Source organism: Pantoea sp. M_10 (assembly GCF_008631515.1).
GTDB lineage: Bacteria > Pseudomonadota > Gammaproteobacteria > Enterobacterales > Enterobacteriaceae > Pantoea > Pantoea anthophila.
The window spans coordinates 518,132-568,107 of the sequence record NZ_VWUL01000003.1 but is presented as its reverse complement, the minus strand read 5'-3'; the positions used below and the strand labels follow the sequence as shown (position 1 = coordinate 568,107).

The 49,976-nt window shown below is 56.8% G+C and carries 47 protein-coding genes and 1 rRNA gene (1 of these 48 cut by a window edge); 16 read left to right on the top strand and 32 right to left on the bottom strand.

What is annotated here, in order from left to right; all coding sequences use genetic code 11:
• Both F3I47_RS12430 and gmhB read right to left on the bottom strand, forming a co-directional pair.
• Positions 1–219, bottom strand: a 16S ribosomal RNA gene (locus F3I47_RS12430); the annotation flags it as partial.
• A gap of 406 nt (positions 220–625) precedes the next feature.
• Positions 626–1,186, bottom strand: a complete 561-nt coding sequence (gene gmhB / locus F3I47_RS12425) for a D-glycero-beta-D-manno-heptose 1,7-bisphosphate 7-phosphatase (protein ID WP_009091953.1) — start codon at positions 1,184–1,186, stop codon at positions 626–628.
• A 189-nt stretch (positions 1,187–1,375) separates the two neighbouring features.
• Here gmhB and metN point away from each other — a divergent pair, with 189 nt between their 5' ends.
• The 6 genes from metN (at position 1,376) to proS (ending at position 6,936) form a co-directional block, all read left to right on the top strand.
• Positions 1,376–2,407 carry a methionine ABC transporter ATP-binding protein MetN gene (metN, locus tag F3I47_RS12420; RefSeq protein WP_111208494.1) on the top strand — a complete coding sequence of 344 codons (1,032 nt, stop codon included), beginning with the start codon at positions 1,376–1,378 and terminating at the stop codon, positions 2,405–2,407.
• A complete protein-coding gene (locus F3I47_RS12415) occupies positions 2,400–3,053 on the top strand; it encodes a methionine ABC transporter permease MetI (RefSeq protein WP_009091958.1) in 654 nt (217 codons plus the stop codon). The genes metN and F3I47_RS12415 overlap by 8 nt, the downstream gene beginning before the upstream one ends.
• Positions 3,054–3,084: 31 nt before the next feature.
• Positions 3,085–3,900: a MetQ/NlpA family lipoprotein gene (locus tag F3I47_RS12410; RefSeq protein ID WP_009091959.1), complete on the top strand. Its 816-nt coding sequence runs from the start codon at positions 3,085–3,087 to the stop codon at positions 3,898–3,900.
• Between the two features lie 128 nt (positions 3,901–4,028).
• A complete protein-coding gene (gene rcsF / locus F3I47_RS12405; protein ID WP_009091960.1) occupies positions 4,029–4,427 on the top strand; it encodes an Rcs stress response system protein RcsF in 399 nt (132 codons plus the stop codon).
• A complete protein-coding gene (tsaA, locus tag F3I47_RS12400; RefSeq protein ID WP_150028602.1) occupies positions 4,424–5,128 on the top strand; it encodes a tRNA (N6-threonylcarbamoyladenosine(37)-N6)-methyltransferase TrmO in 705 nt (234 codons plus the stop codon). Before rcsF ends, tsaA begins: the two co-directional genes overlap by 4 nt.
• A gap of 89 nt (positions 5,129–5,217) precedes the next feature.
• Positions 5,218–6,936: a proline--tRNA ligase gene (gene proS, locus F3I47_RS12395; RefSeq protein WP_150028603.1), complete on the top strand. Its 1,719-nt coding sequence runs from the start codon at positions 5,218–5,220 to the stop codon at positions 6,934–6,936.
• An 80-nt stretch (positions 6,937–7,016) separates the two neighbouring features.
• Here proS and arfB read toward each other — a convergent pair whose 3' ends face one another.
• Entirely contained in the window at positions 7,017–7,427 is a 411-nt protein-coding gene (gene arfB, locus F3I47_RS12390; protein ID WP_150028604.1) for an alternative ribosome rescue aminoacyl-tRNA hydrolase ArfB, read from the bottom strand.
• A 217-nt stretch (positions 7,428–7,644) separates the two neighbouring features.
• Between arfB and F3I47_RS12385 the strand changes: the two genes are divergently transcribed.
• Together F3I47_RS12385 and rof are read left to right on the top strand one after the other, a co-directional pair.
• A complete protein-coding gene (locus F3I47_RS12385) occupies positions 7,645–7,842 on the top strand; it encodes a YaeP family protein (protein WP_009091964.1) in 198 nt (65 codons plus the stop codon).
• The gene (rof, locus tag F3I47_RS12380) at positions 7,832–8,092 is read left to right on the top strand and encodes a Rho-binding antiterminator (protein ID WP_009091965.1); all 261 of its coding nucleotides are present in this window, start codon (positions 7,832–7,834) and stop codon (positions 8,090–8,092) included. The genes F3I47_RS12385 and rof overlap by 11 nt, the downstream gene beginning before the upstream one ends.
• Before the next feature lie 40 nt (positions 8,093–8,132).
• Here the strand turns inward: rof and F3I47_RS12375 are convergent, their stop codons facing one another.
• The 21 genes from F3I47_RS12375 to rpsB form a co-directional block, all read right to left on the bottom strand.
• Positions 8,133–8,441, bottom strand: coding sequence for a cytochrome c (locus tag F3I47_RS12375; RefSeq protein WP_046101267.1), 309 nt, complete (start codon positions 8,439–8,441; stop codon positions 8,133–8,135).
• A complete protein-coding gene (tilS, locus tag F3I47_RS12370; RefSeq protein WP_150028605.1) occupies positions 8,438–9,757 on the bottom strand; it encodes a tRNA lysidine(34) synthetase TilS in 1,320 nt (439 codons plus the stop codon). The genes F3I47_RS12375 and tilS overlap by 4 nt, the downstream gene beginning before the upstream one ends.
• 52 nt (positions 9,758–9,809) lie before the next feature.
• Positions 9,810–10,199 (bottom strand): VOC family protein, encoded by a 390-nt coding sequence (locus F3I47_RS12365; RefSeq protein ID WP_009091968.1) that lies wholly within the window; start codon positions 10,197–10,199, stop codon positions 9,810–9,812.
• 66 nt (positions 10,200–10,265) lie between these two features.
• Positions 10,266–12,416 carry a lysine decarboxylase LdcC gene (locus F3I47_RS12360; RefSeq protein WP_150028606.1) on the bottom strand — a complete coding sequence of 717 codons (2,151 nt, stop codon included), beginning with the start codon at positions 12,414–12,416 and terminating at the stop codon, positions 10,266–10,268.
• Between the two features lie 168 nt (positions 12,417–12,584).
• Positions 12,585–13,541, bottom strand: coding sequence for an acetyl-CoA carboxylase carboxyl transferase subunit alpha (accA, locus tag F3I47_RS12355; protein WP_009091971.1), 957 nt, complete (start codon positions 13,539–13,541; stop codon positions 12,585–12,587).
• Between the two features lie 12 nt (positions 13,542–13,553).
• Positions 13,554–17,036, bottom strand: coding sequence for a DNA polymerase III subunit alpha (dnaE, locus tag F3I47_RS12350; RefSeq protein ID WP_009091973.1), 3,483 nt, complete (start codon positions 17,034–17,036; stop codon positions 13,554–13,556).
• Between the two features lie 31 nt (positions 17,037–17,067).
• A complete protein-coding gene (gene rnhB / locus F3I47_RS12345) occupies positions 17,068–17,694 on the bottom strand; it encodes a ribonuclease HII (RefSeq protein ID WP_046101263.1) in 627 nt (208 codons plus the stop codon).
• Positions 17,687–18,835: a lipid-A-disaccharide synthase gene (gene lpxB / locus F3I47_RS12340; RefSeq protein WP_150028607.1), complete on the bottom strand. Its 1,149-nt coding sequence runs from the start codon at positions 18,833–18,835 to the stop codon at positions 17,687–17,689. Before lpxB ends, rnhB begins: the two co-directional genes overlap by 8 nt.
• 3 nt (positions 18,836–18,838) lie before the next feature.
• Complete coding sequence (gene lpxA / locus F3I47_RS12335) at positions 18,839–19,627, bottom strand: acyl-ACP--UDP-N-acetylglucosamine O-acyltransferase (protein WP_009091978.1); 789 nt, start codon at positions 19,625–19,627, stop codon at positions 18,839–18,841.
• Positions 19,628–19,630: 3 nt separating this feature from the next.
• Positions 19,631–20,086 carry a 3-hydroxyacyl-ACP dehydratase FabZ gene (gene fabZ / locus F3I47_RS12330; RefSeq protein WP_009091980.1) on the bottom strand — a complete coding sequence of 152 codons (456 nt, stop codon included), beginning with the start codon at positions 20,084–20,086 and terminating at the stop codon, positions 19,631–19,633.
• 152 nt (positions 20,087–20,238) lie between these two features.
• Positions 20,239–21,264: a UDP-3-O-(3-hydroxymyristoyl)glucosamine N-acyltransferase gene (gene lpxD, locus F3I47_RS12325; protein ID WP_058958057.1), complete on the bottom strand. Its 1,026-nt coding sequence runs from the start codon at positions 21,262–21,264 to the stop codon at positions 20,239–20,241.
• 3 nt (positions 21,265–21,267) lie between these two features.
• Positions 21,268–21,765 (bottom strand): molecular chaperone Skp, encoded by a 498-nt coding sequence (gene skp / locus F3I47_RS12320; protein ID WP_003852644.1) that lies wholly within the window; start codon positions 21,763–21,765, stop codon positions 21,268–21,270.
• Between the two features lie 107 nt (positions 21,766–21,872).
• Positions 21,873–24,284, bottom strand: a complete 2,412-nt coding sequence (bamA, locus tag F3I47_RS12315) for an outer membrane protein assembly factor BamA (RefSeq protein WP_009091984.1) — start codon at positions 24,282–24,284, stop codon at positions 21,873–21,875.
• Positions 24,285–24,335: 51 nt separating this feature from the next.
• Positions 24,336–25,685, bottom strand: a complete 1,350-nt coding sequence (gene rseP / locus F3I47_RS12310; protein ID WP_009091986.1) for a sigma E protease regulator RseP — start codon at positions 25,683–25,685, stop codon at positions 24,336–24,338.
• A gap of 12 nt (positions 25,686–25,697) precedes the next feature.
• On the bottom strand, positions 25,698–26,555 hold the full coding sequence (gene cdsA, locus F3I47_RS12305) for a phosphatidate cytidylyltransferase (RefSeq protein ID WP_009091988.1): 858 nt from the start codon (positions 26,553–26,555) through the stop codon (positions 25,698–25,700).
• Between the two features lie 18 nt (positions 26,556–26,573).
• Positions 26,574–27,326 (bottom strand): (2E,6E)-farnesyl-diphosphate-specific ditrans,polycis-undecaprenyl-diphosphate synthase, encoded by a 753-nt coding sequence (ispU, locus tag F3I47_RS12300; protein ID WP_009091989.1) that lies wholly within the window; start codon positions 27,324–27,326, stop codon positions 26,574–26,576.
• Between the two features lie 181 nt (positions 27,327–27,507).
• A complete protein-coding gene (ispC, locus tag F3I47_RS12295) occupies positions 27,508–28,704 on the bottom strand; it encodes a 1-deoxy-D-xylulose-5-phosphate reductoisomerase (protein ID WP_150028608.1) in 1,197 nt (398 codons plus the stop codon).
• 111 nt (positions 28,705–28,815) lie between these two features.
• Complete coding sequence (gene frr, locus F3I47_RS12290) at positions 28,816–29,373, bottom strand: ribosome recycling factor (protein ID WP_009091992.1); 558 nt, start codon at positions 29,371–29,373, stop codon at positions 28,816–28,818.
• A 143-nt stretch (positions 29,374–29,516) separates the two neighbouring features.
• Positions 29,517–30,242: a UMP kinase gene (pyrH, locus tag F3I47_RS12285; protein WP_009091994.1), complete on the bottom strand. Its 726-nt coding sequence runs from the start codon at positions 30,240–30,242 to the stop codon at positions 29,517–29,519.
• Between the two features lie 157 nt (positions 30,243–30,399).
• Entirely contained in the window at positions 30,400–31,251 is an 852-nt protein-coding gene (gene tsf, locus F3I47_RS12280) for a translation elongation factor Ts (RefSeq protein WP_009091996.1), read from the bottom strand.
• A 181-nt stretch (positions 31,252–31,432) separates the two neighbouring features.
• Positions 31,433–32,158 carry a 30S ribosomal protein S2 gene (rpsB, locus tag F3I47_RS12275; protein WP_009091997.1) on the bottom strand — a complete coding sequence of 242 codons (726 nt, stop codon included), beginning with the start codon at positions 32,156–32,158 and terminating at the stop codon, positions 31,433–31,435.
• 317 nt (positions 32,159–32,475) lie between these two features.
• Here rpsB and map point away from each other — a divergent pair, with 317 nt between their 5' ends.
• The 4 genes from map to F3I47_RS12255 all read left to right on the top strand — a co-directional run bounded on the left by map (position 32,476) and on the right by F3I47_RS12255 (position 37,514).
• Positions 32,476–33,270, top strand: a complete 795-nt coding sequence (map, locus tag F3I47_RS12270) for a type I methionyl aminopeptidase (protein ID WP_009091999.1) — start codon at positions 32,476–32,478, stop codon at positions 33,268–33,270.
• A 66-nt stretch (positions 33,271–33,336) separates the two neighbouring features.
• Complete coding sequence (gene glnD / locus F3I47_RS12265) at positions 33,337–35,991, top strand: bifunctional uridylyltransferase/uridylyl-removing protein GlnD (protein ID WP_150028609.1); 2,655 nt, start codon at positions 33,337–33,339, stop codon at positions 35,989–35,991.
• Between the two features lie 81 nt (positions 35,992–36,072).
• A complete protein-coding gene (dapD, locus tag F3I47_RS12260) occupies positions 36,073–36,897 on the top strand; it encodes a 2,3,4,5-tetrahydropyridine-2,6-dicarboxylate N-succinyltransferase (RefSeq protein WP_009092003.1) in 825 nt (274 codons plus the stop codon).
• A gap of 224 nt (positions 36,898–37,121) precedes the next feature.
• Positions 37,122–37,514 carry a DUF3461 family protein gene (locus tag F3I47_RS12255; RefSeq protein WP_009092005.1) on the top strand — a complete coding sequence of 131 codons (393 nt, stop codon included), beginning with the start codon at positions 37,122–37,124 and terminating at the stop codon, positions 37,512–37,514.
• Between the two features lie 60 nt (positions 37,515–37,574).
• Here F3I47_RS12255 and F3I47_RS12250 read toward each other — a convergent pair whose 3' ends face one another.
• The 3 genes from F3I47_RS12250 to dgt all read right to left on the bottom strand — a co-directional run bounded on the left by F3I47_RS12250 (position 37,575) and on the right by dgt (position 41,984).
• A complete protein-coding gene (locus F3I47_RS12250; RefSeq protein ID WP_009092007.1) occupies positions 37,575–38,732 on the bottom strand; it encodes a CdaR family transcriptional regulator in 1,158 nt (385 codons plus the stop codon).
• Positions 38,733–38,916: 184 nt separating this feature from the next.
• On the bottom strand, positions 38,917–40,359 hold the full coding sequence (gene degP / locus F3I47_RS12245) for a serine endoprotease DegP (RefSeq protein ID WP_009092009.1): 1,443 nt from the start codon (positions 40,357–40,359) through the stop codon (positions 38,917–38,919).
• A 134-nt stretch (positions 40,360–40,493) separates the two neighbouring features.
• Positions 40,494–41,984, bottom strand: coding sequence for a dGTPase (dgt, locus tag F3I47_RS12240; RefSeq protein WP_150028610.1), 1,491 nt, complete (start codon positions 41,982–41,984; stop codon positions 40,494–40,496).
• 92 nt (positions 41,985–42,076) lie between these two features.
• On the opposite strand from dgt, the gene mtnN reads away from it, so the two are divergent.
• The 3 genes from mtnN (at position 42,077) to F3I47_RS12225 (ending at position 43,935) form a co-directional block, all read left to right on the top strand.
• Positions 42,077–42,775 (top strand): 5'-methylthioadenosine/S-adenosylhomocysteine nucleosidase, encoded by a 699-nt coding sequence (mtnN, locus tag F3I47_RS12235; RefSeq protein ID WP_150028611.1) that lies wholly within the window; start codon positions 42,077–42,079, stop codon positions 42,773–42,775.
• Positions 42,768–43,562, top strand: a complete 795-nt coding sequence (gene btuF, locus F3I47_RS12230; protein ID WP_009092015.1) for a vitamin B12 ABC transporter substrate-binding protein BtuF — start codon at positions 42,768–42,770, stop codon at positions 43,560–43,562. Before mtnN ends, btuF begins: the two co-directional genes overlap by 8 nt.
• Before the next feature lie 121 nt (positions 43,563–43,683).
• A complete protein-coding gene (locus F3I47_RS12225; protein ID WP_009092016.1) occupies positions 43,684–43,935 on the top strand; it encodes a hypothetical protein in 252 nt (83 codons plus the stop codon).
• A 30-nt stretch (positions 43,936–43,965) separates the two neighbouring features.
• Here F3I47_RS12225 and erpA read toward each other — a convergent pair whose 3' ends face one another.
• Positions 43,966–44,313, bottom strand: a complete 348-nt coding sequence (gene erpA / locus F3I47_RS12220) for an iron-sulfur cluster insertion protein ErpA (RefSeq protein ID WP_009092018.1) — start codon at positions 44,311–44,313, stop codon at positions 43,966–43,968.
• Between the two features lie 203 nt (positions 44,314–44,516).
• Here erpA and hemL point away from each other — a divergent pair, with 203 nt between their 5' ends.
• Positions 44,517–45,797, top strand: coding sequence for a glutamate-1-semialdehyde 2,1-aminomutase (gene hemL / locus F3I47_RS12215; RefSeq protein WP_150028612.1), 1,281 nt, complete (start codon positions 44,517–44,519; stop codon positions 45,795–45,797).
• Positions 45,798–46,050: 253 nt separating this feature from the next.
• Here hemL and fhuB read toward each other — a convergent pair whose 3' ends face one another.
• The 4 genes in view from fhuB to fhuA are tightly spaced (at most 39 nt apart) and all read right to left on the bottom strand, a layout consistent with a single transcriptional unit that may run on beyond the window.
• A complete protein-coding gene (gene fhuB / locus F3I47_RS12210; RefSeq protein ID WP_150028774.1) occupies positions 46,051–48,030 on the bottom strand; it encodes a Fe(3+)-hydroxamate ABC transporter permease FhuB in 1,980 nt (659 codons plus the stop codon).
• Positions 48,030–48,908: a Fe(3+)-hydroxamate ABC transporter substrate-binding protein FhuD gene (fhuD, locus tag F3I47_RS12205; RefSeq protein ID WP_046101254.1), complete on the bottom strand. Its 879-nt coding sequence runs from the start codon at positions 48,906–48,908 to the stop codon at positions 48,030–48,032. Before fhuD ends, fhuB begins: the two co-directional genes overlap by 1 nt.
• Before the next feature lie 10 nt (positions 48,909–48,918).
• Positions 48,919–49,713 carry a Fe3+-hydroxamate ABC transporter ATP-binding protein FhuC gene (fhuC, locus tag F3I47_RS12200; RefSeq protein ID WP_150028613.1) on the bottom strand — a complete coding sequence of 265 codons (795 nt, stop codon included), beginning with the start codon at positions 49,711–49,713 and terminating at the stop codon, positions 48,919–48,921.
• Positions 49,714–49,752: 39 nt separating this feature from the next.
• On the bottom strand, positions 49,753–49,976 hold the 3' end of the coding sequence (fhuA, locus tag F3I47_RS12195) for a ferrichrome porin FhuA (protein WP_150028614.1). The gene runs 1,999 nt beyond the window's last position; 224 of the gene's 2,223 nt are visible here — the last part of the coding sequence; its start codon lies beyond the right edge, outside the window — the gene reads right to left on this strand; it ends in the stop codon at positions 49,753–49,755.

Sequence of the window (49,976 nt, the reverse complement as noted above, 5' to 3'; positions counted from 1 at the left end):
GAGAGGCCCGAAGGTCCCCCTCTTTGGTCTTGCGACGTTATGCGGTATTAGCCACCGTTTCCAGTGGTTATCCCCCTCTATCGGGCAGATCCCCAGACATTACTCACCCGTCCGCCACTCGTCACCCGAGGAGCAAGCTCCTCTGTGCTACCGTCCGACTTGCATGTGTTAGGCCTGCCGCCAGCGTTCAATCTGAGCCATGATCAAACTCTTCAATTTAAAGTTTGATTTGCTGAAACGAGTTCAGCGGTGCTCATCTGTAAAACGTCATAATGAATTTCATTATGTGTTCACTCGTGAGGCTTTGATATTTTTGTGCGCCCTAAGGCGCTGATATCAATCCTGCGAGTGCCCACACAGATTGTCTGATAAATTGTTAAAGAGCAGTGCGAACAGTGCGTTAGCGTCCTGTCGCGAGGTGGCGTATATTACGCTTTCCTCCTTCAGAGTCAACCTCTTTTTCAGAAGTTTTTCTCCGGCGGCTCAGTCTCCTGAACCTTCAACCCGCTTCCCGTTGCCGGTGTGCCGTGTCGATGGAGGCGCATTATAGGGAGCCGTTCAGATAGCGCAAGTGCAAATTAAGACTTTTTTTCCGTTCGTCTGAAATTTGCACAAAAGCGCCCTTTTATGCCTGTTTAATGCGCGCTGGCAGTGCGGCCAGGCTATCGATGACCCAGTCAGCGGCGGCTTCCCCTTCAGCGGTCACCGGTTTACCGCTACGCACCAGGACTTTGGTACCGACACCGGCAGCCTGCCCTGCCAGCATATCCTCCAGCTTGTCACCCACCATATAAGAAGCCGCCATATCAATATTCAGCTCTTGCTGAGCCATCACGAGCATACCCGGCTGAGGTTTACGGCAGTCGCACGCCTGACGATACTCTGCAACGGCGGCATCGGGGTGGTGCGGGCAGAAATAGATGCCGTCCAGATCAACGTCGCGATCGGCCAGCGACCAGTCCATCCATTCGGTGAGCTGCATAAAGGTGTCTTCAGTAAACATACCGCGCGCGATGCCTGACTGATTGGTCACGACCACCAGCGCATACCCCATCGCCTTCAGTTGCTGCAGCGCTTCAATGGTGCCGTCAATAAACTGAAAGTTATCGATCTCATGGACATAGCCATTATCGACATTAAGGGTGCCATCACGATCAAGAAAAATAGCGGGGACTTTATTCGCCACGTAGAAACTCCTGCTGTAAAAATTGCCGATCAGTATCGCATGATTGCTGTGAAAGGGAGAATGTCAGATTGAATCACTTCCATTGATTCAGACGTCTGGATGCCTTACCATCCATCCAGCTTTTAACCTTAATAAAAGCAACGAGGCTTCCCACACCACGGACAACGCAACACGATAATAAATAACCTAATGATTAAACTCGAAAATATCACCAAAGTGTTCCAGCAGGGTACGCGCACCATTTCGGCGTTGAAGGACGTCAGCCTGCACGTGCCTGCCGGACAGATTTATGGCGTTATCGGTGCTTCCGGTGCCGGTAAAAGTACGCTGATTCGGTGCGTTAACCTGCTGGAACGTCCGACATCAGGCCGTGTGCTGGTCGACGGTGCTGACCTGACCGCACTCAGCGAGCGTCAGCTGACTCAGGCCCGTCGTCAGATTGGCATGATCTTCCAGCACTTCAACCTGATGACCTCCCGGACCGTCGCGGGCAATGTCTCCCTGCCGCTGGAGCTGGGAAATCTCTCCCGTGAACAGATCAACGCTCGCGTGACGGAACTGCTGGAACTGGTGGGATTAGCCGATAAGCACGATGCCTGGCCTGCGAACCTGTCGGGTGGACAGAAGCAGCGTGTTGCGATTGCCCGTGCGCTGGCCAGCAATCCAAAAGTGCTGCTGTGTGATGAAGCCACCAGCGCTCTGGACCCGGCGACAACCCGTTCTATTCTGGAGCTGCTGAAGGACATTAACCGCCGGCTTGGCCTGACGATTCTGCTCATCACCCATGAAATGGATGTGGTGAAGCGCATCTGCGACCAGGTTGCTGTCATCAGTCAGGGTGAGCTGATTGAGAAAGATAGCGTCAGTGAGGTCTTCTCGCATCCTAAGACGCCGCTGGCTCAGCAGTTCATTCAGTCTACCCTGCATCTGGATATCCCGGATGATTATCAGCAGCGCCTGTCAGCCACTGCCGCTGAGAACAGCGTGCCCTTGCTGCGACTGGAATTTACCGGCAAATCGGTTGACGCCCCGCTGCTTTCCGAAGCCGCACGGCGTTATAACGTGAATAACAACATTATCAGTGCGCAGATGGATTACGCCGGCGGCGTGAAGTTCGGCATTATGCTGGCCGAAATGCACGGCACTGAAAGCGATACCCGCGAGGCGATAGCCTGGCTGCAGGAGAATCATGTGAAAGTAGAGGTGCTGGGTTATGTCTGAAGCGATGATGTGGTTGCTGGGACGGGGCGTGTGGGAAACGCTGATGATGACCTTTGTCTCCGGCTTTTTTGGTTTTGTACTGGGTCTGCCAGTCGGCGTTCTGCTTTATGTCACCCGTCCGGGACAGATTCTGCAGAATCAGGGGCTCTATCGCGTGCTCTCCGCGCTGGTGAATATCTTCCGCTCCATTCCGTTCATTATCTTACTGGTCTGGATGATTCCTTTTACCCGCGTGATCGTCGGCACCTCCATCGGACTGCAGGCGGCAATCGTCCCGCTGACCGTTGGCGCCGCCCCCTTTATCGCCCGTATGGTGGAAAATGCCCTGCTGGAACTGCCTACCGGCCTGATTGAAGCGTCACGTGCCATGGGTGCCACGCCGATGCAGATCGTTCGCAAGGTGCTGCTGCCGGAAGCGATGCCGGGTCTGGTGAACGCCGCGACGATCACCCTGATTACCCTGGTAGGTTACTCTGCCATGGGCGGCGCGGTCGGTGCCGGTGGTCTGGGTCAGATCGGTTATCAGTATGGTTATATCGGATATAACGCCACCGTGATGAATACGGTATTGGTGTTGTTAGTGGTTTTGGTGTATCTCATTCAGTTCTGTGGCGACCGCATCGTACGTGCTGTGTCCCATAAGTAAGCCAGCAATATCACATTATTAAGGAAAGGATATGTCTTTCAAATTCAAAAAAATTGCCGCTGTGGGTGCACTGATTGGCGCGATTGCGCTGGCAGGATGCGATCAAAAAGAGAAAGATGCGAACCACATCAAAGTGGGCGTGATTGTCGGCGCTGAACAGCAGGTTGCTGAAGCCGCGCAGAAAGTCGCGAAAGAGAAGTATGGTCTGGACGTGGAGCTGGTTACCTTCAACGATTACGTTCTGCCGAATGAGGCACTGAGCAAAGGCGATATCGACGTTAACGCCTTCCAGCACAAACCTTATCTGGATCAGCAGATCAAAGATCGCGGCTACAAACTGGTTTCCGTCGGTAACTCTTTCGTTTACCCGATTGCGGGCTACTCGAAAAAGATCAAATCGCTGGATGAGTTGCAGGATGGCGCTCAGATCGCGATTCCAAACGATCCGACAAACCTGGGACGTTCGCTGCTGCTGCTGCAGAAAGCCGGCCTGATTAAACTGAAAGAGGGCACAGGCCTGCTGCCAACCTCGCTGGATATCACTGAGAATCCAAAGCATCTGAAAATTGTTGAGCTGGAAGCGCCACAGCTGCCTCGCTCACTGGACGATCAGCAGATCGCCCTGGCGGTCATCAATACCACCTATGCCAGCCAGATCGGCCTGACCCCGACTAAAGATGGGATTTTCGTCGAAGATAAAGATTCACCTTATGTGAACCTGATTGTCGCGCGCGAAGATAACAAAGATGCGGAAAACGTGAAGAAGTTCGTTCAGGCTTACCAGTCTGACGAAGTTAACGAAGCCGCCAACAAAGTCTTTAACGGCGGTGCAGTTAAAGGCTGGTAAGTCAGCCAACATTCTCCCCGGGGGCGGCGCTATGCCGCCCTTTCTGTTACAGCCTGCCCTGCCCGACTTGTTATTTATTCCTGTCCTTGTTTCAATAACGCCACTTTTGGAAACCTGAGGATGTTGCCATGCGTTTTTTACCGCTCGGCTTGTTAGCATTGATGCTGACAGGGTGTGTTCATGAGTATCACCCGATAACCAGCGCACCGTCCAGGCCGCAGCACTCCACTGAACCGACCCGCAAACCCGCTGCCCGCCCCGCACCGGTTAAGCTCTACACGGATGCCGCCGATCTGGTCAGCAAACCGTTCCGCGATCTGGGTGAAGTCTCTGCTGAAGATTGCCAGATCAGCAATCAGAACTCGCCCGCTAACATCGCCACGGCCCGTAAACGTCTGCAGATCCGGGCGTCACAGATGAAAGCCAATGCGGTGCTGCTGCACAAGTGTGAAATCGTGACGGGTACGCCAGGGTGCTACCGTCAGGCAGTGTGTCAGGGCTCGGCATTGAAAGTCAGCAATCAATGAGTGAATTCACCTTTGCGCAGATTGGGGTCATCCGCTCGCCGTGGAAAGAGAAGTTTGCCGTGCCGCGCCAGCCAGGCCTGGTGCAGGATGGCGGCGGAGAACTGCACCTGCTGCCCCCGTACAATCAGCCGGAAGCGGTTCGCGGACTGGAAGCCTTCAGCCACCTCTGGCTGCTGTTTGTCTTTCATCAGACGATGGCAGGCGGCTGGCGTCCCACGGTTCGCCCTCCCCGACTGGGCGGCAATGCGCGCATGGGTGTCTTTGCAACCCGTTCAACGTTTCGTCCCAACCCGATTGGCATGTCGCTGGTCGAGCTGAAAGAGATCAGGCTTGAGAAGCAGCAGGTGATCCTGCAGCTTGGCAGTCTGGATCTGGTCGATGGCACCCCCATCGTGGATATCAAACCCTATCTGCCTTTTGCCGAAGCGCTGCCCGAAGCCCGGGCGGGATTTGCCCAGGCAGCACCGGCGGCCACGATGCCGGTGCGCTTCTCCGCGCTGGCGCAGGCGCAGCTGCAACAGCATGCCCGCTATCCCCATCTGGCGCGTTTTATCCGTGACGTGCTGGCGCAGGATCCCCGTCCCGCTTACCGCCAGGGCCAGGCAGAGGAACGGGAATATGCGGCCTGGCTGCTGGATTTTAATGTACGCTGGCGCATTGACGATGCCGGGACAGAAGTGATCGCTATCGACCCGCGTTAAAACCCGCTTTTGAGCCAGTGATCTCACTGGTACACTAGCCGCCAGCAAATTTCTGTCTGTGACTTTCCGATCAACTGGAACCGTAATCAATGCGTACTACTCAATATCTGCTCTCTACTCAGAAAGAGACGCCTTCCGACGCCGAAGTGATCAGCCACCAGCTGATGCTGCGCGCCGGTATGATCCGCAAACTGGCTTCTGGCTTGTACACCTGGTTGCCGACCGGGGTTCGCGTGCTGAAAAAAGTCGAAAACATCGTGCGCGAAGAGATGAACAACGCGGGTGCGGTTGAGATTTTAATGCCGGTCGTGCAGCCTGCCGACCTGTGGCAGGAGAGCGGTCGCTGGGAGGAGTATGGCCCGGAGCTGTTACGTATTGCCGACCGCCACGAACGTCCGTTTGTGCTGGGTCCGACGCATGAAGAGGTGGTCACCGACCTGATCCGTAATGAGCTGAGCTCTTATAAGCAGCTGCCACTGAACCTCTATCAGATCCAGACCAAATTCCGTGACGAAGTGCGCCCGCGCTTTGGCGTGATGCGTTCGCGCGAATTCACCATGAAAGATGCCTACTCTTTCCACGTGTCGCAGGAATCGCTGCAGGAAACCTATGATGCGATGTACCGCGCCTACAGCCAGATCTTCAGCCGTATGGGCCTGGATTTCCGTGCCGTACAGGCCGACACCGGCTCTATTGGTGGCAGTGCATCACACGAGTTCCAGGTGCTGGCCCAGAGCGGTGAAGACGATGTGATCTTCTCAACCGATTCTGATTATGCCGCCAACATCGAGCTGGCCGAAGCCGTCGCACCGGCCGGTGAACGCGCTGCGCCGTCGCAGGCGATGCAACTGGTTGAGACGCCAGACGCAAAAACCATCGCGGAGCTGGTTGAGCAATTTGATGTGCCGGTTGAGAAAACCGTGAAAACGCTGATTGTTAAAGGTGCGGAAGAGAGCGGTCATGCGCTGGTTGCCCTGCTGGTTCGTGGCGATCATCAGCTGAACGAAATCAAAGCAGAGAAGTCAGCTATCGTGGCATCACCGCTGGTCTTCGCGACTGAAGAAGAGATTCGCGCGGCAGTGGGTGCAGGTCCGGGTTCAATCGGGCCGGTCGGCCTGCAGATGCCGATCATCGCAGACCGTACCGTCGCGAAGATGAGTGACTTCAGCGCCGGTGCTAACGTCGATGGTAAGCACTACTTCGGCATTAACTGGGAGCGCGATCTGCCGCTGGCCAGCGTTGCGGATATCCGTAACGTGGTTGAAGGCGATCTGAGCCCGGATGGCAAAGGCACGCTGCAGATTAAGCGCGGCATCGAAGTGGGTCACATTTTCCAGCTCGGCACGAAATATTCGGATGCGCTGAAAGCCTCTGTTCAGGGCGAAGATGGCCGCAACCAGGTAATGAGCATGGGCTGCTACGGTATCGGCATCACCCGTGTTGTCGCTGCGGCGATCGAGCAGAACCATGACGAGCGCGGCATCATCTGGCCGGCGGCACTGGCTCCGTTTGAGGTCGCGATTCTGCCCATGAATATGCAGAAGTCCTTCCGGGTGAAAGAGCTGGCGGAAGAGCTGTATGCCACACTGCGCGCGAAAGGCGTCGACGTGATTCTGGATGACCGTAAAGAACGTCCGGGCGTGATGTTCGCTGATATGGAACTGATCGGTGTGCCACACACCATCGTCATTGGCGATCGCAATCTCGATAATCAGGAGATTGAGTACAAATCACGTCGTGCCGGTGAGAAGCAGATGATTAAGCAGGATGAGATCGTCGATTTCCTGCTGAAGGCGCTGAATAAGTAAGTTCTCAGCGCGGGCTGGAACTCTTCGCGGCCCGCCCCTGAAGGTATAAGCACTCAAACGCCCCGCCTGCGGGGCGTTTTTTATTGCACTCTGCCGCGCATCGCTTTGGTACTGCTGCGGCGCGCTTTTCCTTCCAGTCGTCGCTCTTTTGACGCGCGGGTCGGCCGCGTGGCGCGACGCACTTTTTCGACCGTGCTCAGTTCGCGGATCAGATTGAGCAGCCGTTGCAGCGCGGCTTCGCGATTCATCTCCTGACTGCGGTACTCCTGCGCTTTGATCACCACGACGCCTTCAGCAGTGATCAGATGATGGCTGGCGGTAAGCAGCCGCTCTTTATAGAAGGCGAGCAGTGAAGAGGCGGCAATGTCAAAACGCAGATGGATAGCCGTGCTGGCTTTATTGACATGTTGCCCACCCGCTCCCTGAGCGCGTATCGCCGTCAGCTCAATCTCACTGTCCGGGATCTCAACCGAACGGGACAGCATAATCATCGCTCTCCTCTCCCCTGCTTCATGACCTTTACCTCTGATAACCTGTTCATCAACTTAACCTTTTGTGCGATCCCGCGTTGCGCGGCAGCCAGCGGAATCTGTCACTTTAGCAGTGTTTTACGTGCTGTTCCTGCTTTACGCAGGCTGATTTCCTGTAAATGGCTATGGTATAGTCGCCAGTTAATCAGAGTATCTACGCTCTGCCGAGGAGGATCATGTGCAAAATTATTGTGAGTTAGTTCGCCGCAAATATGCCGAAATCGGTAGCGGAGATTTAGGTTACATACCGGATGCGATTGGCTGCGCATTGAAGGCACTTGATGATATTGCCGCAAATAGTGAGCTAAACTCTTCTGTCAGGGAACAGGCGGCCTACGCCGCTGCTAACTTATTGGTGAGCGACTATGTTGATTAATGAAGCGTACCACCCCATCAATTGCGATGATTACGATAACCTGGAACTCGCCTGTCAGAAAAACTGGATGCTGTCACTGGACATGAAAGATGGCGAGCAGCTGAAGGCAAAGGCGAAAGAGATTTTTTCACGTAAGAACGTGGAATATCTGGCTATCGATCTCTCCGGTGAACATCGCGAGTTACGTCTCGACCACATCGCCAGCTTTACCCATCCCGAGCTGGGCACGGTGGTTGTCAGCGCAGAGTAATTCACTCCTTTCGGGCGGGACATCCCCGCCCCTGTCACACTCAGGGCTGCAGCGAACTGTAATACGCCGCCAGATCCGCCATATCGTCATCACTTAATCCCGCAACAAACGCCTTCATGACCTCAGCCTGACCGCCACTGCGCTCGCCCTTTTTATAAGCCTGCAGCGCATGTTCAAGATACGGGGCGTGCTGCCCGGCCAGACTGGGATAAAGCGGCACGGTCGCTTTGCCTTCCGCGCCATGACAGGCCATACAGCTGCCCGCTTTCTCTGCGCCACGCTGCGCATCTCCCGCGGCCCAGGCCGGTAATACAGCGGCCATCAGGGCGCCGATCAGCCATGTTTTCATTGTTCAGCTCCTGTGCAGGCGGCCCTGTCCCAGACAATCTGCCAGCCCTGCTCATCGCATGCCGCACCCTCCCGGGTGATAAAAAGATCCGGAACACAGACCAGCGTCTGATTATAAAAAATTAGCGGCAGCCGCTCGCGCTGCCATGGAGGAATATGCAGTGCCTGCCAGAGCTTCTTCATCTCCCGTCCCCCTTCCCGCCCCACCAGATGCACCTGGCCCTGCGCGTGAAATCGCACGCTGACCTGCTCATCGGGCTGCGGATGGCGCAACAGGCTCTGCGCCTGGCTGGCACGCAGCGTGCCGAGGCTTTGCGGCAGCGTCAGCGGCTGGCAGCGATCGGGCCACATCAGCACCGTGTCGCGCAGCGAACTGCGCACCGGCAGCCAGTAGAGCTGCTGCCGGTATCGCCGCAGTTCCGCCTGACCGAATCGCAGACGAGGCTGCGCATCCTCACGACTCGCCATCACCTCATAGCGGATGCGCTGCAGCGCGTCGCGGGAAGGCATCGCTCCGCCCTGCCCGGCGATCCAGCGACGCAGTAAGGCGTTAGCGCGCGGCTCACTCATCGTCATCAGCGGCGGAAAGTGCAGACTGCCATCCGGCTGGACGCGCTCAGCCAGCTCTCCGGCGAGAAGTTCATCCAGCAGCTGCTCCTGCTCACTGCACAGGGCTGCGCTTCGGGCGGTCGCCTCGGCAAAGTGGGGCCAGCGCTGAGAGAGTTCAGGCAGCAGCCGCTGACGCAGAAAGTTACGGTCGTAGCGCAGATCCTGATTACTCTCGTCTTCGATCCACACCAGCTGATGGGCATGAGCATAGGCTTCAAGCGACTGTCGTGACTGATTAAGCAGAGGACGTAACAGCCGATGGGAACCCAGCCTGCGCACTGCGGGCATGGCCGCCAGCCCGGCCGGACCGCTGCCGCGCTTCAGCGCCAGCATAAAGGTTTCACACTGATCGTCGAGATGCTGCGCCGTCAGTAGCTGCTCGTCGGGCTGCAGGGCCGCACCCAGCGCCTGATAACGGGCGGTGCGTGCCGCCGCCTCAATGCCCTTTTCACTGCCGTCAACGGTGACGTGCAGCACGCCACACGTCAGCTGCCACTGTTCGCATATCGCCTGGCAGTGGGCCGCCCAGCGGTCAGCATTCGGGCTGAGTCCGTGGTGAACATGCAGCGCCCGCAGACGCGACTGAGGATGCTGCTGCTGCCAGTCACGAAGCTGATGCAGCAGCACGGTGGAGTCAAGTCCGCCGCTGAACGCGACCACCAGGGCAGCGTCCGGTTGCAGCAGTGAGTCAAAAGCGGGCAAAGACATCGCAGAATCCAGAATATCGGGCCACTGAATGTCGCCCGCCGAGCGCGCTAGTTTACGCCTGATAGAGCTCCAGCGGCAAACCATCCGGGTCGGCAAAGAAAGTACAGGCTTTACCGGTGAGTTCATCAATGCGAATCGGCTCGCAGATCACACCTTTTTCAGCCAGCGTCGCCACCGCTGCGGCCACATCCGGCACGGTAAAGGCCAGATGGCGCAGACCGCACGCCTCAGGGTGACTGACCCGTGCAGGGGGTTCGGGAAAAGAGAAAAGCTCAATGGTATAGCGATCCCCTAACGCGAGATCGCCTTTCCAGGAGTCGCGCGCTTCGCGGTAAACTTCGCCCATCAGTCGAAAGCCCAGCACATCGCAATAGAAGGCTTTGCTGCGCGGATAGTCAGAGGCGATGATGGCGATGTGGTGAATAGCGTTTAACTGCAACATGTTGAATATCCTGATTCGGGCAGGATGCCTGAGTCAGGCATCCTGCCGCTGATAAGATTTAAAAATTTATGCCGGGTCGTTTTTCAGCACACGCACACGGTATTCGCCCTCTTCCGTCAGGCTGGCACCGTGAATGTCGGTTTCAAACCCCGGATAGTGCCGGCCAATGCTGCACAGCATCAGCAGGAAATCGAGCACCGCGCGACTCTTCTCGGTGATCATCTCTCCCGGCATCACCAGGGGAACGCCCGGCGGATAGGGCAGGATCATGTTGGCCGAAACCCGCCCGACCAGCTCACTGATATCCACCGTTTCGATGTTGCCCTTCACCTGCTGCTGAAACGCCTGATGCGGTGTCATCTTCATTTCAGGCAGCACGTCGAATGCCTGCAGCATCAGACGCGGCAGATCGTGATGGCGGATCAGCTGATGGATCCCCTGCGCCAGGGTCTGAATACGCATGTTGCGATAGAAGTCGGGATCCTCTGCGTAGAGATCCGGCAGCATGTTTTTCACCCGCAGATTCAGATCGTAGGCGCGTTTAAATTCGGTCAGCCCGCGCAGCACGCTCATCGCCTTGGTTTTATCGATGCCGATACTGAACAGGAACAGCAGGTTATAGGGGCCGGTTTTCTCCACCACGATGCCGCGCTCGTCCAGAAACTTCGCCACCAGCGCCGCCGGGATCCCCTCTTCAGCCATCTCCCCCAGTTCGCTCATGCCCGGCGTCAGGATTGTCACCTTGATCGGATCGAGATACATGTGATCGCGATCGGCCTGCGTGAATCCATGCCACGCTTCGTCGCCCGGCTGGATCGGCCAGCACTGCGCTTCATCAACCTGTTCCGGCTGCCAGATGTCAAAGAACCAGCTGTCAGACTCTTCACGCAGCCGCTGGATCTCACGGCGGAAATGAAGCGCGCGTTCGACCGAGCGATTGATCAAACGCTTACCCGGATTGCCGCGCAGCATGGCGGCGGCGGTTTCAATAGAGGAGACGATGGCGTAGTTGGGCGAGGTGGTGGTGTGCATCATGTAGGCTTCGTTAAACGTCTGCTCGTCGTAGTCGCCTTTAATGTGGATCATGGATGCCTGAGAGAACGCCGCCAGCAGTTTATGGGTCGACTGCGTTTCATAGACCACCTTGCCCGGAATGCGGTCTCCGCTCATGCCACTTTTGCCCGCGTAAATCGGGTGGAAATTGGTGTAAGGCACCCAGGCGGAGTCGAAATGAATCGACGGCACAGCCAGCGTCTCTTTGATGTACTGGGTGTTGTAGAGCAGCCCGTCATAGGTGGAGTTAGTAATGACCGCATGCACCGGCCAGGTGGCTCTGTCAGTCGATGCCACTTTATGCGCTATCGCGTCGCGGGTGAACTCCTGCTTCGGGATGCCGCCAAGGATCCCCAGCGCATTGCGGGTCGGCTTCAGCCAGATCGGGATCAGATCGCTCATCATCAGCAGATGGGTCAGCGATTTGTGGCAGTTGCGATCGATCAGCACGGTGCTGCCCGCCGGAGCGGCATACATCCCGACAATTTTATTTGAGGTCGAGGTGCCGTTGGTCACCATGTAACTCTGCTCAGCGCCGAAGGTGCGCGCGATAAACTCTTCCGCTTCCAGGTGCGGCCCGGTGTGGTCAAGCAGCGAACCCAGCTCGGTTACCGAAATCGAGATGTCTGATTTCAGGGTGTTAGCCCCGAAGAAATCGTAGAACAGACAGCCGACCGGGCTCTTCTGAAACGCGGTGCCCGCCATATGTCCCGGCGTGCAGAAGGTGTACTTGCCCTCTTTCACATAGGTGAACAGCGCTTTGGTCAGCGGCGGCGTGATGTGGTCAAGATAGTCATCCGTGTATTGCCGGATGTGCAGCGCGATATCCTCGGCGGCATTCAGCGCATACTCAAAAAAGTGCAGCGGCATACGCATCTCATTGATGCTGATATCCATCTGCGAGTGGGTATTGATAAAGGCATACAGAGGCAGGTATTCGTTTAGCTGATTAATCTCTCCGCACAGTTCGGGGCTGTTGTGCGCATCCCAGTCGAAGATAACGCCGCTGATACGCGGGTTGTGTTCGATCAGTTTCAGCAGATCGTCACTGTTTTTCGGGTAAAGCAGCTGGAAGCCCTGCAGATTTAACGCCGCGTCGAGTTCGCGTAACGGTTCATCTTTGTAAAACACGCCGTGCGCGCCCATGATCGCCAGAATATTCAATGCCTGTCTCCCTGATTGTGGTGGAACCGGTCAAGCATAACCGCTAACCCTCATAAGGTGTAGCGAGGCGGAGCCAGGAGGAAACTGAAAGCGGCGAGTGAGCGTGTGGAGGGAAAGTGCAGGCATAAAAAAAGCGGACCGGAGTCCGCTTTTATGGAAGTGCACTTATCAGGCGTAGCCGTAGCTCATCAGGCGCTGATAACGACGATCCAGCAGCTCTTCAGTGCTTAACCCATCGAGTTCGGCCAGATCGGCCAGCAGCTGCTGCTTCAGAGACTGCGCCATGTCGACCGGACGGCGATGCGCGCCACCCAGCGGCTCCGGGATTACGGAGTCAATCAGCTTCAGCTCTTTCAGACGGTGAGCGGTAATGCCCATCGCTTCCGCAGCCAGCGGCGCTTTATCTGCACTTTTCCACAGAATAGAGGCACAGCCTTCCGGCGAGATAACGGAATAGGTGCTGTACTGCAGCATATTCACTTTATCGCCCACGCCGATGGCCAGTGCACCACCTGAACCGCCTTCACCGATGACCGTACAGATGACCGGTACTTTCAGGCCAGACATTTCACGCAGGTTGCGCGCAATCGCTTCAGACTGCCCGCGCTCTTCCGCGCCCACACCCGGATAAGCACCCGGGGTGTCGATGAAGGTGATGACAGGCATTTTGAAGCGCTCAGCCATCTCCATCAGGCGCAGCGCTTTGCGATAGCCTTCCGGTGCTGGCATGCCGAAGTTACGGCGAATTTTCTCTTTGGTTTCACGGCCTTTCTGGTGCCCGATGATCATCACCGGACGTCCATCCAGACGCGCAATACCGCCAACAATCGCTTTGTCATCCGCATAAGCACGGTCGCCCGCCAGCTCATCGAAATCGTCGAACGCGTTGCGGACGTAGTCAAAGGTATAAGGACGCAAAGGATGGCGCGCCAGTTGAGCGATCTGCCATGCGCCTAAATCGGCGAAGATTTTACGGGTCAGCTCAACGCTCTTCTCGCGCAGGCGCTGAACTTCTTCATCCAGATTAACGTGTTTATCATCCTGACGACCAATTGAAGTCAGCGAATCAATCTTCGCTTCGAGTTCTGCAATTGGCTGTTCAAAATCCAGGTAATTAAGACTCATAATGTTCCTGTTCTAGTCAAACTCCAGTTCCACCTGCTCCGATCCGATCAACGAGCGCAGATCGTTAAGTAAACGATCGCTGGGCGAAATTCGCCACGCTGCCCCAAAGCGCAGCTTCGCTCGCGCGTCGGCTCTCTGATAGTAGAGATGCACCGGAATCGTCCCTGATCGATGAGGTTCCAGGGACTGACGGAGTCGGTTTAATAGCTGGTCATCAATTTGCCTGTCCGTCAGCGAGATAGCAAGTCCGCGCGCGTATTTTTCGCGAGCTTCGTCGATGTCCATAACTTCACGAGCGGTCATTTTAAGGCCACCACTGAAGTCATCAAAGCTGACCTGTCCACTGACGATCAGGATTCGGTCTTTCTCCAGCAGCTGCTGGTATTTATCTAACGCATCGGTAAATAACATCACCTCAAGACGACCAGAACGATCGTCCAGAGTACAGATACCAATTCGGTTGCCGCGTTTGGTGACCATTACCCGTGCAGCGATCACCAGACCGGCCGCCACGGTAATTTTCCCCCGGTCGGTTGGATGCATATCTTTCAGCCGCACCCCGCCAACGTAACGCTCAATTTCTTTCAGATACTGATTAATCGGGTGCCCGGTCAGGTAGAGCCCCAGGGTTTCCCGTTCGCCATCCAGCTGCACCTGCTCCGGCCATCGCGTGACGCTGGCGTACGATTTCTCTACCTGCTCCGGCTCTTCCGCCAGCACGCCGAACATATCCGCCTGGCCAATCGCCTCCGCCTTCGCGTGCTGATCGGCCGCTTTTAACGCGTCGCCGAGCGCACTCATCAGCGCGGCGCGATGCGGCCCCAGGCGATCGAAGGCCCCGGACATGATCAGTTTTTCCATCACCCGACGGTTGATCTTTTTGGTGTCGGTTCGGGCGCAGAGGTCAAACAGCTCGCGGAAGTAACCGCCTTCGTTTCGCGCATCAATGATCGCTTCGATCGGGCCTTCACCGACCCCTTTTATCGCACCGATACCGTAAACAATTTCACCTGCGTCATTCACATGGAAGGGATAGAGGCCGGAGTTAATATCGGGCGGCAGCACCTTCAGTCCCATCCGCCAGCACTCATCGACCAGGCCTACCACCTTCTCGGTGTTATCCATATCGGCGGTCATTACCGCGGCCATAAACTCTGCCGGATAGTGCGCTTTCAGCCACAGCGTCTGGTAAGAGACCAGTGCATAGGCCGCAGAGTGTGACTTGTTAAAGCCATAGCCTGCAAATTTTTCTACCAGATCGAAGATTTTCATCGACAGTTCGCCGTCGATGCCCATGCTTTCTGCACCGTCACGGAAAACGGAACGCTGCTTGGCCATCTCTTCCGGTTTCTTTTTCCCCATGGCGCGACGCAGCATATCTGCGCCACCCAGGGTATACCCGGAGAGGACCTGGGCGATCTGCATCACCTGTTCCTGATAAAGAATGATGCCGTATGTCGGCTCCAGCACCGGTTTCAGACTCTCGTGCTGCCACTGGATATCGGGATAGGAGATCGCTTCACGACCATGCTTACGGTCGATGAAGTTATCCACCATGCCGGACTGAAGCGGCCCCGGACGGAACAGCGCCACCAGTGCGATCATATCTTCAAAGCAGTCGGGCTTCAGACGCTTGATCAGATCCTTCATGCCGCGCGATTCAAGCTGGAATACCGCGGTCGTTTCCGAGCGCTGCAGCATATCGAAGCTTTTCTTGTCATCCAGCGGGATAGAGGCGATGTCAATCGGCTCCAGCCCCTGCTTTTCCCGGCGCGGGTTGATCATCTTCAGCGCCCAGTCGATGATGGTCAGCGTTCTCAGCCCCAGGAAGTCGAACTTCACCAGGCCGGCATATTCCACATCATTTTTATCGAACTGGGTCACCGGGAACTGGCCGTGCTCATCGCAGTAGAGCGGCGCAAAATCGGTGATCTTCGTTGGCGCGATGACCACGCCACCGGCATGTTTACCGGCGTTACGCGTGACCCCTTCCAGCTTACGCGCCATGTCGATCAGCGCTTTGACCTCTTCATCCGCCTCATACATGGCAGGCAGCTGCGGTTCAGCAATAAAGGCTTTTTCCAGCGTCATGCCGGGATCGGGCGGGATCAGTTTGGAAATGCGATCCACGAAACCATAAGGATGACCCAGCACGCGGCCAACGTCACGGATAACCGCTTTCGCCGCCATGGTGCCGAAAGTGATGATCTGTGAAACCGCTTCGCGCCCGTACATGTCCGCGACGTGTTCAATCACCTGGTCACGCTTCTCCATGCAGAAATCGACGTCAAAGTCGGGCATTGAGACACGTTCCGGGTTCAGGAAACGTTCGAACAGCAGGTCAAACTCCAGCGGATCGATATCGGTAATTTTCAGCGCATAGGCCACCAGCGAACCGGCACCGGAACCACGACCCGGCCCGACCGGCACGCCATTATCCTTGGACCACTGGATGAACTCCATCACGATCAGGAAGTAGCCCGGGAAGCCCATCTGGTTGATCACGTTGAGTTCAACCTCCAGACGCTCATCATATTCCGGGCGTTTCTGCAGCCGCTCAGCTTCGTCCGGGAACAGGAACACCAGACGCTCTTCCAGCCCCTCGCGGGATTTCGCGACCAGATAATCTTCCGTGGTCATATCTCCGGTCGGGAACTGCGGCAGGAAGTATTCGCCCAGCCGGACCGTGACGTTACAACGCTTAGCAATCTCTACGCTGTTTTCCAGCGCTTCCGGGATGTCCGAGAAGAGCTCGCACATCTCCGCTTCGCTGCGCATATATTGCTGAGGACTGTAGTTGCGCGGACGCTTAGGGTCATCCAGCGTATAGCCGTCATGGATGGCCACGCGGATTTCATGCGCGTCGAAATCCTCTTCATTGATAAAGCAGACTTCGTTGGTCGCGACCACCGGAATGCCTTCGGCAATCGCCAGCTCCACCGCCGCGTGCAGGTAGCTCTCTTCATCCGGCCGGCCGGTGCGAATCAGTTCCAGATAGTATCTGTCAGGGAAATGCTGCTGATAAAAAGAGAGGCACTGTGAAACCAGCGCGCTGTTACCGCGCAGCAGGCTGCGACCGACATCTCCGCGGCGTCCGCCTGACAGCAGGATTAACCCTTCCTGCAATTCCATCAGCCAGTCGCGATCGATAATCGGCCCGTCCACGCCATAGCCACGCTGATAGGCGCGGGAGATCAGCAGCGTCAGGTTCTGATAGCCGGTATTGTTCGCCGCCAGCACGGTCAGCTGCGTGAGTTCATCCCCCATCAGCTCGCTGGCGACCTTAAAATCGGCACCAATAACCGGTTTTATCCCTGCGCCGTGCGCCCCGCCGTAGAATTTCACCAGGCCACACAGGTTAGTGAAGTCGGTGATCGCAATCGCGGGCATGCCGAGCGCAGCCGCCTTTTTGATCAGCGGCCCGGTTTTCGCCAGGCCATCAACCATCGAATAGTCACTGTGGACGCGCAGATGTATAAAACGGGGTTCAGCCATATCAGTTTCCGGTTAAAACAGCGTCAGGCTATTAAAGCGTATGGGGCTGGCTGGCGGCCAGTACGTCCGCATCGATCAGCGCGTTGCGGACAGGAGCAAAACTGCGACGGTGGTGCGGGGTCGCGCCATACTGCGTCAGTTTTTCCATGTGCAGCGCCGTCGGATAGCCTTTGTGCTGTGCAAAGCCATATTGCGGGAACAGCAGATCGAGTTCAGCCATTTCACGGTCGCGGGAGACCTTGGCAATGATAGAAGCGGCGCTGATCTCAGCGACCAGACTGTCCCCTTTGACTACCGCCTGCGACGGCATCGGCAGCGCCGGGCAGCGATTACCGTCGATCAGCACATAGTCAGGCTGAATGCAGAGGCCAGCAACCGCACGCTGCATCGCCAGCATGGTCGCATGCAGAATATTCAACTGGTCAATCTCTTCCGGTTCTGCCCGGCCCAGGCTCCACGCCAGCGCCTTCTCTTTGATTTCGTCAAACAGGGCCAGCCGGCGTTTTTCCGACAGCTTCTTCGAGTCCGCCAGCCCGGTAATCGGGTTGGCCGGATCGAGGATCACCGCCGCCGTAACGACCGCGCCAACCAGCGGGCCGCGCCCGACTTCGTCCACACCGGCAATCAGCGTGGCGGCAGGATAGATAAAATCAGGCATTCACCAGCTCCAGTACCGCATCCGCCGCCTGTTCATCGGCGTTCCAGCGGATCTGTTGATGTAATTCATTGAACGTCTGCAGCAGGGTTTCGCGCTCAGGCCCGGCATGCAGCAGCGGATCTAACGCCGCGGCCAGGGCTTCAGGCTGACACTCATCCTGCAGTAACTCTTTCACCAGTTCCCGTCCTGCCAGCAGATTGGGCAGCGAAACGTAGGGGGTCTTCACCAGCCGTTTCGCCAGCCAGAAGGTCGCCGGTTTCATACGATACCCCACCACCATCGGGCATTTTGCCAGCATGCACTCCAGCGCAGCAGTGCCCGATGCCAGAAGTGCGGCATCGCTCGCGATCATCGCATCGCGTCCCTGACCATCCAGCAGATGCACAGGAAGGTCGGGAGCCGTTTCGGCTTTTATCTTCTCAAACTGTTCGCGCCGGCGGGCGTTAACCAGCGGAACGACGATTTCCAGCGCCGGATAGTGACGGCGCAGTAACCGTGCCGTTTTGAGAAAATCGGCGCTGAGCATGTCAACTTCTGCACCACGACTGCCGGGCAGCAGGGCCAGACAGAGCGCATCATCGGCAATCCCCAGGTGACGACGCGCAGCCTGTTTGTCAGGGTGCAGCGGCATCGCATCCGCCATGGTGTGACCGATAAAACGGCAGGGAACATTGAAGCGATCATAGAACGCTTTTTCAAACGGCAGGAAGGCCAGCACCAGATTGGTGTTACGACCAATCTTGAAGACGCGCTTCTGACGCCATGCCCAGACAGAGGGACTGACGTAGTGAATGGTACGGATACCGGCGCGTTTCAGGTTGCCTTCCAGCGTAATATTGAAGTCAGGCGCATCGATCCCGACAAACACATCGGGCTGGAGTTCGGTAAAGCGCCGGGTGAGATCGCGGCGGATCGTCAGCAGACGGCGCAGACGTCCCAGCACCTCCACAATACCCATGACCGCCAGCTCTTCCATCTCATACCAGGCTTCACACCCTTCCGCCTGCATCAGCGGACCGGCTACGCCGACAAAACGCGCGTCGGGATGGCGCGCTTTCAGGGCTCGAATCAGACCTGCACCAAGAATATCGCCGGAGGTTTCTCCGGCGACCAGGGCAATCGTTAGAGGACGCGCTGACATGAATTAACGAATTAATCCACGGGTTGAACGGGCAAAGAAATCGTAGAAAGGCTGCACTTCGCTATGCTGCTGCGCAAGCGCTTCAATCTCCGGCTTCACTTCCTCCAGCGTTCTGCCGCTGCGATAGAGCAACTTGTAGGCGTTGCGGATCGCGTGCAACGACTCTTTGCTGAACCCACGGCGCTTGAGGCCTTCAATGTTGATCCCGAACGGCGTGGCATGGTTGCCCTGCGCAATAACGTAAGGCGGCACATCCTGCGCCACGCCGGAACAGCCACCCACCATCACGTGCGCACCAATAGTGCACCACTGATGCACTGCTGTCATGCCGCCAATAATGGCGAAATCATCGACCGTGACGTGACCACCCAGGGTCGCGTTGTTGGCGAAGATACAGCGGTTACCGATGACGCAGTCGTGCGCAATATGAACGTTGACCATCAGCAGATTATCGCTGCCCACCGTGGTGACATGGCCACCCTGAGTGGTGCCGCGATGAATCGTCACGCTTTCACGGATGCGGTTGCGATCGCCGATTTCAACCCGTGTTGGCTCACCGGCATATTTCAGATCCTGGTTCACTTCGCCGATAGAGGCGAACTGATAGATCTGGTTATCTTTACCGATACGCGTGTGGCCGTTCACCACAACGTGTGACTTCAGTACCGTTCCTTCACCGATCTCCACATTCGCGCCAATAAAGCAAAACGGGCCAATGTGAACGCGGGCGCCGATAACCGCGCCCTCTTCGATGACAGAACTGGGATGGATAGTGGCGGTTGGATCAATCACGAATTATGCCTCCCGGCTGCGGGCACACATCATGGTCGCTTCACAAACGATTTTACCGTCGACAGTCGCCACGCCTTTGAAGCGGGTCAGACCACGGCGGGTTTTCTCGAAAGTGACTTCCATGATCATCTGGTCGCCTGGTACCACAGGGCGCTTGAAGCGGGCGTTGTCGATACCGGCAAAATAATAGAGTTCACCTGGCTCCAGTTTACCTACGCTTTTAAACGCCAGAATACCGGTGGCCTGCGCCATCGCTTCCAGGATAAGAACGCCAGGAAAAATCGGTTTACCAGGGAAATGCCCCTGGAAAAACGGTTCGTTAACAGAAACGTTCTTCACTGCACGCAGGTATTTGTGCTCTTCAAATTCCAGCACGCGGTCTACCAGCAGAAACGGATAGCGGTGCGGCAGCAGCTCTAAAATCTCTTCAATTTTCAGAGTATGAGTTTCAGTAGTCAAAATACTCTTCCTGTCCTAAAAATCTGATGACATCAATAACACGGCCTGCACAGATCAAAATGATCTTCCGCAGGCCGCAAATAGGTTCTGTGGCGCCGGGCTTCCCTGCTTAACATTTTTATTATGAAAGCCGGTCAGTTTTGGGATGGCGGTCAGTCGTCTTTGCCGACCTTGCGCTCGATGGCTTTTAAGCGTTTGCTCATGTCATCGATGTTCATCACCAGCGCTGCAGTTTTGCGCCAGGTTTTGTTGGGTTGCAGCGGAATGCCTGAGGAATAGACGCCAGGCTCTGTGATAGGACGCATGACCATGCCCATACCGGTCACGGTGACTTTGTCACAGATTTCCATATGGCCGTTAATGACGCTGGCACCGCCAATCATACAGTAACGTCCAATTTTCAAACTACCCGCCATGATCACACCGCCTGCAACCGCAGTATTGTCGCCAATAACTACGTTGTGAGCGATCTGGCACTGGTTGTCTATGATAACACCATTGCCTATCAGAGTGTTATCCAGCGCACCGCGATCGATGGTAGTGCAGGCACCAATTTCCACCCGATCGCCGATAATTACCGCGCCTAACTGCGGGATTTTCACCCAGTTACCGCGATCGTTGGCATAGCCGAAGCCATCAGAACCGATGACGGTGCCTGACTGAATCAGACAATCCTGGCCGATCTGAATCTCATGATAAACGGAGACGTTGGCCCAGAGACGGGTGCCGCGACCGATGCGGGTTTTTTTGCCCACAAAGCAGCCTGCGCCGATCACCACGTTGTCGCCCAGCTCCACATCCGCTTCGATTACGGCGTTAGCGCCAATCGCGACGTTGTTGCCGAGTCGGGCTGAAGGGTCGATCACCGCACTGGGCGCGATATTCTGCGCGGGCTGGGGGGTGGTATCGAGTATCTGTGCCATACGCGCATAGGTCAGGTAGGGATTTTTCACCACCAGCGCTGCCGTATTGCACCACTCCAGATCCGCTTCCGTCAGCACCACGGCTGAAGCCTTTATCAGGGCGAGTTGCTCGCGGTAACGGCTGTTTGCAAGAAATGTGATTTGGCCAGTTGTGGCGGATTGCATAGAAGCAATGCCGGAGATGACGATATCGCCATCTCCGTGCAATTCTGCATCCAACTGCTGGGCTAAATCAGCCAGTCGAATAGATGCCATGAATTATTTAACCTGTTTCAGCACGTCAGCAGTAATGTCTTTTGCGTTTGATGCATAAGCCACCGCGTTCGCGTCGATCACGACATCGTAACCATCGCTGTCAGCGACTTTCTTCACGGCGTCCTGAATGCGGCTCAGCAGCTTGTTACGCTCTTCCATCTGACGACGGCGGTTATCCTGCTCAAAGGCCTGGGCTTTTGAAGAGAAAGCTTCACGCTGAGACATAACATCTTTTTCCATGCGGCTGCGTTCGCTGGCCTTCATGGTAGAGCCGTCACGCTGTAAACGCTGCATTTTGGTTTGCAGATCGCGTTCCTGGCTCTGCAGCTCAGTTGCACGGCCTTTGAACTCATTTTCCAGCTGTTTAGCAACAGTCGCACGTTGCGGTAACTGTTGGAAAATGCTGGACACGTTTACCACTGCAATTTTGTCAGCAGCCTGAACACCAGCGGAAACCGCTAAAGCAAGACCCAGACCTGCGGCACACAACAACTTTTTCACTATAAACTCCTTACCATCAACGTTTGTGTCAGCGACACAGTGTTTGCCCCGGAACAGCCTGCGCTGTCCGGCAGCAAGACTTCAGCTATGCATCCATGCTCAGATCATTACCAGGTTTTACCAATGTTAAACTGGAACTGCTCTGACTTGTCTCCATCCACTTTCTTTATCGGCTGGGCGTAAGAGAACACCAGCGGGCCGAGCGGTGACATCCACTGCAGCGCAACACCGCTTGAAACGCGGATATTGTTAGGATCGCTGTAGTCCGGAATGCCCGCCGCACGAGTTTCGGCCGTGTTTTCCCAGTGGGTATCCCATGCGGTACCGGTATCGACAAACACCGAGGTACGTACCGAGTTGGCATACTTCTCGCTCAGGAACGGCGTTGGCGTGATCAGCTCCAGGCTGGCAATCGCCATGGCGTTTCCGCCGACCGCATCGTCAGACTTACAGATGCCATCCGGATCGGCCAGGCGGCAATTCGACGAGTTGTTATTGTAGTAGGCAGCCTTCGGACCAATGGTATTGGACTGGAAGCCACGAACGGTACTGGAACCACCGGCGTAGAAGTTCTCATAGAACGGCATCTCTTTGCCGCCGAGACCATCGCCGTAACCCACACGGCCACGACCCAACAGCACCCAGGTGTGATCCTGGTTAATCGGCACATACTGCTGGGTGTCCAGCGTGGCCTTGTAGAAGCTGTTGTCTGAGCCAGGAATCGTCACCTTACCGTTCAGGTTGGTGCGGTTACCCGCCGTCGGGAAGAAGCCACGGTCCAGCGTGTTGTAGGTCCAGCCGTAGTTGAAGGTGAAGTCATCAGCAGAGAATTCGCCTTTATCGTCCAGCTGCTGCGGCTTGCCGACTGAATCCAGATAACGCCACATCGCCACCTGCGGCTGCATGTTGGAGAGGTCGTTATGGACATAGCCCAGACCGACACGCAGAGTGTTGTTTTCGTTAACCGGGAAGCCCAGCGTGCCATCCAGACCATAACTCTTGTTGGTGTAGTCAGAGAGGTCGGCATTGTCCGCTTTAAAGTCGTTATAGAACAGACGACCACCCAGACTCACCCCATCCACGGTGAAGTAAGGGTCAGTCAGCGAGAACTCGGCATAGGTCTGGTAGTCATTTTTGGTGCCGCTGATGCCAACGGTATTACCAGTGCCCAGCCAGTTATCCTGCGTGACCCCGACCTGGAAGCTTACGCCACTCTCGGTGCCGTAACCGACGCCGAAGTTGAAGGTCCCGGTGTTGCGCTCTTTAACCTTGTAGACCACATCAACCTGATCTGGTGAACCTGGCACGCGCTGGGTATCCACATCGACGTTTTCAAAGTAACCGGTGCGGTTCAGACGCTCTTTGCCCTGCTCGACCAGGTCGCTGCCCAGCCAGGCCCCTTCCATCTGACGCATTTCACGACGCAGCACCGCATCTTTTGAGGTGTCGTTACCTTCAAAGCGAACGTGACGCACGTAGTAGCGGTTACCGGCATCAACGTTGATGTGCAGTTTGACGGTCTTGTCAGCATCGTTGATTTCAGGCTGTGTCACGACGCGCGGATAGGCGTAGCCGTAGCGGCCTAGCAGTTTCTTGATGTCATCTTCCATCTTCGTGACTTTGGCGCCGTTATAGAGCTCGCCTGCCGGAATTTTGGTCAGATGTTCAATCTCTGCTGAGTGGCCTGCCATACTGCCATTCACGATCACGCCGGCGATTTTGTACTGATCGCCTTCAGTGATGTTGACGGTGATGTAGATGCCTTTTTTATCCGGCGTCAGGCTGACCTGGGTCGAATCGATATTAAAGCGGGCATAGCCGCGATCCAGATAGAAGCTGCGCAGGGTTTCGAGGTCACCGGCCAGTTTCTGTTTCTGGTATTTACGGTCGCCGACCACGTTCCACCATGGCACTTCATCGCGCAGCTGGAAGCGGGAGATCAGTTCATCAGAACTGAACGCCTTGTTACCGACGATGTTGATCTGCTGAATTTTGGCAGAGACACCCTCCGTAAAGACCAGCTTCAGATCGACACGGTTACGCGGCAGAGGCGTGACCACCGCTTTCACGTTGGCCGTATATTTACCGACGCTGTAGTAGAAATCCTCCAGGCCCTTTTCGATAGAAGAGAGCGTGGTGCGGTCAAGCGCTTCGCCGACACGCACACCGGAGGCTTCCAGATTCTGTTTCAGCTGATCCTCTTTCACCGCTTTGTTACCGGTGAAGGTAATGCTGGCAATGGTAGGACGTTCTTTGACCTGGACAATCAGCGTTGTACCGTCTCGCAGGACCTGAACATCCTCAAAGTTGCCAGTCGCGAACAGTGAGCGAATGGTGTTTCTGACATCATCGTCATTCACCGTATCGCCAACCCGAACTGGCATGCTCAGCAGAGCCGCGCCGACGGCGACTCGCTGCAGCCCTTCGAAATGAATATCCTTCACCACGAAATCGTCTGCACCGTAAACGGTGGCGCTGCTAAACAGCAGCGACGCTATGAGCAACTTTTTCATCGCCATCGTTATTATGCGTTTTCCTAACACATCCCCTGAATGTTCGCGTTCCAGCGGTTACAAACGGGAGAAATCATTGAAAAGTGCAAGCCCCATTAACAGCACCAGCAAAATCGAACCGATGCGATAACTAAAGTCCTGAACTCGCTCGGACACCGGTCCACCTTTGATCTTTTCGATCGCCAGGAAGAGCAGATGCCCACCATCTAAAACCGGCAATGGGAACAGGTTGATGATGCCCAGGTTGACGCTGATCAGCGCCAGGAACATCAGGTAGTAAATCAACCCATACTCTGCTGACAACCCTGCACCCTGCGCAATCGAGATTGGCCCGCTCAGGTTGTTCAGCTTCACATCACCCGTGATTAACTTGCCCAGCATAGAAACGGTAAGCTTCATCAGCTGCCAGGTTTTTACACTGGCCTCACCGATAGCCGCAAACGCGCCATACTGTCTTACCGTTCTGTACTCTTCCGGCAGCGGGACAATGCGCGGGATAACACCCGCAAATCCTTCGCCTTTGCTGCCCGATCTGGCTTCTGGCGTCATGGTCAGCGTAATTGCATCACCGCCGCGATCCACCTCAAGCGCCATGCTTTTGCCCGGGTTATCCCGGACCTGCGTGACAAAAGTCTGCCACTGCGATAATGGCTGACCATCGACTTTAACGATCCTGTCGCCAGCTTGCAAACCGGCTTCACTGGCTGGCGAGTTCGCCTGCACTTCTGCCAGCGTGGTCTCAATCTGCGGACCACGTGGCCGGATGCCCAGCGCGACAACCGGATCCTGCTTGTCTGGCTCAAACTGCCAGTTACGCAAATCCAGCTGTTTCTCCTGGGTCGCGTCCTCGCCAAATCGTGCCACCGTCAGGGTTGTGCTGCTGTCGCCGATTTTACCCACCAGCGCCATCCGCACAGCATCCCAGTCAGGCGTTTCGATACCGTCAACCGCCTTAAGTTCCATACCGGGTGCAATTTGCGCTTCCGCCGCGACCGAACCGTTTAAAATTTCACCGATTACCGGGCGCACACCCGGCACGCCGTGAATAAACACAACCCAGTAGGCAAAGATGGCAAAGAGGAAGTTAGCGACAGGACCCGCCGCAATGATGGAAGCGCGCTGCCAGACGGCTTTGTTGTTGAAAGCCTGATGACGCAGTTCGGCGGGCACGCTTTCGACACGCTCGTCGAGCATTTTCACGTAGCCGCCAAGGGGAATCAGCGCGATGACAAACTCGGTGCCCTGGCGGTCACGACGCCGCCAGAGTGATTTACCGAAACCGATGGAAAAGCGTTCAACTTTGACGCCGCAGCGACGGGCGACCCAGAAATGGCCAAATTCATGGACGGTAATCAGCACGCCCAGCGCAACGATAAAGGCGACAAAACTCCAGATTATGCTCAACATCTTTGCCTGTCCTTAAAGGGTGCGAAACACCAGCAGCAATAAACAGGCAAACACCGGCACTGCCGCAGTCAGACTATCAATGCGATCCAGAATCCCGCCGTGACCGGGGATCAGATTACCGCTGTCTTTGATGCCCGCTTCGCGTTTGAACATACTTTCGGTGAGATCACCCAGCACCGACGCCAGGGTCGCAATCACCGCGCAGACCACCAGCGTGCCAGCTGACACCGTCAGAGGGGCCAGCGTTGCGAACAGCAGCGCAATCAGCGCGGAAGAGACCAGACCGCCCAGAAAACCTTCCCAGGTTTTACCCGGTGAGACCTTTGGCGCCAGCTTGTGTTTGCCGAACATCTTGCCAAACATGTAGGCCCCTGAATCCGCGCCCCACACCAGCAGCATGACAAACAGCAGCCACCAGGCCCCGGCAAAGTGATCGGTTTCATAGTGATACTGGCGCAGCGCCATCATGCCCCAGAAAAAAGGCACCAGGGTTAAGAGACCAAACAGCAGGCGAAGCGGACGTGAATGGCGCCAGAAGGCGGCCGAAGCGGGATAGGAGAGAACCAGCAGCAGCGCAACGACCCACCACACCAGCGACGCCCAGAGCGATGTCGCCACCTGCGGCAGATGTACATCATGCTGATAAGGAGGCAGGGTAAACTGCATCAGGGCCAGTAAGAGACCACAAAGAACCGCCAGCCAGACGCGCTGCTGACGGGATGCCATCCCTGCCAGCTGACCCCATTCCCAGGCGGCCAGCATACAGATAATGATGGTGGTAATTGCGAAACCCACAGGTGGTAACCAGAACAGTGCAGCTATTACCAGCGGAATTAAAATTAACGCGGTAATCAGACGAGACTTCAGCAAAGGTTACCCCCAGATTGCTCAGGCGCCGCCTGGTGCAGCGCCGCCAAAACGACGCTCCCGCAGAGAGAATGCATTCAGTGCACCTTCAAAAACGTGTTCATCGAAATCCGGCCAGAGCACATCGGTAAAATAGAATTCAGCATAGGCAATCTGCCACAGCAGGAAGTTGCTAATCCGATGCTCTCCCCCGGTCCTTATCACTAAATCCACTGGCGCCAGCTCCTGCATACAGAGCTGCGACGTCAGGCTCTCTTCGGTAATCTGGTCAGGACGCAGTAAGCCTTCCTGAACCTGTTCAGCCAGTTTTTTCACGCCTTCGATAATATCCCAACGGCCGCCATAGTTGGCAGCAATGTTGAGCGTCAGGCCACTATTATTTGCAGTCAGCGTCTCAGAACGGCGAATACGTTCCTGAATACGCGGGCTGAAACGGCTGGTATCGCCAATGACGCGTAACCGGACGTTGTGTTTGTGCAGGCTCTTCACTTCACTGTCGAGTGCCCAGACAAACAGTTCCATTAACGCGGTGACTTCCTGCGCCGGACGGCTCCAGTTTTCACTGCTGAAGGCGTAAAGCGTCAGGGCTTCGAGATTGTTGCTGACAGCAAAGCTAACGGCACGACGTACCGATTTGACGCCCGCTTTGTGGCCTGAAATGCGCAATTTTCCCTGATTTTTGGCCCAGCGACCGTTGCCATCCATGATGATAGCGACGTGGCGCGGACCGTTTCCCTGCTGGTCATCAGTGTTGTTGTGATTGTTAGACGACATAACGCTTAACCAATTCCTTTCATCAGAAATGCTGTGGTTTCTGAATACATTGCGCCCGATTCAAATCCCGACAGATTCTCAGTGTCGGGCCACACCGAATTCGGTGACAGACCGTGAAACGCGAGCCAGCGACTATACCATTTTCACCTGAAGCGAACAAATGGCCTCATATCGATCGGCGTCACGACGTGAAGCGCGACAACATTTCTGTTGCCCGCGCGCGCGCAGAGCGATCGATTTCAAGGACAGCGTCCACCGAATCCGGTTCCGCACACACCTGTGCCGCCAGCACCGCACTGTTCAGCGCAGCGATGTCGGTAAAGCGGATCTGGTGATTCAGGAAAGCCGCAACGGCAACCTCGTTGGCTGCATTGAGCGTGGTGGTGGCCGCCTGCCCTGCTTCGCAGGCATCAATGGCCAGCTTCAGACAGGGGTAGCGATTAAAGTCAGGTTCAGCAAACGTCAGCGCCGACATGCGGGTGAAATCCAGCGGCGTCACGCCTGCATTGATGCGCGAAGGCCAGGCCATGCTGTGAGCAATGGGCGTACGCATATCCGGTGAACCTAACTGAGCCAGCACGCTGCCATCGCAGTATCGCACCATGGAGTGAATCACCGACTGCGGGTGGAGTATCACTTCCATCTGCGCTGCGCTGGCGTTGAACAACCAACGGGCTTCAATGTACTCAAGACCTTTATTCATCATGGTGGCCGAGTCGACAGAGATTTTTCTCCCCATCGACCAGTTCGGATGAGCACAGGCCTGATCGGGCGACATGGCGCTGAGATCGGCTAAATCTGTGTCACGAAAAGGACCACCTGATCCCGTAAGGATAATCGACTCGATGCCATTATCCCGCAGGTCAGCGTAACCTAACTGATGCTGGATGGTAGCCGGTAAACTCTGAAAAATGGCGTTATGCTCGCTGTCGACCGGTAGTAACTGTGCGTGATGATGACGCACGGCCTCCATAAACAAACGGCCGCAGGTGACAAGGGACTCTTTGTTCGCCAGCAGCACGGTTTTTCCGGCACGGATGGCTGCCAGCGTCGGCAGCAGGCCGGAGGCGCCAACGATCGCCGCCATCACCTGATCCACTTCATCCAGCGCGGCCAGCTCACAGGCTGCCTGAACGCCGGAGAGCACTTCAGTATTGACCCTGATTGCTCTCAGTCGCTCACGCAACGCAGCAGCGGAGACTTCGTCTGCCATGCAGGCGTAGCGCGGGGTAAAGGCTGCACACTGTTCGGCCATCAGCGCCACGTTATGACCGGCCACCAGTGCTGTAATCTGATAGAGCGCCGGATTGGCGCGAACCACCGCCAGCGTGCTGGTGCCGATTGAGCCGGTTGATCCCAGCAGAGTTAATCGCTTCATGAAGCTATCCGTGTGAAGTCAGCGTGCACAGAGGCACAATGTAAAACGCCGCCAGATGTCGCATTCATACGAATACCTCTCTGTACGGCGTTTTTTCCGGCAGCGATGGGATTAGAAATCCATCAGCTCCGTCTCTTTTTCTGACAGTGCAGCATCCACTTTCTTGATGTAAGCATCCGTCATTTTCTGGATTTCATCCTGCGCACGACGTTCGTCGTCTTCGCTGATCTCTTTATCTTTCAGCAGCGCTTTGATTTTATCGTTGGCATCGCGACGGACGTTACGTACCGACACGCGGCCCTGCTCGGCTTCGCCGCGCACGATTTTAATCAGATCTTTACGACGCTCTTCGGTCAGCGCAGGCAGCGGAACACGGATGTCGCTGCCGGCTGAACTTGGGTTCAGACCGAGATCGGACTTCATGATCGCTTTTTCAACTGCCGCACTCAGGGTGCGATCAAACACGTTGATTTTCAGCGTGCGTGAGTCTTCCACAGTGACGGAAGCCAGCTGACGCAGTGGCGTCGGCGTGCCGTAATATTCGACGACGATGCCGTCAAGCAGCGAAGGGGAAGCACGACCCGTGCGCACTTTGCTGATGGTGTTTTTGAATGCTTCAACGCATTTTTCCATGCGCGTGTCAGCATCTTTTTTGATGTCGTTAATCACGTTGAAACCCTTGGATTCGGTTTGACCTGGCCAGTTCCGGCCTGGCCGGAAGCGGGATCGATAATCATCGATAATCCTGACTGGTGCGCGATGCGTCATCATCGCGCTGACAGAATATACCTTATTTTATCTCGCCTCGGGTATTAATGCGTAATCAGGGTGCCTTCTTTTTCACCCATCACTACGCGACGCAGCGCGCCTGGCTTATTCATGTTGAAAACACGGATAGGCAGTTTGTGGTCACGCGCCAGGGTAAAGGCCGCAAGATCCATCACTTTCAGCTCCTGATCCAGCACTTCAGTATAGGTCAGTTGCTCATACAGGGTCGCATCCGGGTTTTTCACCGGATCGGCGGAATAGACGCCATCCACTTTGGTCGCTTTCAGGACCACATCCGCTTCGATCTCAATGCCGCGCAGGCAGGCCGCAGAATCGGTGGTGAAGAACGGATTGCCGGTACCGGCGGAGAAGATCACCACGCGGTTGTTACGCAGCAGGCTGATCGCCTCTGCCCAGCTGTAGTTATCGCAGACGCCATTCAGTGGAATCGCTGACATCAGGCGGGCATTCACATAGGCGCGGTGCAGCGCATCACGCATCGCCAGGCCGTTCATTACGGTAGCCAGCATCCCCATGTGGTCACCCACAACGCGGTTCATCCCGGCCTGTGCCAGGCCCGCTCCGCGGAACAGGTTACCCCCGCCGATCACAACGCCAACCTGGATGCCCAGCTCAACCAGCTCTTTTACCTCTTGTGCCATACGGTCCAGCACACTCGCGTCGATACCAAAACCTTCAGCGCCTTGCAGGGCTTCACCGCTGAGTTTAAGCAGGATACGTTGATAAACAGGTTTTGCGTTGGTCGCCATGGTCAGTTCTTCCTGGAAGATAGGGTGTAAAGGAGAAGTAAATTGTGATCGATCATCCGCTTACCGCAATGAAATTGCTATTGGGATGAAACTGAAAATGTGTCTGTTGCGGTTCACAGACAAAAAAGAACCGCCATCTGGCGGTTCTTTCAGAGCATTAAGACTGCTTGGACATGGCTGCAACTTCTGCAGCGAAGTCAGACTCAACTTTCTCGATGCCTTCGCCCACTTCGAAGCGGATGAAGTTGATGACGTCAGCGCCCTGCTCTTTCAGAGCCTGGCCAACGGTTTTGCTTGGGTCGATAACGAAAGCCTGACCAGTCAGAGAGACTTCGCCGGTGAATTTCTTCATGCGGCCTTCAACCATCTTCTCTGCGATCTCTTTTGGCTTGCCAGACTGCATCGCGATGTCCAGCTGAACCTGGTACTCTTTCTCAACCACGTCAGCAGAAACGTCTTCTGGCTTAACGAATTCAGGCTTGCTTGCCGCAACGTGCATAGCGATCTGTTTGATCAGATCTTCGTTAGCGCCTTTCGCTGAAACCAGTACGCCGATACGTGCGCCGTGCAGGTAGCTGCCCAGCTCTGCGCCTTCCAGGATTGCGACGCGACGGATGTTGATGTTCTCACCGATTTTAGCAACCAGTGCAACGCGCTCTTCTTCGAACTGCGCTTTCAGAACTTCTACATCGGTTACGCGATCGGCTGCAGCCGCGTCCAGAACTTTGTCTGCGAATGCCTGGAAACCGCCATCTTTTGCCACGAAGTCAGTCTGGCAGTTTACTTCCAGAATCACGCCGTAGTCGCCAACGATCTTGGTTTTGATCACGCCATCAGCCGCAACGTTACCTGCTTTTTTCGCTGCTTTGATTGCGCCAGACTTACGCATGTTCTCAATCGCCAGCTCAATGTCGCCGTTCGCTTCGGTCAGCGCTTTTTTGCAGTCCATCATGCCAGCGCCAGTACGCTCGCGCAGTTCTTTTACCAATGCAGCGGTAATGTCAGCCATTCCAGAATCCTCGGTTCGTGCCTGAGTACATGTGCACCAGCAGACACTTATTTGCGGAAAATTTACTCTGTCCCGCCGTCCGACAGGGGGCGTTACAGACTTAGATAAAATAAAGGGGCCAGTACAGGCCCCTTACAGATCACATCTGAATACTAAGGGCTCTTATGCAGAGCAAACCTTATTAAGCGTTTTCTAAAGACGCTTCTTCAGCTTGCTCAGCCAGATCCTGAGAACGGCCTTCGCGAACGGTGGTCGCAACGGCATTCAGGTACAGGCTTACAGCACGGATTGCGTCGTCGTTACCTGGGATAACGAAATCAACGCCATCTGGATCAGAGTTGGTATCAACGATAGCAAATACCGGGATACCCAGGTTGTTTGCTTCTTTGATTGCGATGTGTTCGTGGTCAGCATCAACAACAAACAGCGCGTCTGGCAGACCGCCCATGTCTTTGATACCGCCCAGGCTGTTTTCCAGCTTGGCCAGCTCACGCGCACGCATCAGCGCTTCTTTTTTGGTCAGTTTGTCGAAAGTACCATCCTGAGACTGAGTCTCCAGATCTTTCAGACGCTTGATTGACTGACGCACGGTTTTCCAGTTAGTCAGCATGCCACCTAACCAGCGGTGGTTTACGAAGAACTGGTCGCAGCTCAGTGCAGACTCTTTTACCGCTTCAGCAGCAGCGCGCTTGGTACCTACGATCAGGATCTTACCTTTACGGGAAGCGATCTTGTTCAGTTCAGCCAGAGCTTCGTTGAACATAGGAACGGTTTTTTCCAGGTTGATGATGTGAACCTTGTTACGTGCACCAAAAATGAATGGCTTCATTTTTGGGTTCCAGTAACGGGTCTGGTGACCGAAGTGAACACCAGCCTGGAGCATGTCGCGCATGGAAACAGTTGCCATGATTACCTCTGAAATTTGATTTGGGGTTGGGCCTCCATGTATCCCATACGACCGACCTCTTTCAAGGCACCCCGGCGTATGTGTCGATACATGTGTGTTTTATTACACATAATGAGAGTTATGCGTTTCCTGCTGACCAAAACGGCCATACAGAGAATCGTCGGCGCGCTTTATACCACAAACCGCCGGGGGACGCCAATAAATGATCGCTGACGGAAACCAGCGCGTTCTCTATTTGGCAGCCCATTTTCTGGCTGCTAACATGACAGTACAGAACTTATTATTGTCGAAAATTTCGACAAATGCGGATTAATTTAATGCCAATTTCAATCAAAACAGCTGAAGAAATCGAAAAAATGCGCGTCGCGGGCCGCCTGGCCGCCGAAGTGCTGGAGATGATCGAACCGCACGTTAAACCGGGTGTGACCACCGGTGAACTGGACCGCATCTGCCACGATCACATTACCCAAAAGCAGCAGGCTGTCTCTGCCTGCCTCGGCTATCACGGCTTTCCAAAGTCGGTCTGCATTTCGGTAAACGAAGTGGTGTGCCACGGTATCCCGAGCGACGATCGCCCGTTAAAGGATGGCGATATCGTCAACATTGACGTCACCGTGATCAAAGATGAGTACCACGGCGATACCTCGAAGATGTTTATTGTCGGCAAACCGACCATTCAGGGCGAGCGCCTCTGCCGCGTGACCCAGGAGAGCCTCTATCTTTCACTGCGTCTGATCAAGCCAGGTATCCGTCTGCGCGAGCTGGGCCGGGCTATCCAGAAGTATGTAGAAGCCAATGACTTCTCCGTGGTGCGTGAATATTGCGGTCACGGCATCGGTAAAGGGTTCCACGAAGAGCCGCAGGTGCTGCATTACGATGCGGATGACAGCGGCGTCGTGCTGCAGGCGGGCATGACCTTTACCGTTGAACCGATGGTCAATGCCGGCGATTACCGCATCCGCACCATGAAAGATGGCTGGACGGTAAAAACCAAAGATCGCAGCTTGTCCGCGCAGTATGAGCATACTATTGTGGTGACGGAAAACGGCTGCGAGATTTTAACCCTGCGCAAAGACGACACGCTGCCTGCTGTGCTCGTCGCCGAGGGGTAATTCCCCGGATAGAGATCAAGCCGGCCACGTGCCGGCTTTTTTTTGGCTAAAAAAGAGAAGAGCAGCATGAGCGTGAGCCTGTCGGAAGAGGTAAAAAACGGTCTGGTCGATTCACCGGCCGAATGGGGTGACGATCAGCTGACGCGCGAGCTGCTGAAGCCGCGGCTGGAGCAGTTCCAGCAGCATCTGGCTGCAGCATTCGACGCCGGTGAAGCCGTGGAACAGCTGATTGATGCCCGCACGCTGTTTATCGATCGGCTGCTGCGCCGCCTGTGGCGCTTCTTTGGCTTCGATGCGATGCCCGCCATCGCGCTGGTGGCCGTGGGCGGCTATGGGCGGGCCGAACTCCACCCGCTCTCCGACATCGATGTGCTGATCCTCAGCCGTCAGCCGCTGGATGAGCAGGCGGCGCAGCGCACCAGCGAACTGCTGACCCTGATGTGGGATCTGCGGCTGGAAGTGGGCCACAGCGTGCGCACGCTGGAGGAGTGTCTGCTGGAGGGGTTATCTGACCTCACCGTCGCCACCAATCTGATTGAGTCACGCATGCTGACCGGCGACGTGGCGCTGTTCCTGGAGTTGCAGAAGAACGTCTTCAGCGACGGCTTCTGGCCCTCATCCCGCTTTTTTGCCGCCAAAATCGAAGAGCAGCAGGAGCGCCATAAACGTTATCACGGCACCAGCTACAACCTTGAGCCGGATATTAAAAGCAGCCCCGGCGGCCTGCGTGACATTCATACGCTGCAATGGGTCGCCCGACGCCATTTCGGTGCCACCACGCTGGATGAGATGGTCGGCTTTGGCTTTCTCACTGAGGCAGAGCGCAGCGAACTCAACGAATGTCAGGCGTTTCTCTGGCGCATCCGCTTTGCGCTGCACCTCTCACTGCCCCGCTACGATAACCGCCTGCTGTTTGATCGCCAGCTCAGCGTGGCGCAGCGCCTGAACTATCAGGGCGAAGGCAACGAGCCGGTCGAGCGGATGATGAAGGATTTCTACCGGGGTACGCGACGCATCGGTGAACTGAACCAGATGCTGTTACAGCTGTTTGATGAGGCGATTCTGGCGCTCTCCACCAATGAGAAGCCCAGACCTGTCGATGACGACTTTCAGCTGCGTGGCGACCTGATCGACCTGCGTGATGAAACGCTGTTCACCCGTGAGCCGCAGGCGATCCTGCGCATGTTCTACGTCATGGTGCGCAACGAAAACATCAAAGGCATCTACTCCACCACCCTGCGTCACCTGCGCCATGCCCGCCGCCACCTGAAACAGCCGCTGTGCCAGATCCCGGAGGCGCGCCGCACGTTTATGTCGATTCTGCGCCACCCTGGCGCGGTCAGCCGGGCGCTGGTGCCGATGCATCGCCACAGCGTGCTGTGGGCCTATACGCCGCTGTGGGGCCATATTGTCGGCCAGATGCAGTTTGATCTGTTCCACGCCTACACCGTGGATGAGCACACCATTCGTGTCCTGCAGAAGCTGGAGAGCTTTGCCAGCGAGTCCACCCGTCCGCAGCATCCGCTGTGCGTCGAGCTGTGGCCGCGCCTGCCTCAGCAGGAGCTGCTGCTGATGGCCGCGCTGCTGCATGACATCGCCAAGGGGCGCGGCGGTGACCACTCGATTCTCGGCGCACAGGACGCGCTCGACTTCGCGGAGATGCACGGCCTCAACTCGCGGGAAACCCAGCTGGTGGCCTGGCTGGTGCGCCATCATCTGCTGATGTCGGTCACGGCTCAGCGGCGCGACATTCAGGACCCGACGGTCATCCAGCAGTTCGCGGAGGTGATGCAGAACGAAAACCGGCTGCGCTATCTGGTCTGCCTGACGGTGGCCGATATCTGCGCCACCAACGAGAGCCTCTGGAACAGCTGGAAGCAGAGCCTGCTGCGCGAACTCTTTTTCGCCACGGAGAAGCAGCTGCGTCGTGGCATGGAGAACAGTCCGGATCTGCGCGAGCGGGTGCGCCATCATCGTCTGCAGGCGCTGGCGCTGCTGCGGATGGACAATATAGATGAGGAGCGCCTGCATCAGATCTGGAACCGCTGCCGCGCTGACTACTTCCTGCGCCATACGCCAAATCAGATCGCCTGGCATGCCCGCCATCTGCTGGTGCATGACCTGAAGAAGCCGCTGGTGCTGGTCAGCCCGCAGGCCACGCGCGGCGGAACGGAGATTTTTATCTGGAGCCCCGATCGCCCCCACCTGTTTGCCGCTGTCGCCGGTGAACTGGACCGCCGCAATCTCAGCGTCCATGACGCTCAGATCTTCACCAGCCGCGACGGCATGGCCATGGATACCTTTATTGTGCTGGAACCCGATGGCAGTCCGCTCTCCCCGGATCGCCATCCGATGATCATTCAGGCGCTGGAGCAGGCGATAACCCAGTCGCAGTGGGTGCCGCCGCGCACCCGCCGACCGTCAGCCAAACTCCGGCACTTCAGTGTGGACACCGAGGTCAACTTCCTGCCGACCCACACCGACCGGCGCAGCTATCTGGAACTGGTGGCGCTGGACCAGCCGGGTCTGCTGGCCCGGGTTGGTGAAGTCTTTGCCGATCTCGGCGTTTCACTGCATGGCGCGCGCATCAGCACCATCGGCGAGCGGGTCGAAGATCTCTTTATTCTGGCCAACAGTGAGCGGCAGGCGCTGGACGAAGAAATGCGCAAAGCATTGCAACAACGGTTGACAGAGGCCCTTAATCCAAACGATAAAGTGTGACCAGACACGATTTATCATCCTCTATTTTTATTTGTGCCGGGAGAGTGCCCGGCATTGCACATGACCGATCAGGAAAAAAATATGCAACAGTTACAGAGCGTTATCGAATCCGCCTTTGAACGTCGCGCGGACATTACCCCCGTCAGCGTTGACAGCGAAACCCGTGATGCCATCAACCAGGTGATCGCCCTGCTGGACAGCGGCGAACTGCGCGTTTCTGAAAAGATTGACGGCGAGTGGGTAACGCATCAGTGGCTGAAAAAAGCAGTGCTGCTCTCTTTCCGCATCAACGACAATCAGGTCATGGAAGGGGCAGAAACCCGTTTTTACGACAAAGTGCCGATGAAGTTTGCTGGCTGGGATGAGGCGCGTTTTAAAGCCGCCGGTTTCCGCGTGGTGCCGCCTGCGGCAGTGCGTCAGGGCGCGTTCATTGCCCGTAACACGGTGCTGATGCCCTCTTATGTCAACATCGGCGCTTTCGTCGATGAAGGCACCATGGTGGATACCTGGGCGACCGTCGGCTCCTGTGCGCAGATCGGCAAAAACGTTCACCTCTCAGGTGGCGTGGGAATCGGTGGCGTGCTGGAACCGCTGCAGGCAAACCCGACCATTATCGAAGACAACTGCTTCATTGGCGCACGCTCTGAAATCGTTGAAGGCGTGATTGTTGAAGAAGGCTCCGTGATCTCAATGGGCGTCTATATCGGTCAGAGCACCAAAATTTATGACCGCGAAACCGGCGAAGTGCATTACGGCCGCGTTCCTGCCGGTTCGGTCGTCGTTTCCGGTAATCTGCCGTCTAAAGATGGCAGCTACAGCCTCTACTGTGCGGTGATCGTGAAGAAAGTTGACGCGAAAACCCTGAGCAAAACCGGTATCAACGAACTGCTGCGCACCATCGACTGATGTCAGTGACGGGCTGGAAACCAGCCCGTCATCTTTTCTTTACAGCCATTCCAAATCAACCTGATTCGCGCCGCGAAGGAACGGGTGCGTTTAGATTTCATCCAGGTCATAATCCGCGCCAGTTAAATCCTGTCGCGCAATGTTCATCCCGCTGATTTATGTCTACAGTTGTCTGACGTCATGAACAAGACTGCGCGCTTCTCACTTTTGATGGAAAAAACGCCATGTATGACAATCTGAAAAGCTTAGGAATCAGTAATCCGGACGACATCGATCGCTACAGCCTGCGTCAGGAAGCGAATAACGACATTCTGAAAATCTACTTCCGCAAAGATAAAGGTGAATTTTTCGCGAAAAGTGTCAAATTCAAATATCCGCGTCAGCGCAAAACCGTCGTGGCCGATCACGCGACCCAGGGCTACAAAGAAGTTCAGGAGATCAGCCCGAATCTGCGTTATGTCATCGACGAACTGGACCAGATTTGCCAGCGTGACCAGGTTGAAGTGGATCTGAAACGCAAAATTCTGGATGACCTGCGTCATCTGGAAAGCGTGGTTTCTCACAAAATCAGTGAGATTGAATCGGACCTGGAAAAATTAACCCGTAACGGTCGTTAATTCCCTGCCCGATCGGAAAGGCCAGCACTGCTGGCCTTTTTTATGCCCGCTGTTTGCGTGTTATCCCTGCTCATCCAGCTGCAGCGCCACATAGAGCAGCAGCCTGTCATCAAACTGCCCCAGGTTAAGCCCGGTCAGTTCAGAAATCCGGTTCAGCCGGTACTCCAGCGTGTTGCGATGGATAAACAGCGCGCGCGCAGTGGCGCCCGGCTGCACGTTGTGGGTAAACCAGGCCATCAGCGTACGACGCAGCAGGCCGTTGTTATCCATGCTTTTAAGCTTTGCCAGTGGCCGCGCCAGCTCATTCGCCTGCCAGCCGCCTCGCAGGCTGTCGAGCAGCACCGGCAGCACCAGATCCTGATAGAAGTAGCTGCGTAATCCCGGCATCCGCTGCTTGCCGACCATCATGGTGGTGCGGGCAGTGCGATAGGAGCGCGCAATGCTGCCAGGCCCGGTAAAAACATTGCCGAGTGCAATACGCATCCGCAGATGCCCACGCTCTTTCATCCGCTGCAGCAACTGCTCGATGCGGCGGCGATGATCCTCCTGATCGTGGCGTCCATGCGCATTCAGGGCGGGTTTCAGCACCACCATTTCGGTCAGCGAAACAATGGCGATCAGATTATCGCGCTCCGGCGTGGTCAGCAGTGTCTGCAGCTGCTGCAACTCTGACATGGCGCTGTCTACGCCGAGCTGGCCGCTGTCCACCTCGATGACAGCAGCAACGCGAGGCTGATTGAGGTCGATGCCGAGCCGCTGCGCCCACTCGGTCAGCTGCGGCGACAGCGTGTCACTGCGGATCAGATTCAGCACCAGCTCTTCGCGCAGGCGGCTATCCTGGGCCAGCATGTGCAGCAGTCGCGCCTGCTCCAGCATCATCTCTGCCGCCATACAGACCAGCTCGCCATAATGACGCAGCGACAGCGGTTCGCCGGTCAGGCCAATCACACCCGCAATATCGCCATCCAGGCGCAGCGGCAGGTTGATGCCTGGCCGCACGCCGTGCAGATGTTTAGCCACGGCGTCATCAATGTCCACCACGCGTCCCTGAGAGAGCACCAGCAGTGCGCCTTCGTGCAACTCTCCAACGCGTTCAGGATCGCCGCTGCCAATGATGCGGCCCCGCGCGTCCATCACGTTGACATTGCTGTCGATAATTCTCATGGTGCGCGCCACGATATCCTGCGCCAGCCGGGCATCAAGGTGATAGGCAGCCATCCATTACTCCTGAAAAAATAGGGGAGCAACAGAATACGCAGGCGTCGCGCACGGAGCATTGTGCAATTGCACAGAGGCGGGCGTTGATTTCCCGGATTTGCGGTCACTATCACACTCTGCCACGGCGGAGAGCGGGCATAAAAAAGGCGGACCGCAGTCCGCCTGAGGGGTTATTACGCGTCGCTTACTGCATCAGCAGATAGAGCGTATTGTCGCCACGCTTCACATTCAGCGCCAGAACCGACGGTTTGGTGTCGAGGACTTTACGCAGCTCGCCCAGGTTGGTCACCACCTGCTGGTTAACGCCCTGAATCACGTCGCCCTTCTTCAGGCCGATACGCGCCGCGGCACTGCCCGGTTTGACGTTATCCACCCGCACACCTTTGGCACCCGCTTCGATATTGCTGAGATCGGCGCCTTCAATGCCGGTGTAGATGGTCGCAGACTGAACTTTCGCCTGGCTGCTCTGCTGCAGCTGGACAGAGACGTCGAGCGGCTTGCCATCACGCAGCAGTCCCAGCTTCAGCGTAGTGCCCACCGGCAGTGAGCCCACTTCCGCACGCAGCGAGGCAAAGCTGCTGAGCGGTTTGCCGTTCATGGAGACGATCACGTCACCGGCTTTGATCCCCGCTTTGGCGGCAGCTGAGTCCGGCAGCACCTGGCTGACAAAGGCACCGCGCTGGGCATCGACCTTCATCGCTTTAGCCAGCTCAGAGTTCAGCTCTGTCCCCTGCACGCCCAGCTCACCCCGTTTCACCTGACCAAACTCCACCATCTGCGCCGTCAGGTTTTTCACCATGTTGCTGGGGATAGCAAAACCGATACCGATGTTGCCGCCATCCGGTGCCAGAATCGCGGTGTTAATTCCGATCAGCTCACCGTTGAGGTTGACCAGCGCGCCGCCGGAGTTACCCCGGTTGATCGCCGCATCGGTCTGAATAAAGTTCTCATAATTTTCCACGTTCAGGCCGCTGCGTCCCAGCGCAGAGACGATACCTGACGTCACGGTTTCACCCAGTCCGTAAGGGTTACCGATGGCCACGGTATAGTCACCCACCCGCAGGCTGTCAGAGTCGGCGATCTTCACCGCAGTCAGGTTTTTGGCGTCCTGCAACTGCACCAGCGCAATATCAGAGCTCGGATCTTTGCCAATGACCTTGGCGTCATAGCGACGGCCATCGCTCAGCTGCACCTGAATTTTGGTGGCGTTGTTCACCACGTGGTTGTTGGTGACCACATAGCCTTTTTCGGCGTTAATGATGACGCCCGATCCCAGCGCGCGAAATTTCTCCTGCTGGGTATCCGGGCCTGGCGCTCCGCCGTTACCGCCTGCTCCACCGTCCTGGCACATTGGTGAGCCCTGGAACGGAGAGCCGTCCTGGCAGAAAGGCGAATTGTCGCCAAAAAATTGCTGAAACTGTTGTGGCATGCGGGGAGTTTTAACCGTGGTGGTGCCCTCGACGCTGATACTGACCACAGACGGCATAACCTTCTCCAGCATTGGAGCCAGACTTGGCAGTTGCTGGCTATCTGAAGAGGCCGTTTGCGCAGCAGAAACAGTAACAGGGGCGAGCGCCATGCTCAGGCTTAACGCCAGCGCACTTAATACTAAGGTCTTTTTTTTCATTTTTCATTTCTCTGTAAGATTACTGTTCAGACCATTGCTGTGGTCGAAAGGTGAGATAAATGTTTTAGCGCGAAGTTCCTTAAAAAGTTTCAGGCAAAAGTAAAAATTTATTCGCGCTCTTTACAATTGGCGGCTTATTCTACGGCCATCAGCCGCCGGTACTCATCCCAGGCATAGAGATCGGTCATGCCGCTGATATAATCCTGAATGAGGCGGAAGCGATAATAACGCTCCCACAACAGCCGCTGATATTTATGCTCCACCACCAGGTTACGCATCTTATGTAAATACGCTTTGCGGTGTTTACCGGAGAGCTTATGAAAAAGCCGGGTTTCGATGGGATGCTTACGCAGGAAATCTTCATTTATCAGCGTGGTAAAGGCTTCGTAATTGAGGCGCATCAGCGGCTGATAGATCTCCAGCAGGCCCCTGATGACCCGGTAACCCTGTAGTTCCAGCTGTTCCACTTCAGAATGGTTAAAGACCTGCTGACGGGCGACGGTCTTAAACAGCTGCAACAAACGCCCCTCTTCACCCTCATCTTCCAGCAGCGCATGGTTGAAACTGCCGTCGAATATGGCAGGCAGATTATCAACAAAACGCTTGACCGCATAGCTGACCAATACACTCTGAACATTTACGCGTAATGACATAAAAAATTGATCGCTGCGGCTGCGGCGTTTTTTATTACAGGCTTCACGCCAGGCTTCGCCAATCGTCCGGCTGAAAGCGTCATTATTTTTAACCGGCCCCCAGGCTTTATTGAGAAATTCATACAAACTCTCAACATTGAAGATATCTTTTTCTACAGCGTCGTCCAAATCGGCAATACAATAGGAGATATCATCCGCGGCTTCCATTATATAGGTGAGCGGAAAGCGGTGGTGCTCTTTCATATTGGTGGCAGCACGCAGCTCGGCTATATAATCCTGTTCAGAGAGATAAAAACCCGGTTTCTTCATCAATACGCTAAATTCGGCGGGTTTTTCACCCTGCCACCAGGCGGGGGCCGTATATTTCAGGATGCAGGCAACCTGAGAATAGCTGAGATTGAGTTGCAGCAGCGTATGCACCATGCGAATGGCCTGGGCGTTGCCTTCAAAATGGCAGAGATCCTGGCGGATGGTGGCGTTGAGCTGATCAAAAGCCTGACGCTGCGCCTCCCCTTCCACACCGGCCACCAGCGGATCGACCAGTTCGGCAGGCAGATTTTCTTCAAACCAGTCGTTGATCGCCGCCTCGCCAAAGTGGCCAAACGGCGGATTGCCGACGTCGTGCAGCAGACACGCCATCTCTATCAGGCTTTCAAACGCCCCCTCTAACTCATCCAGACCATACTGCGCCAGCCCGCCCTGCATCTTCAGCGTCTGCAGGATCTCTTTGGTGATGTAGCGGCCGGTCTGCTGAACCTCCAGCGAGTGCGTTAAGCGGGAGCGGACGGCGGCGTTGCGCTCCAGCGGGAACACCTGGGTTTTCTGCTGCAGGCGACGGATAGCGGCGGAGTTGATAATCCGCCCGCGGTCGCTCTCAAAATGGCGGGTAATGTAATATTCGCCTTCCGGATCTTTTCGACTGGTATAAGGGCGCGAGAAGCTGATCTTCTTCCTGAAATTGATCGCCGACATGGATTACCCCTTATTTTTTCGTGAATTAATCCCCTGAATGCCATGCTAAACTATGCCCTAATTTTTCATTTTTTACATTAGCGGGACTCACTATGAAAGCAGGCATTATTGGCGCGATGGAGCAGGAAGTCACACTGCTGCGCGACAAAATTGAAAACCGTCAAACGCTGTCGCTGGCGGGTTGTGAAATTTATACCGGCACCCTGCAGGGCGTTGAGGTGGCACTGCTGAAATCGGGCATTGGTAAAACCTCTGCCGCGCTGGGTACCACGCTGCTGCTGCAACTCTGCAAGCCTGACGTCGTGATCAACACCGGCTCTGCGGGTGGATTAGCGCCGTCGCTCAGCGTGGGCGATATCGTGGTCTCTGAAGAAGTGCGTTATCACGATGCGGACGTCACGGCCTTTGGCTACGAGCCGGGTCAGATGGCGGGTTGTCCGGCCGCGTTCGTGGCAGACAGCACCCTCATCGCCGCAGCGGAAGCCTGCATTAAACAGCTTGATCTGAATGCCGTGCGCGGCCTGGTGGTCAGCGGAGATGCCTTTATCAACGGCGCCGAACCGCTGGCGCGCATTCGCAGTCAGTTCCCGCAGGCGATTGCGGTTGAGATGGAAGCGACCGCCATCGGTCACGTCTGCCATCAGTTCCAGGTGCCATTTGTGGTGGTGCGGGCCATCTCTGACGTGGCCGACAAAGAGTCGCACCTCAGCTTTGATGAGTTCCTCAGCGTGGCAGCAAAGCAATCTTCACTGATGGTGGAGAACCTGCTGGCGCATCTGGCGCGTGGCTAAAACCCTGCTCTTCTGCTGGCTGCTGCTATTGAGCGGCAGCCTGCTGGCTTCCCCACCCCGCGTTATTACCCTTGCTCCCCATCTCACCGAACTCGCCTTTGCCGCCGGGATCACCCCGATTGCGGTCAGCGCCTGGTCCGACTTTCCGCCACAGGCAAAACAGATTGAACAGGTTGCCGACTGGCAGGGCATCAGAACAGAACGGATCCTGCAGCTTAAACCCGATCTGGTTCTGGCCTGGCGGGGCGGCAATCCGCAGCGGCAGATCGCCCAGTTACAGCAGCTCGGTGTACCGGTTAAGTGGATCGATCCGCGGACGCTGGATGAGATGATCGCGGCGCTGGCCGATCTGGGTCACTGGAGCCCCAGGCCGGAGCAGGCGGCCCGCGCGGCCCGGCAGTTACATCAGCAGGCGGCGGCGCTGCGCCAGCGCTATACTCACCTGGCTGCGGTTCCGCTTTTTTTGCAGTTTGGCCAGCAGCCGCTGTTCACCGCCGCAAGAGAGACGATGCAGAATGAGATGGTTACCCTCTGCGGGGGCAGGAATATTTTTGCTGACAGCCGCGTCAGCTGGCCGCAGGTGAGCCGCGAGCAGGTTCTGATGCGCCATCCTCAGGCGATAGTGACGGGCGGCGATGCGCAGCAGGCGGAGAATATCCGGACATTCTGGCAGCCGCAGCTCAGGGTGCCGGTGATCGCCATCAACGAGGACTGGCTTAGCCGCCCTGGCCCGCGACTGCTGCTGGCGGCGCAGCAACTCTGTGCGGCCCTGCATCCCGATCGATAAATCAGCGAATTGATTAAAGCCGCCGCACTTTTTGCCGTTAATCAATAACAGAGACGGGCGAGCCACGTATGCTCGCCCTCCTTTTAGCGCCCCGGCGCCTTTTAAACACCAGGAACTTCATATGACCAGAGCACTGCTGCTGGCCATAGGGCTGACGATCGCCGGATCTGCCTGTGCGGGATCGATCACTGGCTCTATAGGCGCCAGGCTTGTCATCTATTCACGCTGTGAAATCAACACGGCACGTGGTCAGCCCGCACCGCAGGTTGACTGTGGCAGACAGGCCAGTGCGCAGCCGCGCATTACAGAGAGCCAGAGCCGGACAGAGGGAAGTCAGAAGCAGGGAATCCGTCTGGTAACGGTAGAGTGGTAAACGAGGCCGTCAGATTGACGGCCTGCATCATCAGATACTGAAAGAGGAGCCACAGCCACAGGTGGTTTTCGCATTCGGGTTGGTCACGATGAAGCGCGAACCTTCCAGCCCTTCGGTGTAATCCACCGATCCACCCACCAGATATTGCAGGCTCATCGGGTCAACCACCAGCGAGACGCCCTGCTTTTCAATCGTCATATCGCCATCGTTCAGCTGGTCATCAAAGGTGAAGCCATACTGGAAACCACTGCAACCGCCACCGGTGATATAGACACGCAGTTTCAGCGCCGGGTTCTCTTCATCGGCAATGAGGTTCTTGACCTTGTTGGCTGCGGCGTCGGTAAACTGCAACGGCAGTGCTACTACTTCATCACTCATGTTTTACTCCGCTAAACGTCCAGGTCAGAAAACGACCTTAATTACGCTATTATCAGTCAGCACCTCAGCGCAATCAAGCTCTGCCCTTCGCACTCTGTGCCGCTTTCCCCTCTGTAAGGGGCGCTGCGGGTGAAACCACCTTTCGCCGGCTGCCCCTCTTCCGTAGAATGGCACCCTATTTTTCTGAACCGCTGGAGCCGAAAATGAGTAAGTCCGAACAACTGTTTGCCGAGGCACAACGCCTGATCCCGGGTGGCGTAAACTCGCCAGTACGCGCATTTACCGGTGTGGGCGGCGTTCCGCTGTTTATCGATCACGCTGACGGAGCCTGTCTCTATGACGCCGATGGCAAAGCCTATATCGATTATGTCGGCTCATGGGGCCCGATGGTACTGGGTCACAACAACGCGGCGATCCGCGATGCGGTGATCGAAGCGGCCGGGCGTGGCCTGAGCTTTGGCGCACCGACCGGCATGGAAGTGACCATGGCGCAGCTGGTGTGCGATCTGGTGCCGAGCATGGAGATGGTGCGGATGGTGAACTCCGGCACCGAAGCGACCATGAGCGCTATCCGTCTGGCGCGTGGCTTTACCGGCCGCGATAAAATCATCAAGTTTGAAGGCTGCTATCACGGCCACGCCGATCATCTGCTGGTGAAAGCGGGTTCCGGTGCCCTGACCCTCGGTCAGCCAAACTCGCCGGGTGTCCCGGCCGATTTCGCCAAACATACCCTGACCTGCACCTTTAACGACCTCGACTCGGTGCGCAGCGCGTTTGAGCAATACCCTGAGGCGATTGCCGCCATTATCGTTGAGCCGGTCGCGGGCAACATGAACTGCATTCCGCCACAGCCTGAGTTTCTGCCGGGCCTGCGCGCCCTGTGCGACGAGTTTGGTGCGCTGCTGATTATTGACGAAGTGATGACCGGTTTCCGCGTTGCGCTGGGCGGCGCGCAGGCTCACTACAATGTCCGTCCCGATCTTACCTGCCTGGGTAAAATCATCGGTGGCGGTATGCCGGTAGGCGCATTCGGTGGCCGTCGCGAAGTGATGGCGGCGCTGGCCCCGACCGGTCCGGTTTATCAGGCGGGTACGCTCTCCGGTAACCCCATCGCGATGGCGGCGGGCTACGCCTGTCTGACTCAGCTTGCACAGCCGGGCACCCATGAGAAACTGGATGCGCTGACCCGTCAGCTGGCTGAAGGTCTGCGTGACTCGGCGAAAGAGCAGAATATCCCGCTGGTGGTGAACCACGTTGGCGGCATGTTCGGCTTTTTCTTCACCGACGCTGACAGCGTGACCTGTTACGCGGACGTGACCCGTTGTGATGTGGATCGCTTCAAAACCTTCTTCCACCTGATGCTGGAGGAAGGCGTTTACTTTGCTCCATCGGCTTATGAAGCGGGCTTTATGTCGCTGGCACACAGCGAAGTGGATATTCAGCACACCATCGATGCCGCGCGTCGTTGTTTCGCGAAGCTGTAACAGGCTGCAGTAGAGATGCAGATCGGCAGTAGCATCCGATCCAGGATCTCACAGCAACACGAAACTCAATGCGCAGGGAACACAGGCAGAGGAGGAAAGCGTCCCGCGCCAGGGATGGCGCGGGCCGAGCGTGTCAGGGATGACGGCTTTTGCGTCTTTCCGATCTGACTGTGTTCCCTGCGCAGGCTCGCTCTGACAGCGAGTCGGACCAGATGTTGTCAATACTCTCAGACCGGCGGCGGCGCCGGTCTTATTAAACTGAACGCCGCAACAGCCAGATAAAGTAAGGCGCGCCTAAAAACGTCGCCATCAGCCCGGCTGGGATCTGATCCGGAAAGGCCAGCATCCGCCCGCACCAGTCCGCCAGCACCATTAACCCCGCTCCCAGCAATCCTGACAGCACCATCTGCGGCAGAGCCCGCCGGAAGCCCAGCATCCGCGCCATATGCGGAGCCATCAGCCCGACAAAGCTCAGCGGACCGATAGTCAGCGTCGCGCTGGCGGTCAGCGCGGCCGCCAGCAGCAGCAGACTCAGCCGCACCGGTGTTAATGCGATGCCGGCCGAGCGCGCGGTGACACTGCCCAGCGGCAGCAGGGTCAGCCAGCGACTGGCGAGCGGTGCCAGCGCGACCAGCACCAGCGCGCAGAGCGCGCTCTGCATCGCCTGACGGCCGCTGATGTTATAGGTCGAGCCGGAGATCCAGCTCAGCAGGTCGCCCATGCGCGGATCGCCACTGGCCAGCAGCAGCATCAGCAGCGTGACAAAGGCGCTGTTCAGCGCCATACCTGCCAGCAGCATCCGCTCCGGCGAGAATCCCCCCCGGCTGGCGACCAGCATAATCACCAGCAGCGTCAGCGCCGCCCCCAGCGCACCGGCAGGCAGCAGCCACGCCAGTGCATCTCCCGGCACGAGAAACATCATGACGACCACACCACAGGCGGCACCGGAACTGATGCCCAGCACTTCCGGGCTGGCCATCGGATTGCCGGTCAGCCGCTGGATCAGGCTGCCCGCCACGCCCAGCATCAGGCCGGTCACCAGCGCAGCCAGCACCCGCGGCGCACGCCATGGCAGCAGTGAATGCAGCATCTCACCCGCTGACCAGCTCCAGCCCTGCGCATCCCGTCCCCCGGCCAGGCCGACCCAGGCCAGCAGGGCCAGCACGGCGATGCCAATCAGCGCCCAGCGCAGCAGGTTCTGCCGCTCGGCGGGCACGTTATCACCCTGATTCAGGGCGGGCGGCACGGAGCCGGTTCGCAGACGCGGCAGCAGCCACAGCAGGATGGGCACGCCCAGCAGCGCGGTGGCTGTACCGGTCGGAATATCACGCCAGTGCGTGCTGAGCCACAGCACGCCGCTGTCCGCCAGCCAGAGCAGTAGCGCGCCCGTCAGGGGAGCCAGCACCATCCGGGTGATTAGCCGTCTTCCCCCCAGCAGCTTCGCCAGCAGAGGAGCGAACAGCCCGATAAAACCGATGACCCCGGCCACATTCACCAGCTGGGCACTGAGCAGGATGGCCAGTGCAAGGCCGCCAATGCGCGCCACAGAGAGCGCGAGGCCCAGATTCTTCGCCACACTATCATCCAGCCCCATCAGCGTCAGCGGACGCAGCAGCGCCAGGGCCAGCACAAAGGCCAGCAGCAGGCGCGGCCAGAGTTGCTGCACATTGTCCCAGCTCATCTGATTCAGTGCGCCGGTGCTCCACAGAAACATGTTCTGCAGCTGATCGTGATTGAAGATAGCGAAGATTTGATTGACCGAGCCGCTGTAGAGACTCAGCACCAGGCCGGCCAGAATCAGCGTGACCGGCGACAGACGCTTGCCCCAGGCCACACCCAGCACCAGCGCCCCCACCAGCACCGCGCCGCTGAGCGCGGCAAACTGCTGGGTCAGCGCGCCGCCGGGCAGATGCCAGAGCGTCGCCACGGTGATCCCAAGCTGCGCCCCGGACGAGACGCCCAGCGTGGTCGGCTCCGCCAGCGGATTGCGCAGGATCTGCTGAAACAGCAGACCGGCCAGCCCCAGTCCGGCACCGACCAGCAGCGCCAGTACGGTGCGCGGCAGCAGGCTGTAGTGAAACACCATCTGCGGCAGGTTATCGACAGCCGGTGACCAGAGCGCCTGCATCCAGTCGGCGGGCGGCAGGGCCTGTTGCAGATTGACCAGCGTCAGGCTGAGCGCCAGCAGAAACAGCATGCTAAGCAGCAGGAGAGGAAACAGGGCATGGCGCATCATTGCGTCTCCAGCGCGCGTTCCAGCACGCGAACAAAGTGCAGCGCGGAGAGCGTCGCACCGTAATACCAGACCGCCGGAACGCGCTGAAAACGTCCGGCGCGCACAAACGGCAGCGACTGCCACAGCGGACTGCGCATCAGCTGTGCCATATCGGCATCGTTGTCGTGATCGAAGCAGATTGCCTGCACATCCCCGGCCTGCGCCAGCTGTTCGATGCCAACCACCGCGCTGCCCCAGAAGTTGGTTTCGCCCTGCCAGCCATTTTTCAGGCCCAGCAGCGTCATCACTTCCAGAAACAGACTGTTTTTGCCGAAGGTGATGGCATGACGACTGTCGAGCAGCGACATCAGCAGGAGGGTGCGTCCGGCATAGGGTGCCAGACGCTGCCGCGCTGCCGCCAGCTGAGCGTCGACCTCGCGCAGATGCTGCTCCGCCCGCTCGCTGACCCCAAGCCGTGCAGCCAGCTGGCGCAGCGATGCCCGGGCGGCGGTCAGGGGTTTGCCGTCGCCGCTTTGCAGGTCAAAGCCCATGATCGGCGCGATGCGCATCAGTTTTTCTTTCGAAGGGCCGTAGCCGTTGGAGCAGAGGATCAGCGACGGCTGCATCTGTACCATCAGCTCAAGATTGGGTTCCGTGCGCAGACCGACATCCGTCACGCCCGCCGGCAGCGGCGGCTCCCCGACCCAGATGTTGTAGTTATGCAGATCGGCCACGCCGTAAGGCGTGATACCCAGCGCCATCAGCAATTCGGTGGGTAACCACTCCAGCGCGATAATCCGGCCAGGGTTCGGCGTCGCGGCACGCAGGGGAAGCGCACAAAAGAGTGGCGAGGCCGCCAGTGCCAGCATCAGGCGGCGGCGAGAAAGATCGGGCATCATCCTTTCCTTAACAGACAAAACTGACCGGTGCGCCACCCTGCGGGTGCGGTAAAATCCCCATCGGGATGCCGTAAATTGCACCCAGCACCTCAGCCTGCATAATGGCCTCTGCGTCACCTTCGGCAATCATCTCTCCCTGACGCAGCGCCACCAGATGATCGCAATAGCGTGCTGCCATATTGATATCATGCAGCACCGCAATCACGGTTAAGCCGCGCTGCTCACTGAGATTTTTGATCAGCGCCAGCACCTCAACCTGATGAGCAATATCCAGCGCCGAGGTGGGTTCATCGAGCAGCAGGCAGCGGCTGTTCTGCGCCACCATCATGGCCAGCCAGGCGCGCTGGCGTTCACCGCCCGACAGGCTGTCCACCAGCCGACCGGCAAAGGGTTTAAGCCCCACCTGCGTAATCGCATCCTCCACCCGGTCGCGATCTTCCTGACCAAAGCGGCCCAGCGCGCCGTGCCAGGGATAGCGGCCAATCGCCACCAGCTCACGAACCGTCATGCCTTCGGCTGCCGGTAACTGCTGCGGCAGATAGGCGACCTGACGGGCAAAGGCTTTACTGTTCCAGCGCCCGACCGGCTGCTGATTAAGACGAACCTCGCCGTGGCTGGCACCATGATGACGACCCAGCATTTTCAACAGCGTCGACTTACCTGAACCGTTGTGACCAATCAGCGCAGTCATTTTGCCTGGTGGAAAGGTCAGTGAAAGTGGCTGGAGGAGGGTTCGGCCCGGGACCTCAAAGCTGGCGTTATCCAGCGTAAAGGTGGCCTCTTCTGCGTGCGGATACGGCATGATAATCCCTGTGAACGGGCGCCGCAGCGCCCGGTTAAATCAGAATCTGAAGGTGGCGGTACCGACAATCTGGCGCTCTGCACCCCAGTAGCAGGCGTATTCACGGTAGCAACTGGCGACATACTCGCGGTTGAACAGGTTGTTGACGTTCACGCCCACCGACGAGCCTGGCAATCCGAAACGGCCCAGATCATATTTCAGCGCCGCATCCACCGTGGTGTAACCGGCAACCTTAAAGTTCTGGTTAGAGAGTCCAGCAGAGG

Coding starts and splice junctions, on each gene's coding strand:
- metN (WP_111208494.1), top strand. CDS start 1,376: ATGATTAAACTCGAAAATATCACCAAAGTGTTCCAGCAGGGTACGCGC.
- F3I47_RS12415 (WP_009091958.1), top strand. CDS start 2,400: ATGTCTGAAGCGATGATGTGGTTGCTGGGACGGGGCGTGTGGGAAACG.
- F3I47_RS12410 (WP_009091959.1), top strand. CDS start 3,085: ATGTCTTTCAAATTCAAAAAAATTGCCGCTGTGGGTGCACTGATTGGC.
- rcsF (WP_009091960.1), top strand. CDS start 4,029: ATGCGTTTTTTACCGCTCGGCTTGTTAGCATTGATGCTGACAGGGTGT.
- tsaA (WP_150028602.1), top strand. CDS start 4,424: ATGAGTGAATTCACCTTTGCGCAGATTGGGGTCATCCGCTCGCCGTGG.
- proS (WP_150028603.1), top strand. CDS start 5,218: ATGCGTACTACTCAATATCTGCTCTCTACTCAGAAAGAGACGCCTTCC.
- arfB (WP_150028604.1), bottom strand. CDS start 7,427: ATGATTATGCTGTCCCGTTCGGTTGAGATCCCGGACAGTGAGATTGAG.
- rof (WP_009091965.1), top strand. CDS start 7,832: ATGTTGATTAATGAAGCGTACCACCCCATCAATTGCGATGATTACGAT.
- F3I47_RS12375 (WP_046101267.1), bottom strand. CDS start 8,441: ATGAAAACATGGCTGATCGGCGCCCTGATGGCCGCTGTATTACCGGCC.
- tilS (WP_150028605.1), bottom strand. CDS start 9,757: ATGTCTTTGCCCGCTTTTGACTCACTGCTGCAACCGGACGCTGCCCTG.
- F3I47_RS12365 (WP_009091968.1), bottom strand. CDS start 10,199: ATGTTGCAGTTAAACGCTATTCACCACATCGCCATCATCGCCTCTGAC.
- accA (WP_009091971.1), bottom strand. CDS start 13,541: ATGAGTCTTAATTACCTGGATTTTGAACAGCCAATTGCAGAACTCGAA.
- dnaE (WP_009091973.1), bottom strand. CDS start 17,036: ATGGCTGAACCCCGTTTTATACATCTGCGCGTCCACAGTGACTATTCG.
- rnhB (WP_046101263.1), bottom strand. CDS start 17,694: ATGCCTGATTTTATCTATCCTGCCGCCACGCTGATTGCCGGTGTGGAC.
- lpxB (WP_150028607.1), bottom strand. CDS start 18,835: ATGTCAGCGCGTCCTCTAACGATTGCCCTGGTCGCCGGAGAAACCTCC.
- lpxD (WP_058958057.1), bottom strand. CDS start 21,264: ATGGCATCTATTCGACTGGCTGATTTAGCCCAGCAGTTGGATGCAGAA.
- bamA (WP_009091984.1), bottom strand. CDS start 24,284: ATGGCGATGAAAAAGTTGCTCATAGCGTCGCTGCTGTTTAGCAGCGCC.
- rseP (WP_009091986.1), bottom strand. CDS start 25,685: ATGTTGAGCATAATCTGGAGTTTTGTCGCCTTTATCGTTGCGCTGGGC.
- ispU (WP_009091989.1), bottom strand. CDS start 27,326: ATGTCGTCTAACAATCACAACAACACTGATGACCAGCAGGGAAACGGT.
- ispC (WP_150028608.1), bottom strand. CDS start 28,704: ATGAAGCGATTAACTCTGCTGGGATCAACCGGCTCAATCGGCACCAGC.
- pyrH (WP_009091994.1), bottom strand. CDS start 30,242: ATGGCGACCAACGCAAAACCTGTTTATCAACGTATCCTGCTTAAACTC.
- tsf (WP_009091996.1), bottom strand. CDS start 31,251: ATGGCTGACATTACCGCTGCATTGGTAAAAGAACTGCGCGAGCGTACT.
- rpsB (WP_009091997.1), bottom strand. CDS start 32,158: ATGGCAACTGTTTCCATGCGCGACATGCTCCAGGCTGGTGTTCACTTC.
- map (WP_009091999.1), top strand. CDS start 32,476: ATGCCAATTTCAATCAAAACAGCTGAAGAAATCGAAAAAATGCGCGTC.
- glnD (WP_150028609.1), top strand. CDS start 33,337: ATGAGCGTGAGCCTGTCGGAAGAGGTAAAAAACGGTCTGGTCGATTCA.
- dapD (WP_009092003.1), top strand. CDS start 36,073: ATGCAACAGTTACAGAGCGTTATCGAATCCGCCTTTGAACGTCGCGCG.
- F3I47_RS12255 (WP_009092005.1), top strand. CDS start 37,122: ATGTATGACAATCTGAAAAGCTTAGGAATCAGTAATCCGGACGACATC.
- F3I47_RS12250 (WP_009092007.1), bottom strand. CDS start 38,732: ATGGCTGCCTATCACCTTGATGCCCGGCTGGCGCAGGATATCGTGGCG.
- degP (WP_009092009.1), bottom strand. CDS start 40,359: ATGAAAAAAAAGACCTTAGTATTAAGTGCGCTGGCGTTAAGCCTGAGC.
- dgt (WP_150028610.1), bottom strand. CDS start 41,984: ATGTCGGCGATCAATTTCAGGAAGAAGATCAGCTTCTCGCGCCCTTAT.
- mtnN (WP_150028611.1), top strand. CDS start 42,077: ATGAAAGCAGGCATTATTGGCGCGATGGAGCAGGAAGTCACACTGCTG.
- F3I47_RS12225 (WP_009092016.1), top strand. CDS start 43,684: ATGACCAGAGCACTGCTGCTGGCCATAGGGCTGACGATCGCCGGATCT.
- erpA (WP_009092018.1), bottom strand. CDS start 44,313: ATGAGTGATGAAGTAGTAGCACTGCCGTTGCAGTTTACCGACGCCGCA.
- hemL (WP_150028612.1), top strand. CDS start 44,517: ATGAGTAAGTCCGAACAACTGTTTGCCGAGGCACAACGCCTGATCCCG.
- fhuB (WP_150028774.1), bottom strand. CDS start 48,030: ATGCGCCATGCCCTGTTTCCTCTCCTGCTGCTTAGCATGCTGTTTCTG.
- fhuD (WP_046101254.1), bottom strand. CDS start 48,908: ATGCCCGATCTTTCTCGCCGCCGCCTGATGCTGGCACTGGCGGCCTCG.
- fhuC (WP_150028613.1), bottom strand. CDS start 49,713: ATGCCGTATCCGCACGCAGAAGAGGCCACCTTTACGCTGGATAACGCC.